We start from the raw sequence: 57,671 nt of genomic DNA, 5'->3' as shown, positions 1-57,671 counted from the left end.
GCACCCTTTTGCGCAGCTTCGGCGAAGAGGATGCCGTTGTTGGCCAGGATCGCCACCGGGTAGCCGTGCAGGTGCGCAAAGCCGCACACCAGGGTGGTGCCGAACAGGGCTTTGAATTCATCGAACTGCGAGCCATCCACCAGCCGCGCGATCACCTCGCGTACATCGAAGGGTTGCTTGGCGTCGGCCGGCACCACGCCGTACAGCTCCTCGGCGGCATACAGCGGCGCGACCGGTATCCTGCATTGCAGCCTGCCCAGCTTCTGCCAGTTGAGGTTGGCCACGCAGCGCCGGGCCAGTGCGAGGGCGTGTTCGTCGTTGTCGGCGTAATGGTCGGCCACGCCGCTGGTGCGGCAGTGCACGTCGGCCCCGCCCAGCGCTTCGGCGCTGACCACCTCGCCGGTGGCGGCTTTGACCAGCGGGGGGCCGGCGAGAAAGATGGTCGCTTGCTGGCGTACCATGATCGCCTCGTCGGCCATGGCTGGCACATAGGCACCGCCAGCGGTGCACGAGCCCATCACCACGGCGATCTGTGGAATGCCCAGGGCGCTCATGTTGGCCTGGTTGAAGAAAATCCGCCCGAAGTGCTCGCGGTCGGGGAATACCTCGTCCTGGCGCGGCAGGTTGGCGCCGCCGGAGTCCACCAAGTACAGGCACGGCAGGCGATTCTGTAGGGCGATGGTTTGTGCGCGCAGGTGCTTTTTCACGGTCAGTGGGTAGTAGGAGCCGCCTTTGACCGTGGCGTCATTGGCCACGATCATGCACTCGACGCCTTCGACCCGACCGATGCCGGCAATCACGCCAGCAGCTGGCACGTCCTCGCCATACACCTCATGGGCGGCCAGTTGGCCGATTTCGAGAAACGCCGAGCCGACGTCGAGCAGCCGGTCGATGCGCTCGCGGGGCAGCAGCTTGCCGCGCGCGGTGTGCCGTTGCTGGGCCTTGGGCCCACCGCCCTGGTGCACCTGGGCGAGCAGGGTGCGCAGGGCGTCGACGTGCTCCAACATGGCCGCGCTGTTCTGCATGAAGTCCGGGGCGCGGGTGTTCAACTGGGATTTGAGAATCATCGTTGTGCCTTCGGCCGCTTCACGCCATGAGCGTCGAGCGGCAAGAATGGGTCGTACGCAAGGCTGCTCGTGCTTGCAGCTTGCCACTTCAGGCTTGCAACTGCGCCTAGCGCGTTTCGTTGAACAGTTCGCGGCCGATCAGCATCCGGCGGATTTCGCTGGTGCCGGCGCCGATCTCGTACAGCTTGGCATCGCGCAGCAGGCGCCCGGCCGGGAATTCATTGATGTAGCCGTTGCCACCCAGGATCTGGATCGCCTCAAGGGCCATTTGCGTGGCGCGTTCGGCGGTATACAGGATCACCCCGGCTGCGTCCTTGCGGGTAGTCTCGCCACGGTCGCAGGCCTGGGCCACGGCGTACAGGTAGGCGCGGCTGGCGTTGAGCTGGGTGTACATATCGGCGATCTTGCCCTGGATCAGTTGGAACTCACCGATGCTCTGGCCGAATTGCTTGCGGTCGTGGATGTAGGGCACCACCAGGTCCATGCAGCTTTGCATGATGCCGGTCGGCCCGCCCGACAGCACCACGCGCTCGTAGTCCAGGCCGCTCATCAGTACGCGCACGCCGCCGTTGAGCTGGCCAAGGATGTTCTGCTCGGGCACCTCGACCTCATCGAAGAACAACTCGCAGGTGTTGGAGCCGCGCATGCCCAGCTTGTCGAACTTGTTGCTGCGGGTGAAACCTTTGAAATCGCGCTCGACGATGAACGCGGTGATGCCATGCGCGCCCTTGTCCAGGTCGGTCTTGGCATAGATCACGTAGGTGTTGGCGTCGGGACCGTTGGTGATCCAGGTCTTGCTGCCGTTGAGCACGTAGCGGTCACCGCGTTTTTCCGCGCGCAATTTCATCGATACCACGTCGGAGCCGGCGTTGGGTTCGCTCATGGCCAGCGCGCCGATGTGTTCGCCGCTGACGAGTTTGGGCAGGTACTTGAGCTTCTGCTCGTGATTGCCGTTGCGGTTGATCTGGTTGACGCACAGGTTGGAGTGGGCGCCATAGGACAGCGCCACCGAGGCCGAGCCGCGGCTGATTTCTTCCATTGCCACGACATGCGCCAGGTAGCCCAGGCCTGCCCCGCCGTACTGTTCTGGCACGGTGATACCCAATAGGCCCATGTCACCGAACTTGCGCCACATGTCGGCGGGGAACAGGTTGTCGTGGTCGATTTGCGCAGCGCGCGGGGCCAGTTCCGTGGCCACGAAGGTGCGCACCTGGTCACGCAGCATGTCGATGGTTTCGCCCAGGGCGAAGTTCAAGGTCGGGTAATACATGGACGGTGCACCTTATTGTTCTTGAAATTGGGTTTCACCCTAGTCGATAAACCTGCCGCCTTACCTGTGGGGCAGGTCAGAATGACCGGGTTTTGCTTTTCACCTTTACGTTAACGTAAGCTTCGCGCCGTCGCTTGTCTAGTAGCCTTTACGTAAACGTTAATGTGCTCCAGCCTGAACGCGCTTGCTTCAGTCCTATCCAGAGCAGTCGCAAGAAAGCACTTACGTGCCTCAGCCAAGCTCTTCAGGCGCAACCGCTGCCCATCCTCTGCGTTGGCCAAGCCTGCGACGCCAGCTTAGTTCGCCATGCCGAACGCGAAGTCTTGGTGGTGCGCTACAGCTGGCGCAGTACGTGGCAAAAATGGCAAGTGCGTCGAGCCAGGCTTTGTGTCGGTCGTGCAGAAGTCCTGGCCCGGCAGGTAGGGTGCGCTGATCGACACCCATGCACGCAGTCTTGCCGATGAAACGAGCGGCCAACCCTGTCAGTCCTTGCGTCTTGTCTATGCTCTACCTCTCACCGGCGGCGCCTCGCTCGGCGGATCGCCTACCGTGGGCGGTGTACTCGGCTCGATCGGCAACTCGTCCGGCTCTTCTTCGGGCACCGGCGGTGGCAGCGCCGGGTCGTCGATATTTGGATCGGGCGTTTCCGGTGGAATGGGAATACTCATGGGCCTGACCTCGCGTGGTGGATGAAGCGGCGTTGCAGGCTTGGACCTGCGCGTTGCGCCATTCGCTCATTTTTTTGAACCCACGTGCGTGACACGGCTCTGAACCCTTACCGCCACAATCTCAACGGAGCGAGTGCGATGTCAGGTAACGAGCCTTTCGAAAGCGTGCCCTTGGCAGGCGATCACCCGGACCAGGCCATCAGCCTCTCCCAGGCATTGCTGGCCCCGCGTATCGTGATCGAGGACGTCAGCCCGCAGCTGGACGGTGGTGCCTTCGCTGCCAAGGCCGTGCGCGGGCAACGCGTAGCGGTGAGCGCCAAGGTCTACAGCGACGGCCACGACCGCATGGCGGTGATGCTGTACTGGCGCCAGGCCCACAGTCGGCGCTGGCACACCATACCGATGCAGTCACCGGGCAACGACCTGTGGCTGGCCGAATTCAGCCCCAACGAACTGGGCCTGCACCTGTTCAGCCTCCAGGCCTGGATCGACCCGTTCGCCACCTATGCCTACGACCTGGAGAAGAAATACGCCGCTGGCCAGGATATACAGCTGGAGCTGGAGGAAGGTCGGTTGATGCTGGGCAAAGGCGTCGAGCGCAGCGAAGGCCTGCTCAGCGAGCAGTTGCTGGAGTTGCAACAGCGCTTGCCGAGCCTGTCGGTGCACGATCAGGTGGCCCAACTGCTCAACCCCGACACCGCACGCCTGATGAGCGAAGCCGAACACCGCAGTTACCTGACCCGCAGCCGCGAGTTCCCTCTGGATGTGGACCGGGAAGCGGCGCAGTTCGCCAGCTGGTACGAGTTGTTCCCGCGCTCGTGCACCGATTCGCCGGAGCGCCACGGCACCTTTGACGACGTGCACCAGCGCCTGCCGATGATCCGTGACATGGGCTTCGATGTGCTGTACTTCCCGCCCATCCACCCCATTGGCATGCAGCACCGCAAAGGCCGCAACAATGCATTGCAGGCTCAACCGGGCGACCCCGGCAGTCCCTACGCCATCGGTAGTCCCGAGGGCGGGCACGAGGCCATCCATCCGCAACTGGGCAGTCACGCGGACTTCCGCCGCCTGGTGGCCGCTGCCGCCGAGCATGGCCTGGAAATCGCCCTGGACTTTGCCATCCAGTGCTCTCAGGACCATCCCTGGCTCAAGCAACACCCCGGCTGGTTCAGCTGGCGTCCCGACGGCACGATCCGCTACGCCGAGAACCCGCCGAAGAAATATCAGGACATCGTCAATGTCGATTTCTATGCCCCCGACGCAGTGCCAAGCCTGTGGCTAGCGCTGCGCGACGTGGTGGTTGGCTGGGTGGAGGAGGGGGTCAAGACCTTCCGCGTCGACAATCCGCACACCAAGCCGCTGCCGTTCTGGCAATGGCTGATCGCCAATGTGCGTAGCCAGTACCCCGAGGTGGTGTTTCTCGCCGAGGCCTTCACCCGGCCAGCGATGATGGCGCGCCTGGGCAAGGTCGGCTATGCGCAGAGCTACACCTACTTCACCTGGCGCAACACCAAGCAGGAGCTGCGCGAGTACTTCGAAACGCTCAACCAGCCGCCCTGGAGCCTGTGCTACCGGCCCAACTTCTTCGTCAACACCCCCGACATCAACCCGTATTTTCTGCACACCTGTGGCCGTGCCGGGTTTCTCATCCGCGCCGCCCTGGCGAGCATGGGTTCGGGGCTGTGGGGGATGTATTCGGGTTTCGAGTTGTGCGAGAGCGAAGCGCTGCCAGGCAAGGAGGAGTACCTGGATTCGGAGAAGTACGAAATTCGCCCACGCGACTACACCGCGCCCGGCAACATCGTTGCCGAGATCGCCCAGCTCAACCGCATCCGCCGCGACAACCGCGCCTTGCAAACGCACTTGGGGGTGGTGTTCCTGAACTGTTGGAACGACCAGATCGTGTATTTCGCCAAGCGCACCCCCGAGCGCGACAACTTCATCCTGGTAGCCATCAGCCTCGATCCGTTCAATGCCCAGGAGGCCAGCTTCGAGCTGCCGTTGTGGGAACTGGGGTTGGACGACAATGCCGATACCCAAGGCGAAGACCTGATGAATGGCCATCGCTGGACCTGGCATGGCAAGACCCAATGGATGCGCATCGAACCCTGGCACCAACCGTTCGGGATCTGGCGCATTAGCAAGCACCACTGACTGATGCAGGAGCGGCCTTGCGTCGCGAATGGGCAGCGAAGCAGCCCCAGCAATGTGTCATGTCGCTTAGATCCCGGGGCCGCTGCGCGCCCCTTTCGCGACACAAGGCCGCTCCTACTGGGAGCGTACCGAACCGGAAAATCAAAGGAGTCGTACATGGCCAAGCGTTCCCGCCCGGCAGCCTTCATCGACGATCCGCTGTGGTACAAGGATGCGGTGATCTACCAGCTGCATATCAAGTCGTTCTTCGACTCGAACAACGACGGTATCGGCGACTTCGCAGGCTTGATCAGCAAGCTCGACTACATTGCCCAACTGGGCGTCAACACCCTCTGGCTGTTGCCGTTCTACCCATCGCCGCGCCGCGACGATGGTTATGACATCGCCGAGTACAAGGCCGTGCACCCCGACTACGGCAGCATGGCTGATGCCCGGCGCTTCATCGCCGAGGCGCACAAGCGTGGCCTGCGTGTGATCACCGAGCTGGTCATCAACCACACCTCCGACCAGCATCCCTGGTTCCAGCGGGCGCGTCACGCCAAGCGCGGCAGCAAGGCACGGGACTTCTACGTGTGGTCCGATGACGACCAGAAGTACGATGGCACGCGGATCATTTTCCTCGACACCGAAAAGTCCAACTGGACCTGGGACCCGGTGGCCGGGCAGTACTTCTGGCACCGGTTCTACTCTCACCAGCCAGACTTGAACTTCGACAACCCACAAGTGATGAAAGCGGTGATCGGGGTCATGCGTTTCTGGCTCGACCTTGGCGTCGATGGGCTGCGCCTGGACGCCATTCCCTACCTGATCGAGCGTGATGGCACCAATAACGAGAACCTGCCCGAGACCCATGCGGTGCTCAAGGCGATCCGTGCCGAGATCGACGCCAACTACCCGGACCGCATGCTGCTGGCCGAAGCCAACCAGTGGCCAGAGGATACCCGGCCGTACTTCGGCGAAGGCGATGGCGACGAGTGCCACATGGCCTTCCACTTCCCGTTGATGCCGCGCATGTACATGGCCCTGGCCATGGAAGATCGCTTCCCAATCACCGACATCCTGCGCCAGACCCCGGAAATTCCCGCCAACTGCCAATGGGCGATCTTCCTGCGCAACCACGATGAGTTGACCCTGGAGATGGTCACCGACCGCGAGCGCGACTACCTGTGGAACTACTACGCCGAGGATCGCCGTGCGCGCATCAACCTCGGCATTCGTCGACGCCTGGCACCGCTGCTACAGCGGGATCGGCGACGCATCGAGCTGCTCACCAGCCTGCTGCTGTCGATGCCCGGCACGCCGACGTTGTACTACGGCGACGAACTGGGCATGGGCGACAACATCTACCTGGGTGACCGCGATGGGGTGCGTACCCCCATGCAGTGGTCGCCCGACCGCAATGGTGGTTTCTCCAGGGCCGATCCGCAGCGCCTGGTGCTGCCGCCGATCATGGATCCGCTGTACGGCTTCCAGACTGTCAACGTCGAGGCTCAGGCCCACGACCCGCATTCGCTGCTCAACTGGAACCGTCGCCTGTTGGCGGTGCGCAATCAGCAGAAGGCCTTCGGGCGTGGCACGCTGAAAATGCTCACCCCCAGCAATCGCCGCATTCTGGCCTACCTGCGCGAATACACCGGCGACGATGGGCATACCGAGATCGTGCTGTGCGTGGCTAATGTCTCGCGCGCCGCGCAGGCAGCAGAGCTGGATCTTACGCACTATGTCGACCGGGTGCCGGTGGAGATGCTGGGCGGCAGCGCGTTCCCGCCCATCGGGCAACTGCCGTTCCTGCTCACCCTGGCGCCCTACGGTTTCTACTGGTTCGTGCTGGCCAGCCGCGAACGCATGCCCAGCTGGCATGTCCAGCCTGCCGAGAGCCTGCCGGAGCTGACCACGTTGGTCCTGCGCAAGCGCATGGAAGAGCTGCTGGAAGCGCCGTCGCGCGATGTGCTGCAAGGCACCGTGTTGCCTCAGTACCTGCCAAAGCGGCGCTGGTTCGCGGGTAAGCAGGGGCCTATCGAGCAGGTCCGGCTGCGCTACGGCGTACGCATGGGCACCGCCACGTTTCCGGTTTTGCTGGCCGAAATCGAGGTGCGCAGCGATGGCCAGAGCAGTGCCTATCAACTGCCGTTCGGTTTATTGCCCGAGGAGCAGATCAATGCGGCGCTGCCTCAGCAACTGGCGCTGTCACGGGTACGCCGTGGCCGCCAAGTGGGGCTGATCACCGACGCTTTCGTGCTCGAATCGTTCGTGCGCAGTGTGCTGCGTGGCTGCCAGGATGGCGTGCGCCTACCGTGCGGCGAGCACCTGGGCGAGTTGCAGTTCCACAGTACCGAGGCCTTGGCGGCGCTGGGCTTGAACGAGCAGAGCGAGGTCCGCTACCTGGGGGCCGAGCAATCCAACAGCTCAGTGGTGGTGGGCGACAGGCTTGTCCTGAAGCTGATCCGCCGGGTCAACCCAGGCGTGCACCCTGAGCTTGAAATGAGCGCCTACCTCAGCGCGGCGGGCTTTGCCAACATCTCGCCGCTGCTGGCCTGGGTCAGCCGCGTCGATGCGCACGATCAGGCGCACCTATTGATGATTGCCCAAGGCTACTTGAGCAACCAGGGCGATGCCTGGGACTGGACCCAGAACACCTTGGAGCGGGCTGTGCGCGACGAGAGGGACGCCGACAGTGGCGAGCCCCAGGCCCACGCCGATGCCCTCGCCGAACTGGCAGGGTTCGCCGCCTTGCTCGGTCAGCGCCTGGGCGAGATGCACCTGCTGTTGGCGGCGCCGAGTCAAGACCCGGCATTCGAGCCGCGTGTCAGCGAGCAGGCCGACAGCCAACGCTGGAGCGGGCAGATTGGCGCTGAACTTGAGCATGCCCTGGACCTGCTGGTTCAGCACCGTGACACCCTCGATCCTGACAGCCAGGCTATGCTGGACGACCTCCAGCAACAGCGTGCTGGCCTGCGCGAGCAGGTCGCCAATCTGGCCGAGAAGGCGCGCGGCGGCCTGTTGATGCGAGTGCATGGCGACCTGCACCTGGGCCAGGTGCTGGTGGTGCAGGGTGATGCCTACCTGATCGATTTCGAAGGCGAACCGGCTCGGCCGCTTGAAGAACGTCGGGCCAAGCACAGCCCGTACAAGGATGTCAGCGGCGTACTGCGTTCGTTCGACTATGCTGCTGCGATGATCCTGCGTAGCGCCTCTACGGCGGACCTTTGCGAGGCTGAGCAGCAGGCGCGTAAGCGCGTCGCCCGGCAGTACCTGCACCAGTCGCGCCATGCGTTCGTCGAGGCCTATGGCCTGGCCAGTGCCGCGATGCCGCATGCCTGGCAGCACGCGGAGGGCGAGCGTGCCGCGCTGGAGCTGTTCTGCCTGGAAAAAGCCGCCTACGAAATCGCCTACGAAGCTGAAAACCGGCCCAGCTGGCTGGCCGTCCCTTTGCATGGACTGCATGGGTTGATCAGTACCTGGGGGGAAGCGTGAGCCTCTCGACAGACGATTGGCGTTGGCTGTGCGCGCGGCAGGCAATGCGTTGCATCACACTGGCTGTGCCGGTGTTCGCGGTGGGCTGGCGCTACGCCCAGCTCGCTCCCACAACGCTGCCTGAGGGCAGCGAAGCCGTTCATATATTCATGGAAGGGGCAGTAAGATGAATGCAACCACGCGTGACACTGGCGGCCTTCGGCAACGGGACCTGGATGCCCTGGCCCGCGCCGAGCACGCCGACCCGTTTGCCGTACTTGGGCCGCACCCTGATGGTGCAGGCGGCCTGTGGATTCGGTCATTCCTGCCCAACGCCCTGCATGTACGGATCTTGGCCCGTGACGACGGGCGCGTCCTGGCCGACATGCGTCAAGCGAGTGTCCCAGGTATGTTCACCGCGCACCTGGAATACGACCAGCCGTACCTGCTGCACATCGGCTGGGCCAGTGGCGAGCAGGTCACCGAGGACCCTTACAGCTTCGGTCCGCAATTGGGCGAGATGGACATGTACCTGTTCGCCGAGGGCAATCACCGCGATCTCTCCAGCCGCTTCGGCGCTCAGCCCATGCAGGTCGAGGGTGTCGACGGAGTGTGCTTCTCGGTCTGGGCGCCGAACGCACGGCGTGTCTCGGTGGTGGGCGACTTCAACAATTGGGACGGTCGCCGCCACCCCATGCGCCTGCGCCACGGTGCCGGGGTGTGGGAGCTGTTCATCCCCAGGCTCGGCGTCGGCGAAACCTACAAGTACGAAGTGCTCGGCCAGGCCGGCGTGCTGCCGCTCAAGGCCGATCCATTGGCGCGGGCCACCGAGCTGCCCCCCAGCACGGCCTCGAAGGTCGCTGGCTCCCTGGCCCACGAGTGGGGCGATCGGCAGTGGATGGCTGAGCGCGCACAACGTCATGCCTACAGCGCACCGCTGTCGATCTACGAGCTGCACGCCGGCTCCTGGCGCTGCGAGGTGGACGATGCCGGCGAGGTCGCGCGTTTCTACAACTGGCGTGAGCTGGCCGAGCGCCTGGTGCCGTACGTGCAGCAACTGGGCTTCACCCATATCGAGCTGATGCCGATCATGGAGCATCCCTTTGGCGGCTCCTGGGGCTACCAGCCACTGTCGATGTTCGCGCCCACCTCGCGCTATGGCAGCGCCGAGGACTTTGCCTACTTCATCGATGCCTGCCACCAAGGCGGCATCGGCGTGATCCTGGACTGGGTCCCGGCGCATTTCCCCACCGACGAACACGGCCTGGCGCGTTTCGATGGCACCGCCCTCTACGAGTATGAGAACCCCCTGGAAGGCTTCCACCAGGATTGGAACACGCTCATCTACAACCTGGGGCGCAACGAGGTGCGCGGCTTCATGCTGGCGTCGGCGCTGCACTGGCTCAAGCATTTCCACATCGATGGACTGCGCGTCGATGCCGTGGCGTCGATGCTCTACCGTGACTATTCGCGCAAGGCCGGCGAGTGGGTGCCCAACCGCCACGGCGGGCGTGAAAACCTCGAAGCCATCGACTTCATCCGTCACCTTAACGGTGTGGCAGCGGTCGAGGCACCCGGCGCGTTGATCATCGCCGAGGAGTCCACGGCCTGGCCCGGCGTCAGCCTGCCGACCCAGCAAGGTGGCCTGGGCTTTGCCTACAAGTGGAACATGGGTTGGATGCACGACACCCTGCACTACATCCAGAATGATCCGGTCCACCGTGGCTACCATCACAAAGAGATGAGTTTCGGGCTGATCTACGCGTATTCCGAGCACTTCATCCTGCCCATTTCTCACGATGAGGTAGTGCATGGCAAGCACTCGCTGATCGACAAGATGCCCGGCGATCGCTGGCAGAAGTTCGCCAATCTGCGCGCCTACCTCACGTTCATGTGGGCCTACCCCGGCAAGAAGCTGCTGTTCATGGGCTGCGAGTTCGGCCAGTGGCGCGAGTGGAACCATGATCACCAACTGGACTGGTACCTGTTGCAGTATTCCGAGCACCAGGGCGTGCGGCAGTTGGTGTCCGATCTGAACCGGTTGTACCGCGACCTGCCGGCCCTGCACGAGCAGGATTGCCAGCCCCAAGGTTTCCAGTGGCTCATCGGCGATGACACGCACAACAGCGTGTACGCCTGGCTGCGCTGGAGCCGTCAGGGCGAGCCGGTGTTGGTGGTAGCGAACTTCACCCCGGTGCCGCGCACCGGCTATCGCATTGGTGTGCCGTTCGGCGAGCAGTGGCAAGAGCTGCTCAACAGTGACGCCGAGCAGTATGCCGGGTCCAACGTGGGCAACCTGGGCGCGGTGGCCAGCGACCCTATCGCCAGCCACGGACAGCCGGTGTCGCTGTCGTTGAACCTGCCGCCGCTTGGGGTATTGCTGATGAAACCAGCCTGATGCCGCCGCGCGCAGGCAGTCGGCCTGGCAGCGAGAGGCCGGCGTGAAGGCGTTTGGCCGGCGCCCTTAGGCGCCGAGCCAGGCTCCGTTGGGCAGCACCCCAGGCAAGGTTGACGCTACCAACGCATCCTCACGCCCAGGCTGCCGATCAGCCCATTGAGGTCATTGTCATCCACGTCGCTGCTGTAGTCGGCACTCACGAACAGCGCCACGTTCGACGTCACCCGCGCCACCAGCCCCAGCCCGAGTTCCACGGTGGCCGAGCTGCGCGAGCTGGATATCTTGTCCACCTGATCGAGCTTGACCGTTTCGTAGTTGCTGAAGTCGTACCACAGGCTGGTGCGCACGTAGGGTTCGATCGGCATGCCGCGGACTTCGTAGCGCGTCGACAGCTTGGCGCCGACCCGGCCACTCCAGCTTGGCGCGTTGTCGAAGACGTGCAAGGTTTGCCGCTCGGTCTGGCTGCCAGGGAAGAACTGCTGGTTGATCAACTGCGCCTGAGGCTCGATCACCCAGTTGCCACCCAGCCCAATCGGAAAGCCGCCTTCGACTGAAAACGTCATGGCATGGCCACTGTCGTCGAGCCGCTGGCCGCTGTCGGAACGCCCGCTGATGTCGATGCGCGTGCCCATCGCCACGGCGTCCACGTGCCAGCCCTGGACATGGGTCATGCTCCAGTACAGTCCAAGGCTCTCGCCACTGAGGTTCACCGCGCTACGCGGCGGGTTGCCGAGCAGCGGGCGCAGGCGAGTGAATTGGCTTTGCAGGTTGCTGTGGCCGACGAAGATCCCCGCGCGGTGCACATTGCCTGCGGCGCTCTCCCGTACGAATAGGTCTGGGGCGATCATCAGTTGCGGGTCAAACGCCCCGTGTTGCGCAGGCTCCTGAGCGTCAGGGCGCGCCGCGCCCGGAGCGTACTGTGCCCATTGCTGGGCCACCAGGTCGGCTACGCCGAGGCCGTGGCGTTCGCTCATCTGCTCGCTGAACGCTGCCAGTGCGTCCTGACTGAGGCCGTTGGCATTCGATGGCGCTCGCCACAGCGACGTTAGGCGAGGGCTGACCAACACCTGCGTGAATGGGTCGTCCTCTCGCGGTTCGAAGGCGAAGACGTCCAATGGGCTGGCGAGCAGCAGTGACGTTGAAACCGCGCAGAACAGGGTATCGAAACGCGTGGGAGTGACGGCGGCTTTCATGGTGGATCTCCTGTCTTGTCGGCGCAACCCGACCTTGCTACAGCCTGGGGCCTGGCCTGATGTCACGGGCTGACGACAAAACAGAGGGCGACACACACCAGTGCGCCAGCCGCCGAGCGCAGGCACGAAGGTGAGCGCGAGGGGCTTGGCACGCATGTTTACGTCTGTTGGTTCTGTTCAGCTAAGGAGACGTCGGGGCTTGCGTCAAGAAGATGTGAAAACCCTGCGAAAAACGTATTGGAGTCGCTATATCACTGATATCAATGAGTTTATTTTCTGATATAGCGGTATTGGCGATTTGCCCGTAGAGCGCTATGCCGAATCGTTGCATCGCATACGCCGAGCTGGGTTCACAACAGCTGCACTTCCACCGTCAATGGCAGGTGATCCGACAGGTGCGTCCAGGGCTTGTGGCCGAGAATGCGTGGTGCATGGCTGTTGGCATTGCGCAGATAGATGCGGTCCAGGCGCAGCAGCGGCAAACGGGCCGGATAGGTGCGCGCCAGGCGCCCTTGATGGCGTTCGAACGCTTCATGCAGGTCGCGTTGCAGACCCAGGGTGCGGTTGCCATGCAGCTGCCAGTCGTTGAAATCGCCTGCGATGATCACAGGGTCTTCGGCGGGCAGGGCATCGAGCAGTGTGCGCAGCAGTTGCAGCTGTTTTTGCCGGTGGCTTTCCAGCAGCGACAGGTGCACGCAGATGGCATGCACATTGCGCTGACCGGGCAGCTCCAGTACGCAGTGCAACAGCCCCCGGCGTTCGGGGCCGGTGATCGACACGTCGAGGTTGCGGTGCTCGATGATCGGGTATTTGGACAACAGGGCATTGCCGTGATGGCCGTCGGGGTACACCGCGTTGCGCCCGTAGGCGAAGTCGCTCCACATGCTGTCGGCGAGGAACTCGTACTGCGACGTCTGCGGCCAGCCGGGATAGCGCGCCGCATGGCGATCGTGGCTGCCAAGCACCTCCTGGAGGAACACCAGGTCAGCTTGGGTGGTACGCACCGCCTCGCGCAGTTCCGGCAGGATGAAGCGCCGGTTGAAGGCGGTGAAGCCTTTGTGGGTATTAACCGTCAGAACCTTGACCCGGCGCACGGCAGGGGCTTGGTTGACGCGGTTGAAACTTGAATGCCCAGCTTCGGGGTTCACGGGGGCTCCTGGCGTGGTTCACGCGATCCTGGTGGGCGCGGGTAACCCCGCTTCCACAGGCGCGCGGGTGATCCTGGGTAATGCTTAGGACCGGCCCGCGCCAGCCAGGTTCAGTCTTCTTCGCGCTGCAAGGCCAGCAACAGCAACGAGCGTCCCTGCACCTCGAACACCGTGTCGAACGGCAAATGCTGGGCTTTGCGCAGCTGTGGCCGGTCGGTGTCGGCCAGGCAGTTCCAGTGGGTTCCTTCCGGCACCGTCGGCAGCGTGAACGGCACCTTGTCATGGTGAGCATTGACGATCAGCAACAAGGTCGATTCTGCGCCGGGGCGGGCGATGCCGCTTTCCTGGGCGCGGCCATCCATGAGCATGCCCAGGCAACGGCCATGGGGATCTTCCCATTGCTCAACGCTCATCTCGCGGCCATCCGGGGCCAGCCAGGTGACGTCCTTGACGCCGATCGCCTCGTTGTAGTCGCCCACCAGAAAGCGCGAACGGCGCAGGATCGGGTAGGACAGGCGCAGCTGGATCAGGCGCTTGACGAACGCCAGCAGCTGCTTGCCATCCTCGTCCAGGTCCCAGTTCACCCAACCGATCTCGCTGTCCTGGCAGTAGGCGTTGTTGTTGCCGTGCTGTGTGCGGCTGAATTCATCGCCGGCCACCATCATCGGCGTGCCTTGGGAGAACAGCAGGGTGGCGAAGAAATTGCGCATCTGGCGCATGCGCAGGGCGTTGATCTCAGGATCGTCCGTGGGGCCCTCGGCGCCGCAGTTCCACGACAGGTTGTTGTTGGTGCCGTCCTGGTTGTTCTCGTCGTTGTCTTCGTTGTGCTTGTCGTTGTACGAAACCAGGTCGCGCAGGGTGAAACCGTCGTGTGCAGTGACGAAGTTGACCGAGGCGTAGGGGCGTCGGCCGCGATTGTTGAACAGGTCGCCCGAGGCGGTGATGCGTGCGGCAAAATCGGCGAGCATGCCTTCGTCGCCTTTCCAGAAGCTGCGCACGGTGTCGCGGAAGCGGTCGTTCCACTCCGCCCAGCCGGGGGCGAAGTTGCCCACCTGGTAGCCGCCAGGGCCACAGTCCCAGGGTTCGGCGATCAGCTTGACCTGGCTGAGCATGGGGTCTTGCCGGCAGGCCACGAGAAAACCATGACGTTCGCTGTAGCCGTCGTGGTAACGACCCAGAATGGTCGCCAGGTCGAAGCGGAACCCGTCCACGTGCATCTCGCCTGCCCAGTAACGCAGCGAGTCGGTGACCAGTTGCAGCACGCAAGGGTGGCTCAGGTCGAGGGTGTTGCCGGTGCCGGAATCGTTGATGTAGTAACGTTTGTCATCGGGCATCAGGCGGTAGTAGGAGGCGTTGTCGATACCGCGCATCGACAGCGTCGGGCCGCGCTCGTTACCCTCGGCGGTGTGGTTGTAGACCACGTCCAGGATGACCTCCAGACCCGCGTCGTGCAGGTGCGCGACCATCTCCTTGAACTCGGCGATCTTGCCGCTGGCCAGGTAGCGCGGGTGCGGGGCGAAGAAGGCGATGCTGTTGTAGCCCCAATAGTTGTTCAGGCCTTTGTCCAGCAGGTGCTGATCGTTGACGAACGCATGGATCGGCAACAGCTCGATGCTCGACACCCCAAGCGCCTTGATATGCCCCAGCAGTTCATCGTTGGCCAGCCCTGCGAACGTGCCGCGCAGGTGCTCGGGCACCGCAGGGTGGCGCATGCTGATGCCACGGGTGTGGGCCTCGTAGAGGATAGTGCGCTCCCATGGGACCGAGACCCGCTGATCGCGGCCCCAGGTGAAGGCGGGGTCGATGACCTTGCACTTGGGCACGAATGGCGCACTGTCGCGCTCGTCGAACGACAGGTCGTCGTCCGGGTGGCCGATGGTGTAGCCGAACAGCGCCTCGGACCATTTCAGGCTGCCGACCAGTTGTTTGGCATACGGGTCGATCAACAGCTTGTTAGGGTTGAAACGATGGCCGTTACGCGGCTCGTACGGACCGTGCACGCGGTAACCATAGATCAGGCCAGGGTGGGCGTCGGGCAGGTAGCCGTGGTAGATCTCATCGGTGTACTCGGGCAGCTCGATACGTTCGAGTTCATGCTCGCCGGTGGAGTCGAACACGCACAGCTCAACCTTGGTGGCATTGGCCGAGAACAGGGCAAAGTTGACCCCCAGGCCGTCCCAGGTGGCGCCAAGCGGGAACGGCAGCCCTTCACGGATGCGCGATGGGGCGACGGATCGGGTTTTTTTCGGGGTGCGCGGGCTCATGGCAGTCCTCGTGTCGCCGTGGTTGAAGCGGAAGCTGGATGTGTGCTGCAACGGCCGCTTCGCGGGTCGATGCACGCCGCCAGCGCTAGCGCTGGTCGAACGCGGGCGACCCGCGAAAGGGCTTGGCCAGGGTCAGCCAGCGGCTGGCTTTTTCACGGCCCTGGGCTTTTTCAGTGCTGCGGGTTTTTCGGCAGGTGCTGCGGCCTTGGGTTTGGCGGCGGCCTTCTTGCGCGGGGGCGCCTTGGGCGCGAGCGCTTCGGCCTCGGCCAGCTTGCGGGCTTTGTCCCAGTGCTCGGCCTCACGCCCCTCGGGTTTACCCTCCGATTCCCAAATCTGATACGCGAACTCACGGATACGCTTTTCATCGACACTCATCACGACGCTCCTGAATGCAGTTAGGCATGATCGATCAACACATTGACCGGAAACTCCGCCAGCACGTTGCGGATTTTCAGCTCCCTTGAAGGGCTGACCGCAACGCCACCGAAAAGTCCCAGGCAGTTGGCAGGTGACAAGGCAAACGGCAATACCAGCCGCGTATCGTCCCAGTTCTGCGCTGGGATCAGCGGGGTGCTGGCCGAGCCCAGGAGGGCGCTGGCCAGCCGCGGTACAACGATGATGGCGCGTACGCCTTCGCTCACTCGGGCAAAGGCCAGCACCTGATTGGCGTAGCGCCCCAGCACCGGCAACGGCACGTAGTCGCCCTGCTGGAACAGCGCCGGGTGAGCCTGGCGCGCATCGAGCACCCGTGCGATCAGCGCCTGCTTGATACGCCCATCGCGCCAGTTGGCGAGCAACTCGGCCAGTGGCGCGCGGTCATCCAGGCTGGACCGCCTTGCAGCGTAGTCCACCGGCTGGCGGTTATCCGGGTCGACCAGGCTCAGGTCCCAGTACTCGTTGCCCTGGTACAGGTCGGGCACCCCAGGGGTGGTCAGGCGTAGCAGGCATTGGACCAGGCCATTGAGCGCACCGGGGCAGTCGAGCAACCGTGCAGACTGGTGCAGCGACTGACGTAACTGCTGGTTCTGCGCACCCAGCAGCAGGTTGTCGAGGTAATCGGCGCAGGCCTGTTCATAGGCCTCGTTCGGGGCTGCCCAGCTGCTGCGCAGCTTGGCTTCGCGCAGGGCCTTCTGTTGCCATTGGCCGATGCGTGCTGCGTACCGGCGCAGGGCGTCGGGATCATGCAGGTCGAGGTCCAGTGGCCAACTGCCGAGTAAGGTCTGGTAGAGCAGCAGCTCGTCGCCAGGGCTTGGTGCCGGGCCGTCGTCCAGCGTCTGGCGCAGCGGTGCTGCCAGCTCGCGCCAGTGCTCCACCCGGCTGGCCAGCCAGGGCGCGCGTTCACTCAGCGCGGCCAGGCGCGCGCGGCAGTCCTCGCCGCGCTTGTGGTCATGGGTCGCGGTGGCGAGCAGGTTGTCGGGGAAGTCGCGCAGGCGGCGTTGGGCTTGAGTGTGGAATTCGGCGGGTTCGGCGCTGAAACGCTCAGCTTCAAAGCCGACGTCGTTGCGTGACAGCAGCCGGGCCGAGCGATAGAACGCGGTGTCCTCCACCGCCTTGGCGGCGCTGGGTGCGGTCAGTTGCTGGAAGCGCACGCAGGCGTGGCGCAAGTGCTTGCGTGGCTTGCCCGGTGGCAGTTGACGCCAGGGCTGCCCGCCGAGCCAGCGTTGCAGGTGTTCGAGCATCGGCCAGTCGGCCTCGCCCAGGCTCTGCCGGGCGCCTTCCAGGGCTTGTTGGAAGAACCCTTCGTCTTCGGCCGGGCGCCCGCAGGCATTGAAATAGGTGCGGTATACCGGGTAATGCTGGACCAACGCTTGCAGCGCCCGGCGGATGGCGCCCAGGGTCAGGTCGCGGGTCATCAGGTCGTCGCGTGCGACCTGCAGCAGCGCTTGGGCCACTGATTCGCAGTCGCCGGCCAGGCTGGCATTGAGCACCAGGTGGCGAGCGATGCGCACCTCTTCGGCGAAGTCCGGGCGTTCGCTGAGGCTGCTCCACAGTTCGCTCAGTGGCGCCTCACCGGCTGGATCATGCTGGAGCAGCGACACCTGGTTCATGAACTCGTAGCCGGTGGTGCCGTCGGTGAGCCAGTCGCGGTGCAGGTGCTCGCCGGCCCCCAGGATCTTCTCGACGTAGATCGGGAAATGCGCCACCGCAGCATGCAGTGGTCGCCTTGCCAACAGGCCGTTGACCCGGCGGCGCAGGTTGCGGCAGTATCGGCGCGGGTCGGCCAGGCCATCGATGTGGTCGATGCGCAGGCCGTCCACCAAGCCGCGCTCGATCAGTTCGAACAGTTTGGCGTGGGTCGCCTCGAACACGGCCGCGCGCTCCACGCGCAGGCCGCCTAGCTCGTTGATGTCGAAAAAACGCCGCCAGTTGATGTCGTCGGCGGCGGTGCGCCAGCTGGCCAGGCGATAGCTCTGGCGTTCGAGCAACTGGTGCAGGCGCTGGAAACCGGCCTGCGTGCGACTGTCGAAGGCCGCCAGGGCCGTGTCCAGCGGTGCCCCTGCGCAGGCCAGGCGGGCCAGTTCGCGGTGCAGCGGGGCGGCCTCGGCCAGCGGCTCGGTGGCATCGCTCAGGGCCGCGAAGCGTTGGGCCAGGGCGTGCAGGCGCGGGTCGATGACCTGTTCGAGGATGCGCGGGTAGTCCAGCGGGCAAATGGGGAAGCGATGCGCGTGATGCGCCACCTCGAACACGCCGGTTTGAGCATCGAAGGTCAGCGGGATCTGCCCATCCTGCAAGGCCAAGCCATAGTCATTGCCCAGAAACGGCAGCAGCAATTGCCCGGCCAGCAGCGGGTCGCTGGAGTGCCACTGGATATCGAAGAACTCGGCATACGGGCTGCGCCGACCCCAGGCCAGCAGGCTTTGCCACCAGGGGTTGTCGGCGCCGCCCACGGCCATGTGGTTGGACACCGTGTCGAGGATCAAGCCCATGCCGTGCTGGCGCAAGGCTGTCACCAGGCGTTCGAGCGCAGCTTCACCGCCCAGTTCGGGGTTGACGCGGGTCGGATCGACTACATCGTACCCATGCCGGGAGCCGGCGCGGGCGGTGAGGATCGGCGAGGCATACACATGGCTGAGTCCCAGACGGGCGAAGTAAGGCACCAGGGGTACGGCATCGTCGAGGCTGAAATCGCTGTGCAGTTGCAGGCGCACGGTGGCGCTCAAGGGCTTCATCGGTCACGCTCCCAGGCTTGTTCGCGGGCCTGGGCCAGCAGTTCCAGGCGCCGTGCGGCGTCGGGGTCATCGAGCAACGTATCCACCGCGGCGCTGAAGCGCCGCTGCCAATTGGGATGGCCACTGGTGGTGCCCGGCAGGTTAGGTTGCTCCTGGCAGCCCAGCAGGTCCTCCAGCGGTATCAGCACCAGCGGTGCGCGGGTGTGGCCGACGTAGCGGATCGCGGCATCGATCAGCGCTGGGTCATCGCGCTGTGGGCCATAGTTGTGTTCCAGGGTGCGGCGCAGGCCCTCGCGCTCGCGTTGGCGCTGCTGGCGCCAGTGCAGCTCGCTGGCCGCATCGAGCAGGTGCAGGCGCTGGCTCCAGTCGATGTCGCGGCCTGACAGCCAGCCGGCCAATGGCGCCAGGTCGTGGGTGCCGGTGGTGGCCAGTGCGTTGTCAGGCCAGTCGAGGATCGCTGTGAACTGCCCGGGTGCGTTTTGCTCGAAAGGCAGCACACGCATGCCCAATACCGCCTTGTCGGCCAGCCGCTCGCGCAGGCCTTCAGGCACGGTGCCGAGGTCTTCACCGAGGATGATCGCCTCGTGGCGTGCCGACTCCAGTGCCAGCAAGCGCAGCAGGTCGTCCAGCGGGTAATCCACATAGGCACCTTCGCGGGGGGCCGCGCCGCGCGGGATCAGCCACAGCCGGCGCAGGCCCATGACGTGGTCGATACGCAGGCCCCCGGCGTGGGCCAGGTTGGCCCGCAGCATCTCGATGAACGCGCGGTAGCCATTACGCTTGAGGCCGTCGGGGGAAAATGCGCAGATGCCCCAGTCTTGCCCTGCGCGGTTGAGGATGTCCGGCGGTGCGCCCACCTTGAGGTCGGCCAACAGTTCGTCCTGACGGCTCCAGGCTTGGCTGCCGGCACCGTCGGCACCGACCGCCAAGTCGGCGATCAGCCCGACCTCCATGCCGTTGCCACGCGCAGCGGTCTGGGCACGTTGCAGGCTGCGTTCGGTGAGCCACTGGCAGAAGGCATGGAACTCGACCCGTGCCGGGTATGCGTTAGCGAAGGCGTGCACCTCAGGGTGCTCGGGATCCTGCCAGGCGGCTGGCCAGTTGCGCCAGTCGGCGCCCAGGCCGTTCTCGACCGCGTGTGCTTGCAGCACCTCGAAACGGCAATGGTGTTCCAGGCCTTCCCCCGCGCTGGCGCGGAAGCTGTCGAAGTCCTCGCGCAGTGGGTGGCTGGCGTGGATGAAGTCCTGGTAGAGAGCCTCGAGCAGTTGCTGGTGCGCATGGGCTGCACGCGGCCAGTCCACCAAAGGCTGCTGGCGCAAGTCGTCGAAGATCGGCTCCAGGGCGCAGGCCTCGATTGCCAGGCGCACGGCCCGTTCGCCGAGAATCGCGGCTGGGCTGGCATACAGGCTGTTGAGCAGCAGGCGACTGGAGGGCGAGTAGGGGCTGTAGTGCGCTTGATCGAAGCTCGACAGGGCATGGATCGGGCTGATCGCCAGGGCATCGGCACCGCGTTCGGCGGCGCTGCGTGCCAATTGTTCCAGGGCCTGACAATCGCCATAACCGCCATCGCCCGCACGGCGCAGGCTATACAGCTGAACCGCCAGCCCCCAGCAGCGTGGCGGTGGTTCGCTGACCCGGTCTTGCAGGGCATGGCAATGCGAGGGGGCCACGGCCAGGGTGAAGGGGCGTCCGTCTATGGCTAATTGGTGATAGCCGATCGGTAGCTCGCCCGGCAGGCATGCCTGAGCGTCGAGTTGCAGGCTGCGTTGGCTGCCGTCTTCCAGGTTGCAGCGCACCTGGGCGGCGGCGCTGAACCAGCGTTGCAGCGCCAGCGCCTGGCCAACTTCGACGGTAAGCAGCGGCGGCAGGTGGTCGCTGTCCTCGGCTTGCTCCACCGCGCGTAAGCTGGCCGCGATGGCGGCGTTGTCGTGGGCAGGGTGGCCGAGGCCTGCGAGCACCTGGCGCAGCACCTCGTCGCAGACCTGCTGCGGGCGGTTGTTCGCGTCGATCCAATCGCGTGCCACGCCAACCCGGGCGGCGAGGCGGTGCAAGGGGTGTTCGCTCATGGCGTCTCCTGTGCGGGGGGCAGCAGGCTGACCACGCAACTGTGCGCGGCCAGCGTCGAGTCGGGGTGGGCGTTGTTGCTGCTGTCGTACAGGCGGTGTTCCAAGGCCGGCAGTTGCACCGGCTGGGGGTGCGCGGCAAGGTTCAGGTCGATGCGCAGTCGCTGACCGTTGCCCAGTTCCCAGCGGGCGCTGAGCGCCTGGCTACCGAGCACGTCAGCGCCCAGGGCACGGGTGCCGGGCAGGTGTGGGATGACATGGCGGTGGCGCAGCTCGAGCAGTTGCTGGTAGAGGCCGTGCCAACCGGCCAGCACCGCCTGGTGGTTGGGGCGCGAGTGTTCGAAGGTGCTCACGGCATTCGGGTCGGGGATGCGCTGGCGTTGTTCGGGGTCGGCAAAAGCCTGGAAATGTTCAAACTCGCTGCGCCGACCTTCGCGCACCGCATCGGCTAGCTCATCGTGGAAGTCGGTGAAGAACAGGAACGGTGTGCGGCAGCCTTCGTCGTCGCCCATGAACAGCAGCGGGATCATGGGCGCCAGCAGCAACAGCGCGGTGGCGGCGCGCAATGCCTGCGGCGGGCACAGGCAGCTCAGGCGCTCGCCCAGAGCGCGGTTGCCGACCTGGTCGTGGTTCTGCAAGAACAGCACGAAGGCGCTTGGCGGTAGGTGCGCGCTGGGCTCGCCACGCGGCACGCCATGCCGGTTAGCCTGGCCCTGGAACACGAACCCCTCGGCTAGGCAGCGTGCCAGTTGCTCGATCGGCTGGGCCTTGTAGTCGGCGTAGTAGCCCTCGGTTTCGCCGGTCAGCAGCACGTGCAGGGCATTGTGGCCATCGTCGTTCCATTGGGCATCGAAGCTTTGTTCGAGCAGCCCGGCCTGGTTGTGTTCGTTCTCCAGCACCAGCCAGATCTGGCGCCCTGGCTCCACGGCGGCACGCACCCGGCCTGCCAGCTCGTGCAGAAAGTCCGGTTGGTCGATGGCATGCACCGCATCCAGGCGCAGGCCGTCGCAGCGGTAGTCGCAAAGCCACATCAGTGCGTTCTGGATGAAATACTCGCGCACTTCGGTGCGGCGAAAATCGATGGCCGCGCCCCACGGGGTCTGGCGGTCCTCGCGAAAGAACGGGCTGGCGTACTGGTGCAGGTAGTTGCCGTCGGGCCCGAAGTGGTTGTAGACCACATCCACCAGCACCATCAGGCGCTGGGCGTGGGCCTGGTCGATCAGCGCGCACAGCTGCTGCGGGGTGCCGTAGCTGTGCTGCGCGGCGAACGGCAGCACCCCGTCGTAGCCCCAGTTGCGTGCCCCCGGAAACTGCCCCAACGGCATCAGCTCGATGGCGCTGATGCCCAGTTGCGCGAGGCGCGGCAGCACCTGCGCGACCCCGTCGTAGCCACCGAGCAGGCCCACGTGCAGTTCCTGGATCACCGCCTCGTGCCAGGGCCGGCCCTGCCAGGCATGGCGCCAGGGGTAGGCGCCCAGGTCGACCAGCTCGCTGGGGCCGTGCACGCCTTCGGGCTGATAGCGCGAAGCCGGGTCGGCCACGTGCAGCTGTCCATCGACGACGAAGCGGTAGCGCTCGCCTGCCTGGGCCGCGACGACAGCGCTGAACCAACCGGCATCGGCCGACAGCTCGACCGGTGCGCGCTGTTCGACTAGCACGCTCACTCGCTGCGCATCCGGGGCCCATAGGGCGAACTGCGCCCTCCCGGCGTCCAATAGGTGTGCGCCATGCTTGTGCATTGTCGCCCCCGCCTTCAGTAGTGAGCCTGTTGTGTCTGCTTGACCAGTTCCTCGTACAGGCGTGCGTAAGGCTCCACCGCCTGGCACCAGTTGAACGGCTGGGTCATCGACAGGCAGCGCATGGCATTGAGCAGGTCTTTCTTGGCGTACACGTAGAACGCCCGGCTCAGGGCTTCGCGGTAGCTCTCGACGGTGGAATCGTCGAACAGAAAGCCCGTTACTCCATTTTCGATGGTGTCGGCCAGCCCGCCGGTGTTACGCGCCACCGGCAGCGAACCGAAGCGCTGCGCGTACATCTGGCTCAGCCCGCAGGGCTCGTAGCGCGATGGCATCAGCAGGAAGTCCGAACCTGCGAACATGCGCCGCGCATCGGTTTCGTTGAAGCCGATGCGTACGCCGATGCGGCCTGGGTGGCGCAGGGCCAACTCACGCATGGCTTGTTCTTCTTCCGGCTCACCCCGGCCGATGATCGCGATCTGGCCGCCTTGCTCGACGATGTAGTCGGCCACCCCTAAGGTCAGGTCCAGGCCTTTTTGGTAGACCAGGCGCGAGACCACCGCGAACAGCGGCCCAGTGCAAGGCTCCAGCTCGAACAGCTCACGCACCTGCTGGGTGTTGCGCGCCTTGCCGTCCCAGTCGTTGAGGCTGAAGTTGTGGTGTAGGTGCCGGTCGGTGGCCGAGTCCCAGCTTTCATCGATGCCATTGGGGATGCCGCCGAGCAGGCCTTGCTGGGCCTTGCTGGCAAGGAACCCATCCAGGCCGCAGCCGAACGCCGGAGTGGTGATCTCACGGGCATACGTAGCGCTGACCGTGGTGATGTGGCTGGAATAGGCAAGACCTGCCTTGAGGAACGACAGTTTGCCGTAGAACTCCATGCCTTCCTGCTGCATGGCGTGATCGGGGATCGCCAGCTCCGGGCTGCAAGCACGGCTGTACACCCCCTGGTAGGCCAGGTTATGAATGGTGAACAGGGTCGGAGTGCTCAGGCCGCGCCAGTGCATGTAGGCCGGCGCCAGCCCAGCCGGCCAATCGTGGGCGTGCACCAGATCCGGGCGCCAGTGGGCCATGCCTTCGCCGGCAGCGATCTCTGCGGCAGCGAGGCCCAGGCGGGCGAAACGGATGTGGTTGTCCGGCCAGTCGCGGCCATTGTTAGCGCCATAGGGCGTGCCATCGCGCTGGTACAGCTCGGGGCAGATCAGCACGTAGATCACCAGCCCATCGGCCAGGTCCATGCGCCCGATCTTGCACGCTGGCAGCGCCGCGTGACCGCCCAGCTCGCCAACGATATGAATGGGGTTGTCGCTTTCGAGCACCTGCGGGTAGCCCGGGATCAGCACGCGCACATCATGCAGGTGGGCCAGGGCCCTGGGCAGTGCGGCAGAAACGTCGCCCAGACCGCCAGTCTTGACCAGGTCGGCGATTTCCGAGGTGACGAACAATACCTTGCACTTGTTGGGGTTCTGCTGGCGCTGTACGCCGGGTGCCTTGGCTGTCGGTACGAGGCTCGGCGGCACCGGCTCGCGGTTATCCAGGTTGAATGACTCTACGTGAGGTTCGACAGCGGCACTGATCATACGTCTCTCCGTCCCTTGTTCATGCGGGATGCGTTTGTGTTGGCTCGTTCTGGTTAGGTCTCTCTTTTTTCGGTACTGCATCTTCGTAGTGCGGTCCTTGCCCCATTTCCGTGCGCACACACGGCACGTCTGGCACTCCGGCCTGAGACGTGTGGACTGGATGGGAGAGGTTGGCCGAGCGGGGAAGTCCCTTTGCATTGGCCTACTTACTTCCTGACCGGCCGCTATTTCGGAAAGTTCGACTTTTTTACGTCACTTTTTCCAGAGCAAATCGCGGGCCGAACCCGGAGTGTAGGCGACGAAACGACATGCTTGTGACCGATTGGTCAGAAAATGCTCGACCGTTCGTCCTCGCAAACGTTGGCGCTGTGCGGGTGGGGTAATCGACGAGGGGGAGAGGCAAAACGCGTTGAAGCAAACGCGACCTGCGCGAGGGCAGGGCAAGGGATAGAGCGGCGGCGCGGCCTCTTCGAGAAGCAGCGCCGGGAGAACCTGGCAGGGGGCTATTAGCGGTTGACGGCTTTGTCGGCCAGGTTGGCTTGTTCGAGCAACATGCTCAGTTGAGCGACCTGCAGGCGCAGTTGTTCGCGTTCGTCCTTCAGCTGGCGCAGCTCGTCACGGCGGATGGTGACGTAGAGGGTCTGGGTGGGGGTGGACGGCATCAGAGTACCCATGAGTACACCTCGCATTTCAGGCTGGTGACATTTCAAAGCGTAGTCGCTTCATGCGGCGCGCATTCTGAATTCTTTCCCTGTGCAATGGAACTTTTTTGTTTATGGTGGTCGCGCCGTTCGTCGGTGAACCCTCGGGCGGTCTGCTGGACTAATCTGAAATCCTCAACGGTTGTCATCCATTTCTATCGGGAGCGTCGGCACATGCAACTGGGAATCGTCGGGCTGGGCCGCATGGGCGGCAATATCGCAAGGCGCCTGATGCGCGCCGGCCATCGCACGGTGGTGCATGATCGCAGCCGCGATGCGATCAGTGCGCTGGAAGGCGAGGGTGCCCAAGGTGCCCATGACCTGGGCGCACTGGTGCACAAGCTCAAGGCGCCGCGCGCGGTGTGGGTGATGCTGCCGGCAGGCGAGGCGACCGAGCAGACCATTGCCCAACTGGCCGAATTACTGGAGCCGGGCGATGCCATCATCGATGGTGGCAACACCTTCTACAAAGACGACGTGCGCCGCGCCGCGCAGTTGGCCCAGCGCGGCCTGCACTATCTGGATGTGGGTACCTCGGGCGGTGTGTGGGGGCTGGAGCGCGGCTACTGCATGATGATCGGCGGTGAGCAGGAGGTGTTCGAGCGCCTGGAGCCGCTGTTCAAGTCCCTGGCCCCCGGCGTTGGCGACATTGCGCGTACCCAGGGCCGCAGCGGCGAGCACCAGCGGGCCGAACACGGCTACATCCACGCCGGACCGCCCGGTGCCGGGCATTACGTGAAAATGGTGCACAACGGCATCGAGTACGGCCTGATGCAGGCCTATGCCGAGGGCTTCGACCTGCTGCGCAGCAAGGGCGGTGATGAGTTGCCCGAAGACCAGCGTTTTGACCTCAACCTGGCCGAGATCGCTGAAGTCTGGCGGCGCGGCAGCGTGGTCACCTCCTGGCTGCTGGACCTGACCGCCGATGCCCTGGTAGCCGACCCGCAGCTCAGTCAGTTCAGCGGCTCGGTGTCCGACAGCGGCGAGGGGCGCTGGACCATCGATGCCGCGGTGGAGCAGGCCGTGCCAGTGCCGGTGCTATCTAGCGCGCTGTTCGCGCGCTTTCGCTCGCGTCAGCAGCAGGGCACCTACGGCGACAAGGTACTCTCGGCCATGCGCCTGGGCTTCGGTGGCCACGTGGAGAAAAAGGCCCAATGAGCGAACAGAAAATCCCGGCTGCACCGCCTTGCACCTTGTTCCTGTTCGGCGCCAACGGCGACCTGGTCAAGCGCCTGCTGATGCCGGCGCTGTACAACCTTAGCCGCGACGGCCTGCTTGACCGCAACCTGCGTATCGTTGGCGTCGACCACAACCCGGCCAGCGCCGAGCAATTCGCCGAGCGCCTGCACGCGTTCATGCAGACGCGCGACCAGGGCGGCGAGGGCGCGGCTAAGTGCCTGGACGAAAAACTCTGGGCACGCCTGGCCAAGCGCCTGGACTACCAGACTGGCGACTTTCTCGATCCCCAGACCTACCAGGCCTTGGCCAAGCGCATCGACAAGACCGCACACGGCAATGCGATCTTTTATCTTGCCACGTCCCCGCGCTTCTTCCCCGAAGTGGCCCAGCGCCTGGGCGAAGCAGGCTTGTTGGATGAGTCGGCAGGTGGCTTTCGTCGGGTGGTGGTGGAAAAGCCGTTCGGCACCGACCTTGCCAGCGCCGAGGCCCTCAACGCCTGCCTGCTCAACGTGATGAGCGAGCGGCAGATCTACCGCATCGATCATTACTTGGGCAAGGAGACGGTGCAGAACATCCTGGTCAGCCGCTTCTCCAATGGTTTGTTCGAGTCGTTCTGGAACAATCACTACATCGACCATGTACAGATCACCGCCGCCGAGACCGTGGGGGTGGAGACGCGCGGCGCGTTCTACGACAGCACTGGCGCGCTGCGCGACATGGTCCCCAATCACCTGTTCCAGCTCCTGGCGATGGTCGCGATGGAGCCGCCGGCGGCGTTCGGCGCCGATGCCGTGCGTGGCGAGAAAGCCAAGGTGATCGGTGCCATTCGCCCCTGGTCGCAAAAAATGGCCCTGAAGCACTCGGTACGTGGCCAGTACACCCGTGGCAAGCAGGGCCGCAAGGCGGTGGCAGGCTACCGTGAAGAGGCGAATGTCGCCCCGGCCAGCCAGACCGAAACCTACGTTGCTCTCAAGGTGATGATCGACAATTGGCGCTGGGCCGGGGTGCCGTTCTACCTGCGAACCGGCAAGCGTATGAGCGTACGCGACACTGAAATCGCTATCTGCTTCAAGCCCGCACCCTATGCGCAGTTTCGTGAAAGTGAGCTGGAACGGCCCAAGCCCAATTACCTGAAGATCCAGATCCAGCCCAACGAGGGCATGTGGTTCGACCTACAGGCCAAGCGCCCGGGGCCGGAGTTGGTGATGGAGAACGTTGAGCTGGGCTTTGCCTACAAGGACTTCTTCAAGATGACCCCGGCCACTGGCTATGAGACGTTGATCTATGACTGCCTGATCGGTGACCAGACGCTGTTCCAGCGCGCCGACAACATCGAGAATGGCTGGCGCGCGGTGCAGCCGTTCCTGGATGCCTGGGCCAACGGGGCGGGGGAGGTGCATGAGTATGCGGCGGGCGAGGATGGGCCCGAGGCCGGCAATGAATTGCTCAGCCGTGACAAGCGCGAGTGGCACCGCCTGGGCTGAACATTTGCACCTGCACTTGCACGTGCACTTGTAGGAGATCACCCAGCCCTTTGGGCTGCGCTGTCGCGCAGAGAACTGATTTCGCAAGCGCTCCGCGTACCCTGTGGGAGCGGCGGTTCGGCGCCCCGACTTGCCCGCGAAGCAGGCGACTCGGTGGATGGCACCGGCTTTGCCGGTGTTCGCGGTGGTCCGGCACTCCGGCAAGCCCGCTCCCACAGATTCCTTCTAAATCAACAAGTTATGTGTAGTTCTATGAGAGCAGTCTTTCCCATGGAACGACCACGCCCGCTGTGGCATCCAACCCTGCGAAGCCCACCTACCGCAGGAGCCCGGATGTCTGCCCCCATCGAAGACTATGCGCTGATCGGCAACTGCCGCAGCGCGGCGCTGGTCAACCGCGACGGTGCCATCGACTGGTTGTGCCTGCCGCGTTTCGACGCCCCTGCGGTGTTCGCCGCGCTATTGGGCAATGCTGGCAACGGCCGCTGGCGCATCGCCCCAAGCGATCCGGTCGAGCAGTGCACACGCCGCTATGTGGGCGACACCCTGGTGCTGGAAACCACTTGGAACACTGCCAGTGGCCGAGCGCGGATGCTCGACTGCATGCCGCTGGGCGAGCGCAACGAGGTGCTGCGTATCGTCGAAGGCCTGGACGGCGAAACCGCCTTCGAACTGGATCTGGTGCTGCGCTTTGACTACGGGCGTAGCGTGCCTTGGGTGGAAAAGCTCGACCCGCTGACCCTGAGCGCGGTCGCCGGCCCCGATCGGCTGATCCTGCGCAGCACCTGCGAGATCCATGGCGAGGATCACCACAGCGTTGCGCGTTTTCGCGTGCGCGCAGGCGAACGCCAGGTGTTCAGCTTGTGCCACCAACCTTCGCACCTGCCGGTGCAGCCTGGCACCGATGCCCAACAGGCCCTCGCCGACACGTTGGCGCAGTGGCAAGCCTTCGCTGATCGCTGCCCCGACGTCGGCCCCTACACGGTGCAGGTGCGCCGCTCGTTGCTCACCCTCAAGGCCATGACCTACCAGCCCACCGGTGGCATGGTGGCTGCCGTGACCACCTCGTTGCCGGAGCGGGTCGGCGGGGAGCGTAACTGGGATTACCGTTTCTGCTGGCTACGCGACGCCACCATGACCCTGCTGGCCCTTATGAACCTGGGTTACTTCGACGAGGCCCAGGCCTGGCGCGAGTGGCTGTTGCGCTCGGTGGCCGGCAACCCCGAGCAGATGCAGATCATGTATGGCCTGGCCGGCGAGCGTGACCTGACTGAATTCACCTTGCCGTGGCTGGCCGGCTACGAGCACTCGCAGCCAGTACGGGTAGGCAATGCGGCGGCCGATCAGTTGCAGTTGGACATATATGGCGAGCTTGCCGATGCCATGACCCAGGCCATCAGAGGTGGCCTGCCGCGCCACCCACGCAGCGCCGCGATTGCCCGTGCGATCTTGCCGTACTTGGAGCGCATCTGGCGTGAGCCGGACGAAGGCCTTTGGGAAGTGCGTGGCCCGCGCCAGCATTTCGTGCATTCCAAGGTCATGGCCTGGGTCGCCTTCGATCGTTCAGCGGGGCTGGCGGACACCACCGAACAAGGGCGTGAGCACGCGCGGCATTACCGCGAGGTGGCCGACCGGATCCATGAGCAAGTGTGCGCCCAGGGGCTCGATGCCAATGGCCAGCATTTCGTGCAGGCCTATGGCTCGGAAGCGCTCGACGCGAGCTTGTTGCAAATTGCCCTGACCGGGTTCCTGCCGGCGCACGATCCGCGTTTTTTGCGCACCCTTGAGCAGATCGAGAAACGCCTGCTGCGCAACGGCTTGCTGCTGCGCTATGACAGCGACAGCGCTGCCGACGGGCTGACGCCGGGGGAGGGGACGTTCCTGGTGTGTTCGTTCTGGCTGGCGGATGTGTATGTGCTGTTGGGGCGCCAGCAGGAGGCTCAGGCGCTGTATGAGCGGCTGAGCGGGCTGTGCAACGATGTCGGGCTTTTGGCTGAACAGTACGATCCGGCGGGTAGGCGCATGCTGGGGAATTTTCCGCAGGCGTTCAGTCATATCGGGATCATCAATACGGCATTGAATCTGTATCGGGCGCAGTGTCCGGTGCGCGATCGGGCGGGGAATAGGTAGCCTGCTTGGCGGCACTTGGGTCTTGTACAAGCGTTGAGTCAGCATGACTGGCAAATAGCCATTATCGACCTATCCTAGTGAGTGAAGCCGCAATCCGGCACCGGCCCGCGTGCCGGTTCGCTGAGAGAAGGAACCTGCCTATGTCCTACCCCGCCGATGTGCCCGCCGCACCCGACCTGCAACGTTTTCTCGACGAAGAAGGCACGTGCGAAGCCCTCGCGCACTTGCTCGAAAAAGCCCTGGCGGCCAGGCGCAACCGCCTGGTAGACGCCTACCGAGGCAACGCCTACACGGTTAGTTTCGAGGACGAGGATGTGATCATCGAGTGGTATAGCCAGCGCAAGATGCCGGCCCAGCACTTGCCGCTGGACCGCTTCATCGCCCTGTTGCGCGCCTGGCCTGGCGCCTGAGGGGCATCCTGGTCAGGCTGTTGGCAGCGGCTGCGAGGCGTACAGCAGATCGCCTCGCATCGCGGCCTGCGGGTGCTCAGCGGGCAGGCGTCACGCGCCATACCGTGTTGGCCAGGTCATCGGCAATGATCAGTGCGCCTTTCGGGTCCACCGTCACGCCCACTGGGCGGCCACGGGTCTTGCCATCTTCGCCGCGAAAACCGGTGGCGAAGTCCACCGGGTCACCGGCCGGCTTGCCCGCCTTGAACGGTACGAAGATCACTTTGTAGCCCACCGGGTTCGGCCGGTTCCAACTGCCGTGCTCGCCGACGAACACACCGTCGGCGAACGCTGACCCCATGGCCGCGTTGGAAAAATCGACCCCAAGCGCCGCCACGTGCGAGCCCAGGCTGTAGTCGGGTGCTATCGCGGTCTTGACCTTGTCCGGATTCTGCGGGCGCACGCGGTCGTCGACGTGCTGGCCCCAGTAGCTGTACGGCCAGCCGTAGAACGCCCCGTCCTGCACCGACGTTAGGTAGTCGGGGACCAGGTCCGGGCCCAGCTCGTCGCGCTCGTTGGCCACTGCCCACAGCTGCCCGCTGCCCGGTTGGATGGCCAGCGCGGTGGGGTTGCGAATGCCGGTGGCGTAGGGGCGGTGGGCGCCGGTCGCTGCGTCTACTTCCCAGACCATGGCGCGGTCCACCTCGGCCTCCATGCCGCGCTCGGTGATGTTGCTGTTCGAACCGATGCCCACGTACAGATAGCGCCCATCGGGACTAATCGCCAGCGACTTGGTCCAATGGTGATTGATCTGCGCGGGCAGGTCGGTGACCTTGGTCGGCGGGCCGCCTGCCTGGGTCTGGCCGTCCTGGTAGTCGAAGCGCACCAGCGCGTCCTGGTTGGCCACATACAGCTTGCCGGCGTAGAAGGCCAGGCCGTAGGGCGCGTTGAGGTTGTCGGCGAACACCGTCTGCAACTCGTAGGTGCCGTCACCGTCGGCATCGCGCAGCAGGGTCAGGCGGTTGCCGCCTTTGACTTGGGTATTGCCCTTGGCCTTGATCTGGCTGGCGATTACGTCCTTGGGCTTGAGTTTGGCAGCGTTGCCGCCACGGCCCTCGGCGACCAGGATGTCGCCGTTGGGCAGTACCAGAGTCTGGCGTGGGATCTTCAAATCCTTGGCGATGGCGCGGATACGGTAGCCCTCGGGCACTTTGGGCGTTGCGTCGCCCCAGGCAGCCGGTTCGGCGATCTTCATGCTCGGCAGCAGGCCGCGTTCGGGGGCGGGCAGTTTTGGCTCTGGGCCGCGGCTCTGGGTCGGCTCGCCGTCACCGCCGCAGGCGCTCAGCAGCAGGGCCATGCTCAGGGCGCTCAGTGCAATTTTCATGACGCGACCTCCGTGCGCAGGCCAACTCCGGTGGCCACGCAGGCCAGCACGCTGACGATCAGCGACAGCACCAGCCCCGACGGCATCACCGCCCAGGCGTCCTTGGCGTGTTCGAAGGCATTCACCAGGCCCAGCAACCAGGCCGCCAGCAGTACCACGAAGTACCGCTTGCGTGCGCCACGCAGCAGGCCAACGAGAGCGAACAGCAGCGCCAGGCCACTGAACAGCAGGCCGCCGGCAATCAGCCATGAGGCGAAGTTGCTCCACTGGATCTGGTAGCTCTGGTAGTAGGCGATGTCGCTGAGCAGCCCGCCAAGAAACAGCGGCACGCTGCCGGCCAGCAAGGTCGTGTGCAGCGTGCCGGGCAGGCTGCGGTAGAGGGGGGTGGTGGTGGTCACGGGCACTCCTTATCGTCGGCGATCCTTGGGTTCGGCGCTAGGCGCCTTGCAGAGGAGTGCCGCAGGAGCGGGTTGGTTCAGTTGGATGTGTTTCAGCCCAGCGGCGCTGCGATCGGCCCGATCAAGGCAGACGCACGCCGTTCAGGGCGCCGAGCCGTCGCCTCGATCTGCACGGTGCGTTTATCCGAGCACTGGCTTCAGGAAGTTGCGCTCGTAGCTCAGGATGAAGCGTTGCTCGGTGGCCAGTGCGAACGCGGCGATGCACTCAGGGTCGGTTTCTGAGGCCGTGCGGTACTGCTCGTAGGCCGCCAGGCTGGGGAAGCTGAACAGCGCATAGGCTACGTTGTTGGCCCCTTCGCTGGGCAGGAAGTAGCCGTGGTGATTACCGCCCATGCGGTTGACGATGGGTATCCACAGCCTGGCATAGGCCTCGAAGGCCGGGACTTGGTAGGGGTCGATGATGTACTTGAGGTGGCAGGTAACCATTGCACGCAATCCGTTGGGTGAGCCTGGGGAGGCTCACCTTACAGACGTGCAGGGCGAGCGTCACGGGGTATCGGCGTGGCGCCAGATCAGCTGCTCGGTGGGGTAACCCTGCTTGCGGGCGATCTCCAGGAGCTGGTCGCGGGTCTGCTGGCTTACGCTCGGGGTGCGCGACAGCATCCACAGGTATTCGCGGTTGGGGTGGCCGACCAACGCCACGCGGTAGTCCGGGTCGACATACAGGACCCAGTATTCACCCTTGGTCAGGCCTGGCGCCAGGCGACTGAACCAGTTGTCGAAGCGTACCCAGAGCTTGTCGGTGCGCCCCGGCACTTGCGGTTCGGCGATGCCTTGGGCCTGGTTGGATTGACCATCCTGCTCCTTGCAGCGGTTGGTCACATCGATGCGACCGTCCTCGCGCAGGGCGTAGTGTGCTTCGGATTGCACGCAGTTGCGCTGGAAGAACATCGGCAGCCGCGCCAGCTCGTACCAGGTGCCCTGGTAGCGTTGCAGGTCGACCTGCTGGGTGGTGGGGGCTGGCAGGTGCTCGGTGCTCGAGCTTGAGCAGCCGGCCAGGGCCAAGGTGAAGCACGATAACAGCAGGGCAGTGCGCATCGACATGGTGACCTCCTGGAAAAGGGCAGTTTACAGGGGCTTGGATGCGCGCGGCGGGCGAAAGTTGTATGCGACCGCGCCTGACGTGCCGGTGCCCACGGCACGTCAGGCGCGGACTGTGTCAGGGCAGGACTACGAACCCATGGGTGCCGTCACGCTCCAGTTGAGCGATCAGCCCGAATTCCCAATCCAGGTAGCCCTGCATGGCCGCTCGCGGATTGTCGGTGCCTTCGTACGGGCGCTTGTAGCGGTCGCTGCGCGCTACGGCCAGGTGGGTCTCGCCGCTTTGCAGTGGCAACCCGGCCGCGATCCAGCGCGCGGTGCCGCCTTCGAGCAGGTACACCGGAGTCCGCGTGAGCGCTTGCAGGTCGCGCGCGGCGAAGCGCGCCAGCAGGCTGCTGCCGCAGGTCAGTACATAGCGCTGGGCGACCGGCAGTTGCTCCAGCGCAGCGGCCAACTGCGCGCGGATCACCCAATGTGCGCCGGGGATATGCCGCTTGACGTAGTTGGCGCTGGTGGTGAAGTCCAGCACCACGGTGCCGTCCTCCTGCAACCAGTCTTGCAACTGCTCGACGCTGATCGCGTTGGCCGTGGGCAGCGCCGGCAGCGGCGGCTGCCAATCGCCCGTGGCGCTGAAATCGGCTGCCGACAGACCCTCCAGCACCGCCACCTCCCAGCCCATCTGCGCCAGCCACGATGCGCTCATGTTGGCGCGTACGCCATCGTCGTCCAGCAGCACGATACGCGCGCCGCGCACGCTGGCCACATGGTCAGTCTCCTGCACCAGCTGGCCACCGGGCACCGTGCGGCTGCCGGGCAGATGGCCTGCGGCGTACTCCTCGGGGGTGCGCACATCGAACAGGTAAGTGGTGCGGCTGGCGTCGGCCTGCCAGGCCTTGAGCCCGGCGTGGTCCAGGCGCTGCACGCCGGCGCGCTCGGCCACCGCACGGGCCTGGCGGGCAGCGTTGGCGCGGGTGCCGGCGCTCACCTGGGTGAAGGTCTTGTCCTGGCCGTGGGCCAGTTGTTGCCCGGCCAGGGTCCAGCCGATGGTGCCGTTGCGCAGGGCCGCCACCGGGTTGGGAATACCGGCGTTGAGCAGCGACTGGGTGCCGATGATGCTGCGGGTACGTCCGGCACAGTTGACGATCACCTGGGTGGCTGGGTCCGGTGCCAGTTCTGCTACGCGCAGTACCAGTTCGGCGCCGGGTACGCTGATGCCGCCGGGGATGCTCATGGTCTGGTATTCATCGAAGCGCCGCGCGTCGAGCACCACCACGTCAGCCTTTGCGTCGAGCAGCGCCTGTACCTGCTCGGCCGCCAGCGATGGAGTGTGGCGCACGCTTTCCACCAGCTCACCGAAGGCTTTGCTGGGGACGTTGACGTCGCGAAACAGCTCGCCGCCAGCGGCGCGCCAGCCGGCCAGGCCGCCTTCGAGCACGGCCACATCGCTGTAGCCCAGCGCCAGCAGCCGCTGCGCGGCGATTGCGGCGAGCCCCTCGCCATCGTCGTAGACGGTGATCGCGGTGTCACGTCGCGGCACTCGGGCGTAGATCTCCAGCTCCAGTTTCGACAGTGGGAGGTTGGCGGCGAACAGCGGATGGGCCTGTGCGAACGGGTCCTCTTCGCGCACATCGATCAGGGCCAGCTCCTCGCGGGCCAGCAGGGCGCGGCGGATGTCTTGGTAGCGTCGGGTGGTGACTGTGCTCATGGGGCAGGGTTCTCTTTGGACAGGTCCCAGATGTTGGGCAGGCGGCTGTTGGAATAGCCGGAAATGAACGGTTTTTCGCTGCCATCTTCGGCGTACACCGCGCGCTTGACTGCGCCGATATTGCCGCCATAGACGTGGATGCTGATCGATACCTGGTCGCTGAAGGCATTGCTGACCTGGTGGATGTCACCGATGCGCGGCGATACGGCCTCCACCTGACCCGGCGCCAGGCGCAGCGGTGCGCCACTCGGCTGCAACGCGCCCGCGGCGTCACGGCTAAAGCCCTGGGAGTATTCGGCGCCGCGGAGCATGCCGATCAGCCCCCAGACCCGATGGTCGTGAATGGGCGTGCGCTGGCCCGGCCCCCACACGAAGCTGACCACCGAAAAGCGCTGGCGCGAGTCGCAGTGCAGCAGGTACTGCTGATAGCGCTGCGCATCGGGTTGGGCGAGTTCTTCCGCCAGCCAGTCGTCATGCGCGACCAGGCTGGCCAGCAGGCCCTGGCCGCGGTCGAGGAGGGTGGCTTCGTCGGGCTGCTGGTCGAGCAGCCCGGCCAGGCTCTCGATGAAGTGGCGCAAGCGCGCCGGGTTTTGGCTCATGGTTCAGGCTCGGCGTTCGGGTTTGTTGTCACCCTAGCAAAGCCTTTTTCTATTCGTAAAATGCAAAATTATCATAAGCTAATATGCAAATAGTGCATTTACACAAAAGCGATTCTGCTTTCAAATCCAGCCAGCGCCAAAGGCATGAGGTTATGCCCAAAGCGCATTTCACAGCCGCATGATTGATCTATAGATTATAAAAATCAGCTAAGTAAGACCTAAAAGATATAAAACAATTGCCACGAGACCGCACGCGCGGATCGTCCCTGACATGCCCCAGGCGGGCATCTGGAGACCCCCGTGCGTTACTTCAAGCAACTGGCCGCCACTGTGCTGGCTACCACCTTCAGCCTCGCCGCCGCCGCCCAGACCTTGGTGGTCGGCGACCAAAGCTACAATGCCCGTGCGGTGATGGAAGCCGCCGGGGTACTCGATGGCCTGCCTTATACGCTTGAGTGGAAGCAGTTCACCGCAGGCTCCCCGGTGGCCGAGGCGCTTAACGTCGGCAGCCTCGACATCGGCCTGCTGGGGGATGCGCCGCCGTTGTTCCTGGGCGCCTTGGGCGCGCCGATCAAGGTGATTGCCGTCAGCCGGCAGAACCTCGAAGGGGTGGCCATCCTGGCCCGCAAGGACTCGTCAATCCATAGCCTGCAAGACCTGCGCGGCAAGCGTGCGGCAATCTGGAAGGGCTCCTGGAGCCAGCAGTTGCTGTTCAGTGCCCTGGACAAGGCCGGCGTACCGCGTGATGCGTTGGAGCTGCGCTACCTCAGCGCGTTGGACGCCTCCCACGCGCTGGACGGGGGCGCGGTGGACGTGATCGCCACCTGGGAACCCTATGTCACCCAGCAGGAGCGCCAGGGGGCCCGGGTGCTGGCGACCGCCGAAGGGATCATTCCTGCGCAAAGTTTCGTAGTCGCCAACAGCAAGGCGGTGCAGGCCAAGCGGGCGCAGATTGCCGACTTTCTACAACGCCTGAAGAAGGCCCGCGAGTGGACCCTGAGCGACCCGGCGCACACCGAGGCCTACGCCGATGCCTGGGCCAAGCGCACGCGCGCCGACCGTGACATTGCCCGCGCCTGGTTTGCGCGTGCGCGTACCGACCTTGCGCCGCTGAACCCGCAGGTCATCGTCGACGCGCAGAAGACCGTGGACTTCTTCGCCGGGCTCGGGCTGATCCAGGCCTACCCGGCCGCCGACCTGTTCGACACCTCGTTTGGCGCGGCCATCGAGCAGCCGACTGTCAGCCAGCACTGACGATTTCCGTCGACTCCTTCGCGGGCAAGCCCGCTCCTACAGGCCGAGCGTAAATCCCTGTGGGAGCGGGCTTGCCCGCGAAGGCCTCCCCTTGATTGCAAAGGACTCCCCCGTATGACCCAACGCAAAATCAAGCTCGGCGCCCTGACCATGGGCTGCGGCGGCCCCGGCCGACACAACCTGTGGCTGGACCCCGAACTGCCCGCCGATGCCAGCGTCAACATCGATTGGTACATCGACATCGCCCGTCAGGCCGAGGCCGCCCTGTTCGACCTGATGTTCATCGTCGACAGCCAGTTCATCACCGAGGGTTCGCCCTCGCACTACCTCAACCGCCTGGAGCCACTAACCCTGCTCTCGGCCCTGGCCGTGAGTACCCGCCATATCGGTCTGGTCGGCACCCTCACCACCTCGTACAACGCGCCTTACAATGTCGCCCGCCGGCTCGCCTCGCTGGACTTGATCAGCAAGGGCCGCGCCGGCTGGAACGTGGTCACCAGCGGCGATGCGGGCACCGCCGGTAACTACGGTCTGGACGAGCACTACGACTATGACACCCGCTATGCCCGTGCCCAGGAGCACGTGCAGGTGGTGCAAGGCCTGTGGCATTCGTACGAGGACGACGCCTTCCCCCGCGACCGCGCCAGCGGCCGCTTCCTCGACCCCGCCAAGCTGCATGGGTTGAACCACAAGGGCGAGCATTTTTCGGTGGTCGGGCCGCTGAACATCCAGCGCTCGCCCCAGGGCCAGCCGGTGATCTTCCAGGCCGGTGACTCCGAGCAAGGCCGCGACTTGGGTGCAGCCACCGCCGATGTGGTGTTCACGCATGCCGCGAGCATCGAGCAGGGCCAGGCGTTCTACCGTGACATCAAGGGCCGCGCGGCGCGCCTGGGCCGTGATCCTGAGCAGTTACTGGTGCTGCCGGGCGCTGAGATCTACGTGGGCGATACCGACGAGCACGCCCGTGAGATCGAGCGTCACTACCACCAGGCTGACCACAGCTTCGATCTGGCGCTCAAGGAGTTCGGGCGCAATTTCGGCTGGCACGATTTTAGCCAGTACGATCTGGATGCGCCGTTCCCGCAACAGAGCCTGGAGTTCGCCCGCAGCAGCTTCTTCACCAATGCCAAGCGCATCGCCGACCAGGCCCGCGACAAGGGCTTCAGCCTGCGCCAGGCAGTGGAGTTCGGGCGCCAGCTGCGTCCCGGCGCGTTCGTCGGCTCTGCGCAGACGGTGGCGGCGAAGATGGCCGAGTGGTTCGAGGCGCGGGCGTTGGACGGGTTCAATATCTATATCGGGCATCCTGGGCAGTTCCGTCGTTTCACCCAGGAAGTGGTGCCGCTGTTGCAGGAGCGCGGGGTGTACCGCACAGAGTACGAGGGCAGCACGTTGCGCGAGAGCCTGGGGCTTTCGATTCCGCGCTTCAGTCGCTAGGTACGCGCGAGGGAGGGTTGGCGCGAAGCACGCAACGCGGTGGATGGCACCGGCTAAGCCGGTGTTGATTTGGACATCGCACGACCCTGTAGGAGCGGCCTTGTGCCGCGAAAGGGTCGCGTAGCGGCCCCGACAATATGTGCCTTGGCCGAGATCCCGGGGCTGCTTTGCAGCCCTTTCCGGCCGGTCCGGCGCTCCGGCAAGGCCGCTCCTACAGGTACCGCGCTGTACGCGGTTCAGAAGCTGTACGTCATCCGCCCAAAGTAATACCCCCCGGTAAACCCGTACGGCGAGTACACGCCATACCCCTTGAGCATGGTCTTGCTGCTTGGCGCCTGGCGCTCGGGGTACACATCGAACAAGTTGCGCGCCCCCACCGCCAGTTCCAGGTCCTTGGTCAGCTGGTAGCCCACATCCAGGTCGGTGATCCAGCGGGCCTTGTACTCGCGGTCCAGCGAGCGGTCGTTGGCGGCGTTGACCTCGCGCCAGGAACCATAGCGGGTCAGCCCCAGGTTGACCCGGTAGCGATCCAACCGCCAGTTGGCACCCAGGATCAGCTTGGTGTGTGGTTGTACCTCGGTGAGCAGGTTGCGCGCCTGGCGGTTCATCAGCTCATAGGGGGTGCCGAGGATGTTCACGCTTTCCTTGTAGTCGAGGATCTCGGTGTCGTTCCAGTTGAACGCCGCAGTCCACTTAAGCGTGCCCGCGCGGCCCAGGTCGTGATCGTAGCTGCTCACCAGGTCCAAGCCCTTGGTGCGGGTGTCGGCGCCGTTGGTAAAGTACTGGCCGCCAGAGGTCGAGTCGATGCCGTTGTCCTGTAGCGCCTGGGTGACCTCTGGCCCAAGCAGGGTGCCGGTGAGGGTGATGCGGTCACGCACGTTGATCAGGTAGGCGTCGGCAGTGAAGCTCAGGCGCTCGCTGGGCTGCCAGGTCAGGCCCAGGCTGTAGTGGGTGGATTTCTCCGGTTTCAGCGCCTCGGCACCCAGCGCCTTGGCTGCCGCCGAATCCACCGGCAGCACGCCGTAGTTGATCGACTGGTATACGCCATTGACCACGCCGTAGGTGGTGGAGCGTGCGCTGAACAGGCTGTTGGCCAGTGACGGTGCGCGGAAACCGTTGCTTACCGTGGCCCGCAGCGCCAGTTCCGGGGTGAACTCGTAGCGGGTGGTGAGCTTGCCGCTGCGGGTGGCCCCGATGCCACGGTCGTAGTGCTCATAGCGTACCGCCGCGCCCCAGTACCACTGCGGCAACGGGTTGAAACCCACATCCAGGTATCCGGCATAGCTGTTGCGGCTGGCGCTGGTGGCGTCGTTCGGCGAGATGCCGTTGGTTACCTGGGCGCCGGAGGCGGCGCAGTTGCCGGGCGTAGGGCAGTAGCCGCCGTCGGCCCAACTGGCCCAGTCGCCGGCTTGCACCTGATAGGTGTCGCGGCGTTGCTCCAGGCCCCAGGAAAAATCCAGCGGCTTGCTCAGGCCCACCTCGAAGCTGCGCCGCAGGTCGAGGTTGCTGGTCAATTGCGAGCTGACCCAGGTGCCGGATTCGAAGTGGTTGGGCGTGGCGGCGCCCAGTGATGGGTTCTGGTTGTTCCAGGTGCCCTGGGCCGCTTGGTTGCGCCCGTAGGTACTCGACAGGTCCCAGTCCCAGGCACCGGCCAGGCCCTTGGCGCCGAACGCGGCTTGGTAGTCGTATTCCTCGATGTACCAAGTGGGGGTGTAGCCATAGGGGCGACCGTTGGGGCCGATGGTGACGGTGTTGGCGATGGTCGGCAGACGGAAGTTCTGGCCTTGCTCGGCCTTGCGGTACGACCAGGTGCTGAACGAGTACAGGCTCAGGTCATCTTGCAGCGGCAACTCGGCGTTGTAGCCCAGGGTCAGCAGGTTGATCTTCGGCGTGCCGTAGCCGCCGTAGGTGACCTTGCCCGCCTGCCCGAGCGCCTCGGCCTGACTGTAGCCGTTGGCGCTGGCCTTGTTGTCGTCGTTCTGGCTGCGCGCATCCAGGGCCAGTTGCAGGATGCCGTCGTGGCCGATCTCGAAGCCTTTATTCAGGCTTTGCTGCACGGTCTGTTTCTTGCCGTCGTAGCCTTGGCCGGCAGTGGTCACGGCAGTGCCACGGGTATCGGCCTTGAGGATCACGTTGATCACCCCGGCGATGGCGTCCGAGCCGTACTGGGCAGCAGCGCCGTCGCGCAGCACCTCGACGTGGTCGATGGCGCTGATCGGGATCAGGTCCAGGTCACTCGGCGCGGCACCGGCGTTGATGCCGCTGATGTTCAGCGTGGCACTGGTGTGGCGGCGCTTGCCGTTGACCAGCACCAGCACCTGGGCCGCATTGAGCCCGCGCAAGTTGGGCGCACGGGCCATACCGCTGGCGTCCCAGCCGGTCTTTTCCGGCAGGGTGAGCGACGGCACGCTGGCGCTCAGGGCCTCCATCAGGCCGGGCTTGCCGGTGTCCTGCAATTGCTTGGCGCTGATCACGTCGATCGGCACTGGGCTGGTGGTGACGGTGCGTTTTTCAGCGCCCCGGTTGCCGGTGACGATCACCGTGCCCAAAGCTTGGGCGCTAGGCTCGTCGGCCAGGGTCGGGGAGGTTTGCAACCCGGCGGCAAAGGCCACGGGGAGTAACGAGGCAGAGGTAAAGACTGGCTTCATGCACGCTGTTCCTTGTTGAGCGGGGTGGCGCGCTCAAGGCGCCTTGGCCGCGATCGCGTCGATTTCCACCAGCGCACCTGGCAGTGGCAAGGCCACCACCTGCAAGGCGGTGCGGGTCGGGGTGCGGGGTTGTTCGGCGGTGGCGAAGAATTCGGTGTACGCCGCTTGCAGCCCAGCAAAATCCAGTGCGCCACCGTTGGCGGGATCGCCCACCAGAAACACCCGCAGTTGGACGATGTCGCCCAGATCCAGCCCTTGGCTGTGCAACGCTGCGCGCAGTTTTTTCAGCACCGAGCGGGTTTGCGTCTCGGTGTTGCCCAGGGCTGCGACGCTGCCTTTGGGGGCCTTGGGGTCGGCCACATCCGGCAGGGTGCCGCTGATGAAGGTCAGCTGGCTGCCAGCCGGCAGCGTGACCAGTTGCGAGATCGGGAAGTTCGAGCCGGGTGGGGCGACACGCTTGATGGCGTCGGCCTGGGCGTTGAGGGAGAGGGACATGAGCACTCCGGCAAGCAGAAGAAGACGAGGCATGGGCAGGTTTCCTGAAGGGGTCAGGCGGCAGCGCCGCGGGTGGTCTGGCTGGCGTGCCGGGCGATCAGGCTGACCACGCGGCGTGCGGATTCGGCGGCGCTGTTCTGCCAGATGCCGACCCCGCCGTGGGCCAGCGCATCGCTGGCCAGCCAGGTGCGGCCCTGGGGCTGGTTGAGCCGGTCGTAGCCGGGCTGGGCGACCTCGTCGTGGACGATCCAGGGCGCTTCGCTGAAGGGGATCTTCGACCAGTTCACCACCACCGGCCGGCCAAGCTTCTGGCTGTGGCCAGGGTGCAGCGACTCAACGGCCTGGCGCGACGAGGCAATCTGCGCCTGCAGTGGTTTGGCGGCGAACTGCTCGGCCACGCTGCCGGTGTTGTAGGTGGCCACCAGGACGCCCTCGGCGCTGTTCAGGCGGTCGCTGGGATACCACAGGGTACGCGCCTCGTGGTTGATGTAGCTGAGGCCGCCGTAGATCTGGAAGTCGGTCTCCCAGAAGCGTGGTGATTGCCAGGCGACCTTGTTGGCCTTGTCGCCCTCGGCACTGGCGATGGCCTGCTTGAACGGCGCATCGAAGTTGTTCGGCAACTTGGCCAGCAGCGGTAGGGGCAGGGTGACGATGGCGTAGTCGGCGTGCTCGACGTGCTGCTGGCCGCTCTTGCGGTCACGCCACACCACCTTGCTGCCGTGCTCGCCGGTCTCCACGCCCAGCACCTCGGCGCCCAGGCGCACGCTGTCCTGGACCTTGCGGTAGAACGCCTTGGGAATCTGGTCCATGCCGCCCACCGGTTGGAACATGGTCGAGGAGAACTCGGGGATCTCGTCGAACACCAGTGGCAGCAGCAGGTTGCTGTCCAGCAACTGCTCCAGCGGCACCGGTTGACGCTGGATCGGCGTCTGGTCGCCGGCACCGGCGAAGCGGGTGTAGCCGGCGCGTACCGAGCCGCGGTACTGCTGTTGGCTGTCGAGGTCGCCGTAGACCTTGAGGAAGTCCAACAGCGCTTTGCGCTGGCCACTGTCGAGTTCAGCATCCAGGCTGTTGCGGTTGACGCTGCGCGCCAGCAGCTCGCTGAAGTGTCCACGGGTGTCATTGACCGCCTGGCGCAGCAGCAGCGGCGGGCGGGCAAGATCGGGTTGGGCCAGGGCGTTGCGGCTGCTGTTGACCAGCACCTGCAATTCGACGCCAAGCTCGCGGCAGTAGCCGAGAATGGTCAGGTGGTGGCTGGGCAGGCGCGCAGCGCCAGCATTGAAGAACTGGCCTTGGTCGAACTCGACGCGTTGGCTGCTGCCATCGTTGTGTTCGATACGGTCGCCTTGGCGCAAGGTCCAGACGCGGCCGCCGACCCGCTCGCGGGCCTCCAGCACGATGACCGAAAACCCCGCCTTGCGCAGCTCGTAGGCCGATACCAGCCCGGATATGCCTGCGCCGACAATCACCACGCGCTTGCCGTTGCCGCCGTTGGCAGCCAGTTGCAGGGGTTCGAAGGTGGCGGCCAGGGCGTTCTGCCCCAGCGCGCCGAGTGCCGCCGAATAGCCGCCAATGGCGGCGAGGCGGGCGATCAGATCTCTACGGGACAATCCCATGTCACGGTCTCCGAGAAGGTTGGTTCGGATGTGCGCAACAGGGCAGGCGGACGCATGGCGAGGCCCGACGACGGTTGGCACGAATCCATTTGCCTCCGCCATGTCGGGGTCGGTTTACAGAACTTAATGGTCTTTACGGGGGTTGTGAAAGGCTATTTTGTTCTAAGTTAATTATGTGTTTTTGTGATTTTATTTTTCTTATAAAATGTAATTAGTGCATTTAATGGTTTCGAGCCGAAAGCAACGGTTGTCTTAAGACATGTGCCAAGGCTGGCAACCATTGCCTGACAGGTTTGGTACGTTGCAACAGATGTGGGAGATCACCCAGCCCTTTGGGCTGCGCTGTCGCGCAGAGAACTGATTTCGCAAGCGCTCCGCGTACCCTGTGGGAGCGGCGGTTCGGCGCCCCGACTTGCCCGCGAAGCAGGCGACTCGGTGAATGGCACCGGCTTTGCCGGTGTTCGCGGGCAAGCCCGCTCCCACATCTGTACCTGTCAGGCCATGGTTGTCAGCCCTGGTACAAGTCAGGCTCTTCGCTGATCGCGCGCAGACTCCGTTTGCGCCACCAGCGCCTTGATTCGGGGAATCAGCTCCTGCCCGTACTCCACCGCATCGCGCAGTTGGTCGAAGCCTCGGAACAGGAAGGTGCTCACCCCCAGCTCATGGTAGGCATACGCCGCCTCGGCCACCTGGTCTGGCGTGCCCACCAGTGACGTGGAGTTGCCGGCGCCGCCGCCGAGCGCGGCGATTTCGGTCCACAAGCGGGTGTCGTGCACCTTGCCGGCCAACTGCACCAGCCGCTCGGAGCCGACGTTGCTCTTGCCGAAGTTCTTCTCGCGGCGGTTGCCCTGGCGGATCCCGATGCGCTGCTTGGCATCGGCCAGAATGCGTTCGGCACGGGCCCAGGCCTCGTCCTCGGTGGCGCCGAGGATCGGTCGCAGCGACAGGCTGAAGCGGATGTGCTTTTCGCGCCCGTAGCGGGCGGCAGCCTTGCGCACCTTGGCGATGCGCTCGTGCACCTGCTCCAGGGGCTCGCCCCACATCATGTACACGTCGGCGTGCTTGGCGGCGACCTCCACGGCGGCATCCGATGCGCCGGAAAAGTAGATCGGCAGCTTGTCCACCGGCTTGACCAGGGTCAGGTTGTCTTCGACGCGGTAATGCGCACCGTGGTGGTCGAACGGCGCGGTCTGGGTCCAGGTGTTGCGCAGCACGTCCAGGTACTCGTCGGTGCGCGCGTAGCGCGCGTCCTTGTCGAGGAAGTCACCGTCGCGCTGCAAGTCGCCGCTGTCGCCACCGGTGATCACGTTGATCGAGGCGCGGCCACGGCTGAGCTGATCGAGGGTGGCGAACTGACGGGCGGCAAAGGTCGGCGCCTGGAAGCCTGGGCGGTGCGCCACCAGCAGGCCGATGCGCTCGGTCAGCGCGGCCACATAGCTGGCCAGGATCATCGAGTCGGGCGCGCTGGTGTTGACCGCCAGCAGTGCCTTGTCGAAGCCGCCGTACTCCTGGGCCTGGGCGAACGCCTTGATGAATTCCAGGTCCACCAACGGACCGCGAGGTGCCTGTGATTCGCTGCCTTCCTGGGGCCCGATGAGGCCGATGAATTCGAGGGTCATGGAGCAAACTTCCTTTTATGGGTTCATGGGCAGGGGGCCGCCAGGCGGCCCCGGCGATCTCACGCCACCGCGCTGTGCTCGCGGCGCAGGGTGTTGCGGTTGGCCGGTACCGGCAGCTCGAAGTTGTCGCGCAGGGTGTTGCCGGTGTATTCGCTGCGCACCAGCCCGCGCGCCTGTAACAGCGGCACCACCAGCTCGGTGAAGTGCTGCAGGCCATCGGGCAGCAACTGGTTGATGATGAAACCGTCGGCGGCCTCGTGCTCGAACCAGTCCTGCAAGGCGTTGGCTACCTGCTCGGGAGTGCCGACGAAGTCACGACGCGGGCGTGAGAAGCGCAGCGCCAGTTCGCGCAGGGTCAGTTGCTCGTCACGGGCCAGTTGCTTGAGCTGGTCGGCGGTGCCCTTGTGGCTGTTGTCACCCAGGCTGCCCAGGTCAGGGAAGGGCGCATCCAGCGCGTGCTGGCTGAAGTCGTAGTCGTTGAAGGGCCGGCCCAGGGCAACGAGGGCATCCTCGATGCTCACCAGATCCACGGCCTGCTGGTAGCGGCGCTCCACCTCCTGCTCGTCGCGCCCGACGATGGGGCGGATACCCGGCAGGATGAACAGCTGCTGCGGATCGCGGCCATGCTTGGCGGCGCGTTGCTTGAGGTCCTGGTAGTAGGCGCGGGCATCGCTGAACGACTCGGGGCTGACGAAGATCGCATCGGCGTTTTGCGCGGCAAAGTTGCGCCCGTCCTCGGACACCCCGGCCTGGAAGATCAGCGGCTGGCCCTGGGGCGAGCGCTGGATGTTCAGCGGCCCCTTGACCTTGAAGAACTCGCCCTGGTGGCCGAGGGTGTGCAGCTTGTCGGGGGCGAAGAATTCACCGGACTGTTTATCGCGGGTGAACGCGTCGTCCTCCCACGAATCCCACAGGCCCTTGACCACTTCGACGTGCTCGCGGGCGATGCGGTAGCGCACGGCGTGTGGCGGGTGTTCGGCCTTACCGAAGTTGTCGGCGGTGCCCGACAACCATGAAGTCACCACGTTCCAGCCGGCGCGCCCGCCGCTGATCAGGTCCAGCGATGCGAACTGGCGGGCGACCTGGAAGGGCTCGGTGTAGCTGACCGTGACCGTGGCCACCAGGCCAATGTGCGAGGTGACGGCGGCCAATGCCGAGAGAATCGTCAGCGGCTCGAAACGGTTGAGGTAGTGGGGGCTGGAGCGGGCATGGATGTGCAGGCTGTCGGCGATGAAGGCGAAGTCGAACTTCGCCGCCTCGGCCAGTTGCGCCTGCTGTTTGTAGAAACTGAAGTTGACGCTCGCATCGGCGAGGGCGTCTGGGTGACGCCACTCGCCCCAGCCGTGGCCGACACCGTGAATCATCGCGCCGAGTTTGATGTGTCGCTTGCTCATGGGGAGTCCTTCTGCAATCAGGTGATGGAGGCCTCCGCCGGGTGTGGGGTCGGACTGGTAAGGGGGACGTTAGCGTGGGGGAGAGGGGCTTGTGAAAGGCTTTGTGGTTCTAAGCTAATTATGTGTGAGGCTGATATATATTTTTATTACTATGCAATTAATTGATTTTGATTGGCGTGGGAGCGGACCTGCGCCCACGCGCCCCGGCCATTCGGGCAATGGCTACACTGCCACCGGCAGCACACTGCGCGAATGCCCAGGTATCGCCGCGATCAACTCGCGGGTATAGGCACTGGCCGGTCGGCTGAGCACCTCCAGCGCCGGCCCTTGCTCAATCACCAGCCCACGCCGCAGCACCAGCACCTGGTCGGCCATGCTGGCCACCACCGCCAGATCGTGGGACACCAGCACATAGGCGATCCCCAACTCGCGTTGCAGCTCATCGAGCAGCGCCAGGATCTGCGCCTGCACCGACACATCCAGCGCGCTCACCGGTTCATCCAGCAGCAACACCTCCGGCTCCAGTGCCAGCGCCCGGGCGATGGCGACCCGCTGGCGCTGACCACCGGATAGCTCACGGGGCAGGCGGTCAAGAAAGTGCACCGGCAACTGCACCCGTGCGATCAGCTCGCGGGCCTTGCGCTCCAGTGCCTGGCCCTTGAGCACGCCAAACGCCACCAGCGGCTCGACGATACTGTCGAACACCGTGAAACGTGGGTCGAGCGCGGCGAAGGGGTTCTGCTGGACCAACTGGATCCGCCGACGCAGCGGCCTGAACTGCCGCCAGCTGTAGTGGGTGACGTCCTCGCCGGCAAACTCCACGCGCCCCTCGCTGGGCCTCTCCAGCCCCAAGGCGATACGCAGCGCGGTGCTTTTACCCGAGCCTGACTCGCCGACGATCGCCAAGGTTTGACCGGCCCTGACCTCCAGGCTCAGGTCGTGCAGGGCGGTGAACGGCTCGGCTTTGCCTGGCAGCGCAAAACGCTTGCCGACATTGCCCAGGCGCAACAGCGCTGTTGCGCCGTGGCCCGTGCTTGGTCGCTGGCGCGGCACGAATGCGGGCGCGGCGGCGAGCAGGTCGCGTGTGTAGGGATGCGGGGTGCCCCACAGCACCTGGCGCGGCGAGGCGTGCTCGATTTGCTCGCCGTGTTTCATCACCAGCAGGCGGTCGGCGCGATCACAGGCCATGCCCAGGTCGTGGGTGATGATCAGCAACGCGATGCCGCGCTCGGCCACCAGCTGTTGCAGGTGGTCGAGGATGCGGCGTTGCACCGTCACATCCAGGGCGCTGGTGGGTTCGTCGGCAATGATCAGGCGTGGCTCGCCGGCCAGTGCGATGGCGATCAGCACCCGCTGGCGCATGCCGCCGGACAGTTCGTGGGGGTACTGGCGGGCGCGCAACGCCGGGTCGTCCAGGCCCACTTGGGCCAGTAGTTCCAGCACATCGGCGTCCAGCCCCGGATAGCGCCGGCCACGCGCCAGCACCAAGGCTTCGGCAATTTGCTGGCCGATACGCAGGGTCGGATTGAGGCTGACCATCGGGTCCTGCGGTACCAGCCCGACGGTGCGCCCACGCAACTGGCGCCTGGCTTGTTCGCTGGCCTTGGCCACATCGACCCCGGCGACCAGCAACTGGCCCTGATCGATCTGCGCATTGCCTGGCAGCAGGCCGAGCAGTGCATTGGCCAGGGTCGACTTGCCCGAGCCGGACTCGCCGACGATGGCCAGTGTTTCGCCCTGCTTCAAGGTGAACGACAGCTGGCGCACCGCCTGGGTACGCTGCCCGGCGAAGTGGTAGCTGACGCTGAGGTCACGGACCTCGATCAACGCGGGTTGGCTCATCGGGCATGCTCCTCGACGCTGCGCGCCAGGTGATTGAGGCTGAACACCACGGCCACCACGAACAACCCCGGCAACAGGGACACCCACGGCGCGGTGATGAGGAAATGGCGACCATTAGCAATCAGCGTGCCCCACTCCGCTGCCGGTGGCGCGGCGCCAAAGCCCAGGAAACTCAGGCCCGCCGTGGCCAGGATGGCGGCGCCGACGTCGAGCGTGGCGAGTACCGCCACCGGCCCCCAGGCGTTGGGCAGCACATGGCGCAGCAGGGTGCGTACCCAACTGGCGCCGCCCAGGCGTGCGGCCTCGACATACGGCAAGGTCTTGATGCGTAGCACCTCGGCGCGGGTGGTGCGGGCAAAGCCCGGAATGATGCCGACGCCCACGGCGATGGCCACCGGCACCGTGCCGAAGCCGATGGCGGTGACGATGGCCAGGGCCAGCAGCAAGCCGGGCAAGGCCAGCAGCACGTCGATCAGGCGCATCAGCACCGCGTCCAGGCGGCCACCGGCGAAGCCGGCCAACACCCCCAGGCCCAGGCCGCCGACCAGGGCGATGGCCACTGCCAGCAGTGCGGCCTGCATGCTCAGGCGCGCGCCATACACCACCCGGGTGTAGAGGTCGCGGCCCAACTCGTCGGTGCCGAACCAGTGGGCCAGGCTCGGGGTGCTGAGCTTGTCGGCGGGGGAGGTGGCGTAGGGGTCGAAGCTGGTCAGCAGTTGCGGCGCCAGCGCCGCCAGCAGGGCGAACAGCACCACCAGCAGGGCCAGACTGAAACCGGGGCGGCGCAGCAGCGGGGCGGTAGCCTGTTTCAGGCGTTGCCAGCGGCTGCGGCGTTGCCAGGTGCCGGTGTCATGCGACGCCACGAAACCGGTTGAATTGGCAGGGCCCTGTGGGAGCGGGCTTGCCCGCGAATCAGGCGACTCGGTGCCTGGCACCGGCTTTGCCGGTGTTCGCGAGTGAACTCGCTCCCACAGGATACGTGTGGCATCGGAAGTGATGCCGGTGTCAGGGGGCGCTAAAGAGCCCGTTTTTTGTGGGAGCGGGTTTACCCGCGAAACAGGCGACTCGGTGTTTGGCACCGGCTTTGCCGGTGTTCGCGGGCTAGCCCGCTCCCACAGGGTACGCGTGGTATCGGAGGTCATGTCAGCTCACCTTGGCGGTATGGGTGATGCGTGGATCGAGCCACGGGTACAGCAGATCGACGATCAGGTTCACCACCACGAAGGCGGCGGCAGACACCGCGACGATGGCCAGGACCACCGGGATGTCCTGGCGCAACACCGCTTCCTGGGCCAGGCGGCCGACGCCGTTGCGCGAGAAGATGGTCTCCACCAGCACCGCGCCGGACACCGTGTTGCCGACTTGCAGGCCAACCAGCGTGAGCAACGGCAGCGCTGCATTGCGCAGGCCATGGCGGGCCTGCACCTGGGCCCGACTCAGGCCCTTGGCGAAGGCGGTGGCAATGTACGGCTCCTGCCACACGCCCTGAAAGCCGCGTTGCAGGACCTGGGCGTATACCGCGGCGCTGGGGATGGCGAGGGTGATCGCCGGCAGCACCAGGCTGGCCAGACCCTGGCTGCCGGTAGCCGGGAACCAGCCCAGGCCAAAGGCGAATACCTGGATCAACAGTAGCCCCATCCAGAACACCGGCACCGAGAAACCCAGCGACGGCAGGCGCGTCAGCGCGGTCTTGAGTGGGCGCCATTGCAGGTAGGCGGTCAGGTAGGCGAGGCCTACACCGCCGAGCAGCGACAAGCCTATCGCCAGGCCTGCCAGCGCCAGGGTCTGCGGCAGGCGCTCGGCCAGCAGCGCGGTGACTGGCCGGCCGAGCGACAGAGACTGGCCCAGGTCGCCGTGCAGGGCGCGCCAGAGCAGGTCGAAATACTGCTCGAACAGGCCTTTGTCCAGCCCGTAGTAGGCGCGGGCCTTGGCCAGGTCTTCAGGCGACAGGCCGTCGGCCTCCATGCCCGAGGCACTGAGCATGATCGCCAAGGTGTCGCCGGGCAGCAGGTAGAGGATGAAATAGCTGATGGTGTAGGCGCCCCACAGCACCAGCAGCGCCTGGCCGATGCGGCCGATCAGGTAGCGTTTCATGGCTGGCCGACCTGGATGTCGCTGAGGAAGGCAAAGCCTTCGGCGGTCCAGCGGAAGTCCTTGACGCGCGGCGCGGTGGCCGCCTGCCAGACCCGCTCGTACAGCGGGAAGGCTGCTGCTTCATCCACCAACAGGTCCTGCAATTGGCCGTAGGCGGCGGCGCGTTGTGTGTCGGCGGTGGCGGTGATACCGCTGTCGAACAGCGCCTGGACCTTGGGCAGGGTGTGCGGCTCGTAGCTGTTGGTGGCCAGGGTCGCGCTGTTGGCGGCGCGTGGGTCGAGGATGGTTTGCAGGATGATCGGATCGGCGCGGGTCATGTAGGTTGAGGTCAGGTCGTAGTTGCCCGAGGTGTTGCCGGCGACCCACTCGGCGCGGGTCAGCACATTGAGCTTGAGGTCGATGCCGACCTTGCGCAGCTGATCTTGCACCAGCACATCGCCTGCGCTTTCGGCGGGGGTGAGGTTGTAGCGCAGGGTCAGGCGCTGGCCGTTCTTGTGCCGGTAGCCGTCCTCGCCCTTGTGCCAGCCAGCGGCTTCGAGCAGTTGCTCGGCGCCCTTGGGGTCATAGGCGAGCTTGTCGGCCTGGGCCTTGAAGTACGGCGTGGTCACGTCGTACACGCCGCTCACCACCGGGAACTCGGCGTTGTAGACGGTGTGCGCGTAGCTGGTGCGGTCAATGGCCTTCTGCAAGGCCAGGCGCACCTGGCGATCGCCCAGCAAGCGGTCGTTGCGGGTGTTGGGGTAGAGGTTCAGTGCAGGCCCCGGCAGTGAGCGGCTCTGGATGGTCGCGCCCTTGGACTGGAACAGCTTGAGGTCGACCTCCGAGAACGGGTTGCGCGGCCACAGGATGTCGGCCTTGCCTTGCAGGAACAGGCCGTTGCGCACGCTTTCCTCGGGGATGTAGCTGACCTGCACCCTGTCCAGGTGGGCGGCGCCGCGGTTGCGCACGTTGGCCGAGGCCCAGGCGTAGTCGGCGCGCTTGACCAGCTTGGCGCCGACTTCCGGGGTGTAGTGTTCGAGCACGAACGGGCCGGTGCCGATGATCTTGCCCAGCGAGCGCTCCTGGGCTGTCAGCCGGTACGAGGCGGGCGCGAGGATTGCCAGGTTGGTGGTGGAGGTGGCTTGCAGGAAACCGGCGTTGGGCTTGGAAAGCACCAGGCGCACGGTAAAGTCGTCGACCACTTCGGCGTGATCGTAACCGGCCAGGTAGGTGGCGCCGAAGGTGGCTGGCAGCTGGGTGGCGAAGGCTTTGTTGCTGTCGAAGGCGGTCTTCACCGCGTGGGCATCGAAGCGCTCGCCGTTGCTGAAGGTGACGTCCTGTCGCAAGTGGAAGGTGTAGCTCAGCGCATCGCTGGCAACTTCCCAGCTGTTCGCCAGCCACGGGATGATGCGGCCGGTGTCCGGGTCCTGGTCGGTGAGCGATTCGGCAACGTTGCGCAGCAGAACGCGGTGCTCCAGCCAGTAGACCTGGAACGGGTCGACGCTGACCAAGGTGGTGTTGTCGCCCCAGAAGGCGATGTTGAGGGTCTTGCTGGCCGAGGTGTCGTCGGCGGGGGAGCAGGCATTGAGGGCCAAGGCCAGGGCGCCGATGGCGAACAGGCGGTGCAGTGGGGGCATGGGGTGGTCCTTCATTGGAGTTTGGGTTGCCTGTACCGGCCCTTTCGCGGGTAAACCCGCTCCCACAGGTACGGCGCTGCTGGCGAGAGCGGTGAGATCCCTGTGGGAGCGGGTTTACCCGCGAAGAGGCCAGTACAGGATCTCAGTCAATCCTGGTAATCGCGCCCCTCCCGTTCCAGCTGGCGAATCAGCGCATCCCAGTGCCGCTGGATACCCTCGCCCTGGCCATCGGAAAACCGCTTGGACTGCTCATGCACCTTGGCGATTGCCGCAGGCGTCGCATGCAGCAGCTGATCATTGCCCCCGGCCTGCGCTGCCACTTGGATGTTGCAGGCCCGCTCCAACCCATGCAGTTCACGGAACGCGTGCTCCACGCTGATGCCGCCGGTGAGCAGGCCATGGTTGCGCAGAATCAGGATGTTGCTTTGGCCCAGGTTGGCCACCAGCCGCTGCTGCTCGTCCAGGTCCAGCGCCACGCCTTCGTAGTCGTGGTAGGCCACCCGGCTGTAGTAGGCCAGGGCGTGCTGGGAGATCGGCAGCAGACCGTCGCGCTGAGCCGAGACCGCCGCGCCGTCACGTGTGTGGGTGTGCAGCACCGCTTTGAGGTCGGGGCGGGCACGGTGGATGGCGCTGTGGATCACGTAGCCGGCCTGGTTGATGCCCAGCCCCAGCGGGTCGTCGATGAGGGTGCCATCGACATCCACCTTGACCAGGTTGGAGGCGCTGATTTCATCGAACAACAAGCCAAAGGCGTTGATCAGGAAATGCTCCTCCGGGCCCGGTACACGGGCTGAGAAGTGCGTGTAGATATGGTCGGTCCAGCGCAGCTGGGCGGCCAGGCGGTAGGCGGCGGCCAGCTTGACGCGGACCTCCCATTCCTCGGCGCTGACCCGCTCGCGCACGCTGGGGGAGGGGCGAGTGGTGACGGCAGACAGTGAACTCATGGTGTGCTCTCCGGTGATCAGTAGCCGCGTGCAGTATCGACCAGGTTCGCCAAGGGCGCCTGCTCGCGGTAGCGGTGGAAGTTGGTGATGAACGCGTCGAGGAAGGCCGGGTAGCCTTCATCGGATATGGCCGAGGTATGCGGTGACAGGAACACCCGTGGGTGCTGGTACAGCCGATGGCCGGCCGGAAGTGGTTCAGGCTCGGTGACGTCCAGGCTGGCGCGGCCTATCAGGCCGCTGTCCAGGGCGTCGAGCAGCGCCTGCTGGTCGAGCAGGCCACCGCGGGCAATGTTGATCAGATGCAGACCGGGGCGGGCGTGGGCCAGTACCGCATGATCGATCAGCCCGCGCGTGGCGGGGGTCAGCGGGGCTGCCAGGACCAGATGATCGCTACCGGCAAACAGCTCGCGCAGATCGGCCGCGCGCGTCACCCCTGGAACCTCGGCGATGGGCTGGCCGGGGCGGCTCAGGGCCAGCACGCGCATGCCGAGAGCCAGTGCCTTGCGTGCCAGGCACTGGCCGATGCTGCCAAAGCCCAGAATGCCCAGGGTGCGCCCGCGCACTGGGGCCAGCGGGGTCAAGCGCCAGTCAGCGTCCTTGACCCACAGCCCAGGCAATTGCTTGGCCGCAGCGAACACCAAGGCCAGGGCGAACTCGGCTACGTGCTCGGCGTTGGCGCCTTTGCCGCTGGTCACTGGGGCGCCGTTGAACACCCAGTCTGGGTAGAAGTCGATGCCTGAAGACACCAGTTGCACCCACTTCAACCCCCACGGCCAGCCGGCTGGTGGCGTGTCGACGCGCGCCCCGCGCACGTTGATCGGGCGCAGGATGAACACGTCGGCAGGTACGTCCAGGGCCAGTTGGCCGGGGGCGATGTCGATGACCTGGTGATCGACCAACTGATCGCGCAAGATCTGGTTGGCCTGGGCGTCGAGCTGGCTGGCGATGATCGAATGGCTCATGCCGCCACCTCCGTCAGCGCGGCGCGGCCGACTTGGCCGAATACCACGTCGTCCTGAGGGGTGTGGATGCGGCTGCACAGCACGTCGCGGTAATGCCGCTCCAGGGGGTTGCGCCGTGACAGCCCCGGATTGCCGGCGGCCTCGACGGCCAGTTCCACGGCCTGGATGGCATTCGCGCTGACCAGGTGCTTGATCTGCCCGGCATGGCGCGGGTCGATGTGCCCGGCGGCGGCCGAATCGAGCAGGCTCTGGTTGGCGAACAGCAGGGTGTCGATGCGTCCGAGTACCTCCTGGAAGCGTGGCAGACTGGCCAGCGGCGCGCCGAGGTTGGATGGCGTGCGCGCGCTGAGAAAACCGGCCAGCCAGTCGCGCGCGGCACGCGCCACGCCGTCATACACCGCTGGCAGCAATACGCCCATCCACAGCAGCCCTTCGCCATCGAGTTCGGCGCGCGGCGCGCTGGCGGGGCTGACGCTGACGGCGTGGTCGAGGGGGATCAGCACGTCGTCGAAACGGACTTCGTGGCTGCACGTAGCGCGCATGCCGAGGTGATCCCAGTCCTCGACGATGCGGATGCCGGGGGTGTCGCGGTGTACCAGAAAACCACCCACCAGCGGATCGCTGTCGTCGCTGCGGCCCCACACCAGGTACCAGCTCAGGCCGTGGCTGCCGGTGGAGTAGATCTTGCGCCCGCTCAGGCGCCAGCCTTCGGCGCTGCGCCGTGCGACGGTGGCCGGCAGGCCGCCACGCGCGGGGGTGCCGAGTTCGGGTTCGACGCGCAGGGCGTTGATCAACGCGCCGTGGCGCACCGCCTCTTCGGCGACCCGCTGGCGCAGGTGGGCGGGCCAGCGTGCGTCGTCTTGCAGGCGAAAGTGTTGCAGGTACTGCATCACCAGGATCAGCGCGGTGGCCGGGTCGCCCTTGCCGACTGCGCCGATCACCCGGCGCGCGGTAACGAGGTCCGCACCGCCGCCGCCCAGGGCACGCGGTACGGTGAGGGCCAGCAAGCCGTGGCGCTGCAGCAGGTCGAAGTTGTCGTGTGGGAACTGCGCGCTGCGGTCGTAGCGCTCGGCATTGGCCGCAAGGGCCTCGGTAAGCTCGGCCAGGGCGCTGTCGGAAGGGTGACTCATGGGGGTTCATCCCTGAATGACGGTGTGTGGCTAAGACCGTATTCGTATGAATGAACCCTGTAAAAGTCTTTTTGGTTCTATGCTAATTATCAGTTTTGAGAATTTATTGGTTTTTTGTTATGCAAATTTTGCATTTATTGCCTGGGGCCACCAAGCGGCCCCAGTGCGCTCAACCCAGCAACCTGTGCCCCGCCACTTCGCCGAACAACTCCACCGGCTCTTGCAGATTCCCCAGGTAGCGCGGATGGAACAGCCACAGGTCCACCTGCGGCTTGAAGTCACTGACGTTCAGCACCTCCAGCGCATCCCGGTGGCGGCTGGCCAGCAGCAGCGGTTCGGGCACCAGCCCCAGGCCTTGGCCGTTGGCCACCAGCCCCAGGCCTTGGCCGTTGGCCACCAGCCCCAGTTGCAGCTCGGTGCCAAAGGTCTCCAGGTTGATCGAAAGGCTCAGCCCCTGTTCGCTCAGCGCCCGCTGCAAGCCGGCGCGGAAACCACAGCCATCAGGGTTGAGCACCCAACCACGGGTGTAGCAGTCGCGCAGCTTGTAGCTGCGCTTGCCGGCACTGCCCCTGGCCGCCACCACTTTGAGTGGCATGCGCGCGATGGACTGGCTGGCGATACCCTCGGGGAAGATCTTGCCGGGCGGAAACAGCGCGGCGGCGGCGTCCAGCTCGCCGTTCTGCATGCGTGCAATCAGGCTGCTGCCCCAGCCGCTGCTGACCTGGGTACGCAACTGCGGATAGACCTCGCGGATTTGTGCCAGGGCATCGAGCAGCACCACGTCGCCTAGGGTTTGCGGCACGCCCAGGCGCAGCGTGCCGGAGGGCGCGCCGTCATTGGCCACCAGTTCGCGCAACGAGTCGATCTCGCGCAGGATCGCCTTGCACTGCTCGTACACCCGCAGGCCCATTGGGGTGGGCTTGAGCGGTTTGGTGTTGCGGTCGAGCAGGGTCGCGCCGAGGTCTTGCTCGAAGTTCTGCACGCGGCGGGTGATGGCCGGCTGAGTCAGTTGCAGGGCCTCGGCGGCGAGGTTGGTCGACTGGCAACGAATGACCGCCACGAAGGCGTCCATGTCATCGATTTTCATGTTCGGCGCTCACGCAAGGGAACGAAAAAATAAGGTATTAGCATAATCTTGGTTGTATGTAATGCCATAGATTCCTGTGGGAGCGGCCTTGTGTCGCGAAAAGGCTGCGTAGCAGCCCCAGGATCTCGGCATCATGCGAAATTTCTGGGGCTGCTACGCAGCCCTTTCGCGACACAAGGCCGCTCCTATTGGGGGCTCTATGTTTTGCATATTAGGTTATTCCTAAAATCACTTTTTGTTATTAATCGCTTCTCGCTACAGTCGCAGCTTCTGGGCCGCAAGACGCCGCCCGCCACGACCCCGAGGAGCGCCATGTCCATCTATTCGAAGTTGCTGACCCTCGCCGCAGCCGTGCTGCTGGCCAGCCAGGCTGCCGCCAGCGAGCGCCTGACCCTGCGTATCGGCGACCAGAAGGGCAACATGCGCGCCCAGCTGGAAGCGGCCGACGCCCTGCGCGATCTGCCCTACGACATCCGCTGGGCCGAGTTTCCTGCCGCCGCCCCCCTGGCCGAGGCGCTCAATGCCGGTGCCATCGATGCTGGGATCATTGGCGATGCGCCGTTGCTGTTCGTGCTGGCCTCCGGGGCGCCGGTCAAGGCCATCGCGGTGGACAAGTCCGACCCTTACGGCACCGCATTGCTGGTCCGCCCGGAGGCACCCCTGCGCAGCGCAGCCGACCTCAAGGGCAAGCGCATTGCCACCGGACGCGGCTCGATTGGCCACCACTTGGCGCTCAAGGCACTGGACCAGGCCGGGCTGAGCGAACAGGACGTGGAGTTTCGCTTTCTCGGCCCTGTAGACGCCAAGATCGCCCTGGCCAACGGCTCGGTAGACGCCTGGTCGACCTGGGAGCCCTACACCGCATTGGCCGAGTTGAGCGGGCAGGGGCGGGTGCTGGTGAACGGTCGTGGCCTGTCCAGCGGCAACAGCTTCCTCGCCGCCACCGACAAGGCCCTGGGCGAGCCTGCCCGACGCGCCGCGTTGCAGGACTACCTCAACCGCCTGGCTGGCGCTCAGGTGTGGGCCAACCAGCACCTGGACAGCTACTCCAAGACCCTGGCCGCGATCATTGGCTTCCCCGAGGAAGCCGCACGCCTGCAATTCGAACGGCGCCAACTGCGTTGGCAAGTGATCGAGCCACGCACCGTGGCCGAGCAACAGGAAACCGCCGACTTCTACCACGCCCACGGCCTGATGAATCAACGCCTCGACGTAGCCCCGACCTTCGCCAGCGGCTTTAGCGTGCCGAGCAACGCCACGCTGGCCGCGCAACCCTGACCTGGAGACTCGCCCCCATGACGTTCAAACCCCTGCGCCGTGTCGCCCTGGCGCTGCTGGCCAGCGCCTTGCTGCCGAGCCTTGCCAGTGCCGAGCAGACCTTGCGCATCGGCTACCAGAAATCCTCGACCCTGCTGACCCTGCTCAAGGCCCGCGGCACCCTGGAGCAGCGCCTTCAGGCTGAAGGCATTCGCATCAGCTGGCACGAGTTTCCCAGCGGCCTGCCGCTGTTGGAGGCGTTGAACCTGGGCAATGTCGATGTCTCGGCCGATGTAGCCGATACCGTGCCGGTGTTCACTCAGGCCGCTGGCGCCAAGCTTACCTATTTTGCCCGCGAGACCCCGTCGCCCAGCGCCCAGGCGATCCTGGTGCCGGCGGACTCGCCGCTCAAGACCCTGGCGGATCTCAAGGGCAAGCGCGTGGCGGTGACCAAGGCAGCCGGCAGCCATTACTTGCTGATCCAGGCCCTGGCCAAGGCCGGACTCAGCTTCAAGGACATCACGCCGGCGTACCTGATCCCTGCTGACGGGCGTGCGGCCTTCGAGAACCACAAGGTCGATGCCTGGGTGACCTGGGACCCCTATGTTGCCAGTGCGCAGCGTCAGCAGAACGCACGGATTCTTGCCGATGGCCGGGAGCTGGCCAGCTACCAGCGCTACTACCTGGCCGGCAGCGACTACGCCAAGGCGCATCCCGAGGTGCTGGAGCAGGTCTACCAGGCTTTGCGCGAAGCAGGGGTTTGGGCCAAGGCCAACCCGGTGGCGGCGGCGCGCATCCTCGGTCCGCTGTGGGGCAACCTCGACAGCGCCACGGTGCAGCAGGCCAATGCGCGGCGCAGCTATGACGTGCAGCCGGTGAAGGCTGACAACCTGGCCGAGCAGCAGCGCATCGCTGATGCGTTCTATCGCGAAGGGCTGCTGCCCAAGGCGGTGGATGCGCGGGCGGTGACGTTGTTCGAGCCAAAATGATCGCCGACCAAATCCACCGCTGTACCTGTAGGAGATCACCCAGCCCTTTGGGCTGC

General features: G+C 65.1%; 42 protein-coding genes (1 of these 42 running past the window's edge). 11 read left to right on the top strand and 31 right to left on the bottom strand.

Going from position 1 to position 57,671, the window contains the following annotated elements; translation table 11 throughout:
• The 3 genes from FEM01_RS18075 to FEM01_RS24210 form a co-directional block, all read right to left on the bottom strand.
• Window positions 1–1,067, bottom strand: the 5' portion of a protein-coding gene (locus FEM01_RS18075) for a carboxyl transferase domain-containing protein (RefSeq protein WP_138220850.1). The gene continues 538 nt to the left of window position 1, outside the view; 1,067 of the gene's 1,605 nt are visible here — the first part of the coding sequence; its start codon is at window positions 1,065–1,067; the stop codon falls past the left edge of the window.
• A 106-nt stretch (window positions 1,068–1,173) separates the two neighbouring features.
• The gene (locus FEM01_RS18070) at window positions 1,174–2,337 is read right to left on the bottom strand and encodes an isovaleryl-CoA dehydrogenase (RefSeq protein WP_138220849.1); all 1,164 of its coding nucleotides are present in this window, start codon (window positions 2,335–2,337) and stop codon (window positions 1,174–1,176) included.
• Window positions 2,338–2,837: 500 nt separating this feature from the next.
• Window positions 2,838–3,005: a hypothetical protein gene (locus tag FEM01_RS24210; RefSeq protein WP_171030989.1), complete on the bottom strand. Its 168-nt coding sequence runs from the start codon at window positions 3,003–3,005 to the stop codon at window positions 2,838–2,840.
• Between the two features lie 138 nt (window positions 3,006–3,143).
• On the opposite strand from FEM01_RS24210, the gene FEM01_RS18065 reads away from it, so the two are divergent.
• The 3 genes from FEM01_RS18065 (at window position 3,144) to glgB (ending at window position 11,013) form a co-directional block, all read left to right on the top strand.
• On the top strand, window positions 3,144–5,162 hold the full coding sequence (locus FEM01_RS18065; protein WP_138220848.1) for an alpha-1,4-glucan--maltose-1-phosphate maltosyltransferase: 2,019 nt from the start codon (window positions 3,144–3,146) through the stop codon (window positions 5,160–5,162).
• Window positions 5,163–5,318: 156 nt separating this feature from the next.
• Window positions 5,319–8,636 carry a maltose alpha-D-glucosyltransferase gene (gene treS / locus FEM01_RS18060; RefSeq protein ID WP_138220847.1) on the top strand — a complete coding sequence of 1,106 codons (3,318 nt, stop codon included), beginning with the start codon at window positions 5,319–5,321 and terminating at the stop codon, window positions 8,634–8,636.
• A 166-nt stretch (window positions 8,637–8,802) separates the two neighbouring features.
• Entirely contained in the window at window positions 8,803–11,013 is a 2,211-nt protein-coding gene (glgB, locus tag FEM01_RS18055; RefSeq protein WP_138220846.1) for a 1,4-alpha-glucan branching protein GlgB, read from the top strand.
• A gap of 116 nt (window positions 11,014–11,129) precedes the next feature.
• Here the strand turns inward: glgB and FEM01_RS18050 are convergent, their stop codons facing one another.
• From FEM01_RS18050 to FEM01_RS24205, 9 genes are all read right to left on the bottom strand, one after another.
• A complete protein-coding gene (locus FEM01_RS18050) occupies window positions 11,130–12,206 on the bottom strand; it encodes an autotransporter domain-containing protein (RefSeq protein WP_138220845.1) in 1,077 nt (358 codons plus the stop codon).
• Between the two features lie 350 nt (window positions 12,207–12,556).
• The gene (locus FEM01_RS18045) at window positions 12,557–13,354 is read right to left on the bottom strand and encodes an endonuclease/exonuclease/phosphatase family protein (protein ID WP_138220844.1); all 798 of its coding nucleotides are present in this window, start codon (window positions 13,352–13,354) and stop codon (window positions 12,557–12,559) included.
• 110 nt (window positions 13,355–13,464) lie between these two features.
• Window positions 13,465–15,618 (bottom strand): glycogen debranching protein GlgX, encoded by a 2,154-nt coding sequence (glgX, locus tag FEM01_RS18040; RefSeq protein ID WP_138220843.1) that lies wholly within the window; start codon window positions 15,616–15,618, stop codon window positions 13,465–13,467.
• Window positions 15,619–15,750: 132 nt separating this feature from the next.
• The gene (locus FEM01_RS18035) at window positions 15,751–15,996 is read right to left on the bottom strand and encodes a DUF2934 domain-containing protein (protein ID WP_138220842.1); all 246 of its coding nucleotides are present in this window, start codon (window positions 15,994–15,996) and stop codon (window positions 15,751–15,753) included.
• A 17-nt stretch (window positions 15,997–16,013) separates the two neighbouring features.
• Complete coding sequence (locus tag FEM01_RS18030; protein ID WP_138220841.1) at window positions 16,014–18,788, bottom strand: malto-oligosyltrehalose synthase; 2,775 nt, start codon at window positions 18,786–18,788, stop codon at window positions 16,014–16,016.
• The gene (malQ, locus tag FEM01_RS18025; RefSeq protein ID WP_138220840.1) at window positions 18,785–20,854 is read right to left on the bottom strand and encodes a 4-alpha-glucanotransferase; all 2,070 of its coding nucleotides are present in this window, start codon (window positions 20,852–20,854) and stop codon (window positions 18,785–18,787) included. Before malQ ends, FEM01_RS18030 begins: the two co-directional genes overlap by 4 nt.
• Window positions 20,851–22,590, bottom strand: coding sequence for a malto-oligosyltrehalose trehalohydrolase (gene treZ / locus FEM01_RS18020; RefSeq protein ID WP_138220839.1), 1,740 nt, complete (start codon window positions 22,588–22,590; stop codon window positions 20,851–20,853). Before treZ ends, malQ begins: the two co-directional genes overlap by 4 nt.
• A 14-nt stretch (window positions 22,591–22,604) precedes the next feature.
• Window positions 22,605–24,164 (bottom strand): glycogen synthase GlgA, encoded by a 1,560-nt coding sequence (gene glgA, locus FEM01_RS18015; protein WP_138220838.1) that lies wholly within the window; start codon window positions 24,162–24,164, stop codon window positions 22,605–22,607.
• Between the two features lie 506 nt (window positions 24,165–24,670).
• On the bottom strand, window positions 24,671–24,838 hold the full coding sequence (locus FEM01_RS24205; RefSeq protein WP_171030988.1) for a DUF6026 family protein: 168 nt from the start codon (window positions 24,836–24,838) through the stop codon (window positions 24,671–24,673).
• Between the two features lie 84 nt (window positions 24,839–24,922).
• On the opposite strand from FEM01_RS24205, the gene gnd reads away from it, so the two are divergent.
• The 4 genes from gnd to FEM01_RS17995 all read left to right on the top strand — a co-directional run bounded on the left by gnd (window position 24,923) and on the right by FEM01_RS17995 (window position 30,068).
• On the top strand, window positions 24,923–26,023 hold the full coding sequence (gene gnd, locus FEM01_RS18010) for a phosphogluconate dehydrogenase (NAD(+)-dependent, decarboxylating) (protein WP_276610898.1): 1,101 nt from the start codon (window positions 24,923–24,925) through the stop codon (window positions 26,021–26,023).
• The gene (gene zwf / locus FEM01_RS18005; protein WP_138220836.1) at window positions 26,020–27,528 is read left to right on the top strand and encodes a glucose-6-phosphate dehydrogenase; all 1,509 of its coding nucleotides are present in this window, start codon (window positions 26,020–26,022) and stop codon (window positions 27,526–27,528) included. The genes gnd and zwf overlap by 4 nt, the downstream gene beginning before the upstream one ends.
• 333 nt (window positions 27,529–27,861) lie before the next feature.
• On the top strand, window positions 27,862–29,658 hold the full coding sequence (locus tag FEM01_RS18000) for a glycoside hydrolase family 15 protein (protein ID WP_138220835.1): 1,797 nt from the start codon (window positions 27,862–27,864) through the stop codon (window positions 29,656–29,658).
• 140 nt (window positions 29,659–29,798) lie between these two features.
• On the top strand, window positions 29,799–30,068 hold the full coding sequence (locus tag FEM01_RS17995) for a hypothetical protein (RefSeq protein WP_138220834.1): 270 nt from the start codon (window positions 29,799–29,801) through the stop codon (window positions 30,066–30,068).
• 76 nt (window positions 30,069–30,144) lie between these two features.
• On the opposite strand, the gene FEM01_RS17990 is transcribed toward FEM01_RS17995, so the two are convergent.
• From FEM01_RS17990 to FEM01_RS17965, 6 genes are all read right to left on the bottom strand, one after another.
• Window positions 30,145–31,431, bottom strand: coding sequence for a PQQ-dependent sugar dehydrogenase (locus tag FEM01_RS17990; protein ID WP_138220833.1), 1,287 nt, complete (start codon window positions 31,429–31,431; stop codon window positions 30,145–30,147).
• Window positions 31,428–31,829, bottom strand: coding sequence for a DUF2231 domain-containing protein (locus FEM01_RS17985; RefSeq protein ID WP_138220832.1), 402 nt, complete (start codon window positions 31,827–31,829; stop codon window positions 31,428–31,430). The genes FEM01_RS17990 and FEM01_RS17985 overlap by 4 nt, the downstream gene beginning before the upstream one ends.
• A 180-nt stretch (window positions 31,830–32,009) precedes the next feature.
• On the bottom strand, window positions 32,010–32,315 hold the full coding sequence (locus FEM01_RS17980) for an NIPSNAP family protein (RefSeq protein ID WP_138220831.1): 306 nt from the start codon (window positions 32,313–32,315) through the stop codon (window positions 32,010–32,012).
• Window positions 32,316–32,375: 60 nt separating this feature from the next.
• Entirely contained in the window at window positions 32,376–32,933 is a 558-nt protein-coding gene (locus FEM01_RS17975) for a lipocalin family protein (protein WP_138220830.1), read from the bottom strand.
• A gap of 115 nt (window positions 32,934–33,048) precedes the next feature.
• Complete coding sequence (locus FEM01_RS17970; RefSeq protein WP_138220829.1) at window positions 33,049–34,635, bottom strand: rhodanese-related sulfurtransferase; 1,587 nt, start codon at window positions 34,633–34,635, stop codon at window positions 33,049–33,051.
• A complete protein-coding gene (locus FEM01_RS17965; protein ID WP_138220828.1) occupies window positions 34,632–35,234 on the bottom strand; it encodes a cysteine dioxygenase in 603 nt (200 codons plus the stop codon). The genes FEM01_RS17970 and FEM01_RS17965 overlap by 4 nt, the downstream gene beginning before the upstream one ends.
• Before the next feature lie 300 nt (window positions 35,235–35,534).
• Here FEM01_RS17965 and FEM01_RS17960 point away from each other — a divergent pair, with 300 nt between their 5' ends.
• On the top strand, window positions 35,535–36,488 hold the full coding sequence (locus FEM01_RS17960) for an ABC transporter substrate-binding protein (RefSeq protein ID WP_138220827.1): 954 nt from the start codon (window positions 35,535–35,537) through the stop codon (window positions 36,486–36,488).
• Window positions 36,489–36,602: 114 nt separating this feature from the next.
• Window positions 36,603–37,922: an LLM class flavin-dependent oxidoreductase gene (locus tag FEM01_RS17955; protein ID WP_138220826.1), complete on the top strand. Its 1,320-nt coding sequence runs from the start codon at window positions 36,603–36,605 to the stop codon at window positions 37,920–37,922.
• A gap of 236 nt (window positions 37,923–38,158) precedes the next feature.
• Here the strand turns inward: FEM01_RS17955 and FEM01_RS17950 are convergent, their stop codons facing one another.
• The 13 genes from FEM01_RS17950 to FEM01_RS17880 form a co-directional block, all read right to left on the bottom strand.
• Entirely contained in the window at window positions 38,159–40,570 is a 2,412-nt protein-coding gene (locus FEM01_RS17950) for a TonB-dependent receptor plug domain-containing protein (RefSeq protein ID WP_138220825.1), read from the bottom strand.
• Between the two features lie 33 nt (window positions 40,571–40,603).
• A complete protein-coding gene (locus FEM01_RS17945) occupies window positions 40,604–41,098 on the bottom strand; it encodes a RidA family protein (RefSeq protein ID WP_171030987.1) in 495 nt (164 codons plus the stop codon).
• 20 nt (window positions 41,099–41,118) lie between these two features.
• Window positions 41,119–42,681 (bottom strand): flavin monoamine oxidase family protein, encoded by a 1,563-nt coding sequence (locus tag FEM01_RS17940; RefSeq protein ID WP_138220824.1) that lies wholly within the window; start codon window positions 42,679–42,681, stop codon window positions 41,119–41,121.
• Between the two features lie 524 nt (window positions 42,682–43,205).
• Complete coding sequence (locus tag FEM01_RS17930) at window positions 43,206–44,300, bottom strand: LLM class flavin-dependent oxidoreductase (protein ID WP_138220823.1); 1,095 nt, start codon at window positions 44,298–44,300, stop codon at window positions 43,206–43,208.
• A 59-nt stretch (window positions 44,301–44,359) separates the two neighbouring features.
• Complete coding sequence (locus FEM01_RS17925) at window positions 44,360–45,694, bottom strand: LLM class flavin-dependent oxidoreductase (protein ID WP_138220822.1); 1,335 nt, start codon at window positions 45,692–45,694, stop codon at window positions 44,360–44,362.
• Between the two features lie 222 nt (window positions 45,695–45,916).
• Window positions 45,917–47,536: a dipeptide ABC transporter ATP-binding protein gene (locus FEM01_RS17920; protein ID WP_138220821.1), complete on the bottom strand. Its 1,620-nt coding sequence runs from the start codon at window positions 47,534–47,536 to the stop codon at window positions 45,917–45,919.
• Window positions 47,533–48,399, bottom strand: a complete 867-nt coding sequence (locus tag FEM01_RS17915; RefSeq protein ID WP_138220820.1) for an ABC transporter permease — start codon at window positions 48,397–48,399, stop codon at window positions 47,533–47,535. The genes FEM01_RS17920 and FEM01_RS17915 overlap by 4 nt, the downstream gene beginning before the upstream one ends.
• Window positions 48,400–48,679: 280 nt before the next feature.
• The gene (locus FEM01_RS17905) at window positions 48,680–49,630 is read right to left on the bottom strand and encodes an ABC transporter permease (RefSeq protein ID WP_138220819.1); all 951 of its coding nucleotides are present in this window, start codon (window positions 49,628–49,630) and stop codon (window positions 48,680–48,682) included.
• Entirely contained in the window at window positions 49,627–51,246 is a 1,620-nt protein-coding gene (locus FEM01_RS17900; protein ID WP_138220818.1) for an ABC transporter substrate-binding protein, read from the bottom strand. The genes FEM01_RS17905 and FEM01_RS17900 overlap by 4 nt, the downstream gene beginning before the upstream one ends.
• Before the next feature lie 146 nt (window positions 51,247–51,392).
• Window positions 51,393–52,190 carry a class II aldolase/adducin family protein gene (locus tag FEM01_RS17895; RefSeq protein ID WP_138220817.1) on the bottom strand — a complete coding sequence of 266 codons (798 nt, stop codon included), beginning with the start codon at window positions 52,188–52,190 and terminating at the stop codon, window positions 51,393–51,395.
• Between the two features lie 17 nt (window positions 52,191–52,207).
• The gene (locus tag FEM01_RS17890) at window positions 52,208–53,152 is read right to left on the bottom strand and encodes a D-isomer specific 2-hydroxyacid dehydrogenase family protein (protein WP_138220816.1); all 945 of its coding nucleotides are present in this window, start codon (window positions 53,150–53,152) and stop codon (window positions 52,208–52,210) included.
• A complete protein-coding gene (locus tag FEM01_RS17885; protein WP_138220815.1) occupies window positions 53,149–54,282 on the bottom strand; it encodes an acyl-CoA dehydrogenase family protein in 1,134 nt (377 codons plus the stop codon). The genes FEM01_RS17890 and FEM01_RS17885 overlap by 4 nt, the downstream gene beginning before the upstream one ends.
• A 169-nt stretch (window positions 54,283–54,451) precedes the next feature.
• Window positions 54,452–55,369, bottom strand: coding sequence for a LysR family transcriptional regulator (locus tag FEM01_RS17880; RefSeq protein WP_138220814.1), 918 nt, complete (start codon window positions 55,367–55,369; stop codon window positions 54,452–54,454).
• A 312-nt stretch (window positions 55,370–55,681) separates the two neighbouring features.
• On the opposite strand from FEM01_RS17880, the gene FEM01_RS17875 reads away from it, so the two are divergent.
• Together FEM01_RS17875 and FEM01_RS17870 are read left to right on the top strand one after the other, a co-directional pair.
• A complete protein-coding gene (locus FEM01_RS17875) occupies window positions 55,682–56,647 on the top strand; it encodes an ABC transporter substrate-binding protein (RefSeq protein WP_138220813.1) in 966 nt (321 codons plus the stop codon).
• 17 nt (window positions 56,648–56,664) lie between these two features.
• Complete coding sequence (locus tag FEM01_RS17870; RefSeq protein WP_138220812.1) at window positions 56,665–57,615, top strand: aliphatic sulfonate ABC transporter substrate-binding protein; 951 nt, start codon at window positions 56,665–56,667, stop codon at window positions 57,613–57,615.
• Window positions 57,616–57,671 lie beyond the last annotated feature (56 nt).

Source organism: Pseudomonas mosselii (assembly GCF_005796105.1).
GTDB lineage: Bacteria > Pseudomonadota > Gammaproteobacteria > Pseudomonadales > Pseudomonadaceae > Aquipseudomonas > Aquipseudomonas mosselii_C.
The sequence above is the reverse complement of the archived record's forward strand: the minus strand, read 5'-3'. Positions and strand labels throughout refer to the sequence as shown.

What these genes read in the sequence shown, in the direction of transcription:
- FEM01_RS18030 (WP_138220841.1), bottom strand. Translation starts at nt 18,788, where the DNA reads ATGAAGCCCTTGAGCGCCACCGTGCGCCTGCAACTGCACAGCGATTTC.
- FEM01_RS17965 (WP_138220828.1), bottom strand. Translation starts at nt 35,234, where the DNA reads ATGAGCCAAAACCCGGCGCGCTTGCGCCACTTCATCGAGAGCCTGGCC.
- FEM01_RS17955 (WP_138220826.1), top strand. Translation starts at nt 36,603, where the DNA reads ATGACCCAACGCAAAATCAAGCTCGGCGCCCTGACCATGGGCTGCGGC.
- glgA (WP_138220838.1), bottom strand. Translation starts at nt 24,164, where the DNA reads ATGATCAGTGCCGCTGTCGAACCTCACGTAGAGTCATTCAACCTGGAT.
- FEM01_RS17975 (WP_138220830.1), bottom strand. Translation starts at nt 32,933, where the DNA reads ATGTCGATGCGCACTGCCCTGCTGTTATCGTGCTTCACCTTGGCCCTG.
- FEM01_RS17920 (WP_138220821.1), bottom strand. Translation starts at nt 47,536, where the DNA reads ATGAGCCAACCCGCGTTGATCGAGGTCCGTGACCTCAGCGTCAGCTAC.
- FEM01_RS17995 (WP_138220834.1), top strand. Translation starts at nt 29,799, where the DNA reads ATGTCCTACCCCGCCGATGTGCCCGCCGCACCCGACCTGCAACGTTTT.
- FEM01_RS17980 (WP_138220831.1), bottom strand. Translation starts at nt 32,315, where the DNA reads ATGGTTACCTGCCACCTCAAGTACATCATCGACCCCTACCAAGTCCCG.
- FEM01_RS17880 (WP_138220814.1), bottom strand. Translation starts at nt 55,369, where the DNA reads ATGAAAATCGATGACATGGACGCCTTCGTGGCGGTCATTCGTTGCCAG.
- FEM01_RS17945 (WP_171030987.1), bottom strand. Translation starts at nt 41,098, where the DNA reads ATGCCTCGTCTTCTTCTGCTTGCCGGAGTGCTCATGTCCCTCTCCCTC.
- FEM01_RS24205 (WP_171030988.1), bottom strand. Translation starts at nt 24,838, where the DNA reads ATGGGTACTCTGATGCCGTCCACCCCCACCCAGACCCTCTACGTCACC.
- FEM01_RS17870 (WP_138220812.1), top strand. Translation starts at nt 56,665, where the DNA reads ATGACGTTCAAACCCCTGCGCCGTGTCGCCCTGGCGCTGCTGGCCAGC.
- malQ (WP_138220840.1), bottom strand. Translation starts at nt 20,854, where the DNA reads ATGAGCGAACACCCCTTGCACCGCCTCGCCGCCCGGGTTGGCGTGGCA.
- FEM01_RS17990 (WP_138220833.1), bottom strand. Translation starts at nt 31,431, where the DNA reads ATGAAAATTGCACTGAGCGCCCTGAGCATGGCCCTGCTGCTGAGCGCC.
- glgX (WP_138220843.1), bottom strand. Translation starts at nt 15,618, where the DNA reads ATGAGCCCGCGCACCCCGAAAAAAACCCGATCCGTCGCCCCATCGCGC.
- FEM01_RS17895 (WP_138220817.1), bottom strand. Translation starts at nt 52,190, where the DNA reads ATGAGTTCACTGTCTGCCGTCACCACTCGCCCCTCCCCCAGCGTGCGC.
- glgB (WP_138220846.1), top strand. Translation starts at nt 8,803, where the DNA reads ATGAATGCAACCACGCGTGACACTGGCGGCCTTCGGCAACGGGACCTG.
- FEM01_RS17885 (WP_138220815.1), bottom strand. Translation starts at nt 54,282, where the DNA reads ATGAGTCACCCTTCCGACAGCGCCCTGGCCGAGCTTACCGAGGCCCTT.
- FEM01_RS18000 (WP_138220835.1), top strand. Translation starts at nt 27,862, where the DNA reads ATGTCTGCCCCCATCGAAGACTATGCGCTGATCGGCAACTGCCGCAGC.
- FEM01_RS17890 (WP_138220816.1), bottom strand. Translation starts at nt 53,152, where the DNA reads ATGAGCCATTCGATCATCGCCAGCCAGCTCGACGCCCAGGCCAACCAG.
- FEM01_RS17905 (WP_138220819.1), bottom strand. Translation starts at nt 49,630, where the DNA reads ATGAAACGCTACCTGATCGGCCGCATCGGCCAGGCGCTGCTGGTGCTG.
- FEM01_RS17970 (WP_138220829.1), bottom strand. Translation starts at nt 34,635, where the DNA reads ATGAGCACAGTCACCACCCGACGCTACCAAGACATCCGCCGCGCCCTG.
- FEM01_RS17900 (WP_138220818.1), bottom strand. Translation starts at nt 51,246, where the DNA reads ATGCCCCCACTGCACCGCCTGTTCGCCATCGGCGCCCTGGCCTTGGCC.
- FEM01_RS18065 (WP_138220848.1), top strand. Translation starts at nt 3,144, where the DNA reads ATGTCAGGTAACGAGCCTTTCGAAAGCGTGCCCTTGGCAGGCGATCAC.
- FEM01_RS17875 (WP_138220813.1), top strand. Translation starts at nt 55,682, where the DNA reads ATGTCCATCTATTCGAAGTTGCTGACCCTCGCCGCAGCCGTGCTGCTG.
- FEM01_RS18070 (WP_138220849.1), bottom strand. Translation starts at nt 2,337, where the DNA reads ATGTATTACCCGACCTTGAACTTCGCCCTGGGCGAAACCATCGACATG.
- FEM01_RS17950 (WP_138220825.1), bottom strand. Translation starts at nt 40,570, where the DNA reads ATGAAGCCAGTCTTTACCTCTGCCTCGTTACTCCCCGTGGCCTTTGCC.
- FEM01_RS24210 (WP_171030989.1), bottom strand. Translation starts at nt 3,005, where the DNA reads ATGAGTATTCCCATTCCACCGGAAACGCCCGATCCAAATATCGACGAC.
- zwf (WP_138220836.1), top strand. Translation starts at nt 26,020, where the DNA reads ATGAGCGAACAGAAAATCCCGGCTGCACCGCCTTGCACCTTGTTCCTG.
- treZ (WP_138220839.1), bottom strand. Translation starts at nt 22,590, where the DNA reads ATGCACAAGCATGGCGCACACCTATTGGACGCCGGGAGGGCGCAGTTC.
- FEM01_RS17930 (WP_138220823.1), bottom strand. Translation starts at nt 44,300, where the DNA reads ATGACCCTCGAATTCATCGGCCTCATCGGGCCCCAGGAAGGCAGCGAA.
- FEM01_RS17925 (WP_138220822.1), bottom strand. Translation starts at nt 45,694, where the DNA reads ATGAGCAAGCGACACATCAAACTCGGCGCGATGATTCACGGTGTCGGC.
- FEM01_RS18050 (WP_138220845.1), bottom strand. Translation starts at nt 12,206, where the DNA reads ATGAAAGCCGCCGTCACTCCCACGCGTTTCGATACCCTGTTCTGCGCG.
- FEM01_RS17940 (WP_138220824.1), bottom strand. Translation starts at nt 42,681, where the DNA reads ATGGGATTGTCCCGTAGAGATCTGATCGCCCGCCTCGCCGCCATTGGC.
- gnd (WP_276610898.1), top strand. Translation starts at nt 24,923, where the DNA reads ATGGAACTTTTTTGTTTATGGTGGTCGCGCCGTTCGTCGGTGAACCCT.
- treS (WP_138220847.1), top strand. Translation starts at nt 5,319, where the DNA reads ATGGCCAAGCGTTCCCGCCCGGCAGCCTTCATCGACGATCCGCTGTGG.